This is a genomic window from Bradyrhizobium sp. WSM3983 (assembly GCF_000473045.1).
Taxonomy (GTDB): domain Bacteria; phylum Pseudomonadota; class Alphaproteobacteria; order Rhizobiales; family Xanthobacteraceae; genus Bradyrhizobium.
Map to the genome: position 1 here is coordinate 115,344 of NZ_AXAY01000001.1, position 57,434 is coordinate 172,777.

General features: G+C 63.7%; 51 protein-coding genes and 1 pseudogene. 23 read left to right on the plus strand and 29 right to left on the minus strand.

The genetic code is table 11. The annotated features are described in order from the left end of the window. Positions 1-139 precede the first annotated feature (139 nt). Positions 140-1,069, plus strand: coding sequence for a hypothetical protein (locus tag YUA_RS0100525; protein ID WP_027528870.1), 930 nt, complete (start codon positions 140-142; stop codon positions 1,067-1,069). A 362-nt stretch (positions 1,070-1,431) separates the two neighbouring features. Here the strand turns inward: YUA_RS0100525 and YUA_RS0100530 are convergent, their stop codons facing one another. Next, positions 1,432-2,256 carry an NAD(P)-dependent oxidoreductase gene (locus YUA_RS0100530; protein WP_027528871.1) on the minus strand — a complete coding sequence of 275 codons (825 nt, stop codon included), beginning with the start codon at positions 2,254-2,256 and terminating at the stop codon, positions 1,432-1,434. A 91-nt stretch (positions 2,257-2,347) separates the two neighbouring features. Here YUA_RS0100530 and YUA_RS0100535 point away from each other — a divergent pair, with 91 nt between their 5' ends. Further along, entirely contained in the window at positions 2,348-3,316 is a 969-nt protein-coding gene (locus YUA_RS0100535; RefSeq protein WP_027528872.1) for an SMP-30/gluconolactonase/LRE family protein, read from the plus strand. Between the two features lie 202 nt (positions 3,317-3,518). On the opposite strand, the gene YUA_RS0100540 is transcribed toward YUA_RS0100535, so the two are convergent. After that, positions 3,519-4,949, minus strand: coding sequence for an aldehyde dehydrogenase family protein (locus tag YUA_RS0100540; protein ID WP_027528873.1), 1,431 nt, complete (start codon positions 4,947-4,949; stop codon positions 3,519-3,521). A gap of 277 nt (positions 4,950-5,226) precedes the next feature. Continuing rightward, a complete protein-coding gene (locus YUA_RS0100545; protein WP_027528874.1) occupies positions 5,227-7,590 on the minus strand; it encodes a transketolase in 2,364 nt (787 codons plus the stop codon). Between the two features lie 133 nt (positions 7,591-7,723). Between YUA_RS0100545 and YUA_RS0100550 the strand changes: the two genes are divergently transcribed. The 3 genes from YUA_RS0100550 to YUA_RS43275 all read left to right on the plus strand — a co-directional run bounded on the left by YUA_RS0100550 (position 7,724) and on the right by YUA_RS43275 (position 10,693). Then, positions 7,724-8,185, plus strand: a complete 462-nt coding sequence (locus YUA_RS0100550; RefSeq protein ID WP_027528875.1) for an Lrp/AsnC family transcriptional regulator — start codon at positions 7,724-7,726, stop codon at positions 8,183-8,185. Positions 8,186-8,293: 108 nt separating this feature from the next. Then, entirely contained in the window at positions 8,294-9,214 is a 921-nt protein-coding gene (ppk2, locus tag YUA_RS0100555) for a polyphosphate kinase 2 (protein WP_027528876.1), read from the plus strand. Between the two features lie 51 nt (positions 9,215-9,265). Then, positions 9,266-10,693, plus strand: a complete 1,428-nt coding sequence (locus YUA_RS43275; protein WP_084291881.1) for a TAXI family TRAP transporter solute-binding subunit — start codon at positions 9,266-9,268, stop codon at positions 10,691-10,693. Here YUA_RS43275 and YUA_RS0100565 read toward each other — a convergent pair. The 8 genes from YUA_RS0100565 to YUA_RS0100605 form a co-directional block, all read right to left on the minus strand. Further along, complete coding sequence (locus YUA_RS0100565) at positions 10,671-11,750, minus strand: zinc-binding dehydrogenase (RefSeq protein ID WP_027528877.1); 1,080 nt, start codon at positions 11,748-11,750, stop codon at positions 10,671-10,673. The genes YUA_RS43275 and YUA_RS0100565 overlap by 23 nt on opposite strands. A 60-nt stretch (positions 11,751-11,810) precedes the next feature. Beyond that, a complete protein-coding gene (locus YUA_RS0100570; RefSeq protein WP_027528878.1) occupies positions 11,811-12,752 on the minus strand; it encodes a DMT family transporter in 942 nt (313 codons plus the stop codon). Between the two features lie 188 nt (positions 12,753-12,940). Continuing rightward, complete coding sequence (locus YUA_RS0100575) at positions 12,941-13,780, minus strand: aldo/keto reductase (RefSeq protein WP_027528879.1); 840 nt, start codon at positions 13,778-13,780, stop codon at positions 12,941-12,943. A gap of 168 nt (positions 13,781-13,948) precedes the next feature. Further along, positions 13,949-15,790: a heavy metal translocating P-type ATPase gene (locus YUA_RS0100585; protein WP_245285080.1), complete on the minus strand. Its 1,842-nt coding sequence runs from the start codon at positions 15,788-15,790 to the stop codon at positions 13,949-13,951. Positions 15,791-15,996: 206 nt separating this feature from the next. Continuing rightward, positions 15,997-18,702 (minus strand): nitrate reductase, encoded by a 2,706-nt coding sequence (locus tag YUA_RS0100590; RefSeq protein WP_027528881.1) that lies wholly within the window; start codon positions 18,700-18,702, stop codon positions 15,997-15,999. Between the two features lie 14 nt (positions 18,703-18,716). After that, complete coding sequence (locus tag YUA_RS43280) at positions 18,717-19,934, minus strand: NAD(P)/FAD-dependent oxidoreductase (protein ID WP_084291883.1); 1,218 nt, start codon at positions 19,932-19,934, stop codon at positions 18,717-18,719. A 10-nt stretch (positions 19,935-19,944) separates the two neighbouring features. After that, positions 19,945-20,373 (minus strand): globin family protein, encoded by a 429-nt coding sequence (locus tag YUA_RS0100600; protein ID WP_027528882.1) that lies wholly within the window; start codon positions 20,371-20,373, stop codon positions 19,945-19,947. 123 nt (positions 20,374-20,496) lie between these two features. Further along, positions 20,497-21,879: an MFS transporter gene (locus YUA_RS0100605; protein ID WP_027528883.1), complete on the minus strand. Its 1,383-nt coding sequence runs from the start codon at positions 21,877-21,879 to the stop codon at positions 20,497-20,499. Positions 21,880-22,565: 686 nt separating this feature from the next. Here YUA_RS0100605 and YUA_RS0100610 point away from each other — a divergent pair. Together YUA_RS0100610 and YUA_RS0100615 are read left to right on the plus strand one after the other, a co-directional pair. Beyond that, positions 22,566-23,405 (plus strand): formate/nitrite transporter family protein, encoded by an 840-nt coding sequence (locus YUA_RS0100610; protein WP_027528884.1) that lies wholly within the window; start codon positions 22,566-22,568, stop codon positions 23,403-23,405. A gap of 102 nt (positions 23,406-23,507) precedes the next feature. Further along, complete coding sequence (locus YUA_RS0100615) at positions 23,508-25,241, plus strand: bifunctional protein-serine/threonine kinase/phosphatase (RefSeq protein ID WP_027528885.1); 1,734 nt, start codon at positions 23,508-23,510, stop codon at positions 25,239-25,241. A gap of 15 nt (positions 25,242-25,256) precedes the next feature. Here YUA_RS0100615 and YUA_RS0100620 read toward each other — a convergent pair whose 3' ends face one another. Then, entirely contained in the window at positions 25,257-26,174 is a 918-nt protein-coding gene (locus YUA_RS0100620) for a dioxygenase (protein ID WP_027528886.1), read from the minus strand. Between the two features lie 170 nt (positions 26,175-26,344). Here YUA_RS0100620 and YUA_RS0100625 point away from each other — a divergent pair, with 170 nt between their 5' ends. Next, complete coding sequence (locus YUA_RS0100625; protein WP_027528887.1) at positions 26,345-27,619, plus strand: serine hydrolase; 1,275 nt, start codon at positions 26,345-26,347, stop codon at positions 27,617-27,619. Positions 27,620-27,769: 150 nt separating this feature from the next. Here the strand turns inward: YUA_RS0100625 and YUA_RS0100635 are convergent, their stop codons facing one another. Continuing rightward, the gene (locus tag YUA_RS0100635; RefSeq protein ID WP_027528888.1) at positions 27,770-28,003 is read right to left on the minus strand and encodes a hypothetical protein; all 234 of its coding nucleotides are present in this window, start codon (positions 28,001-28,003) and stop codon (positions 27,770-27,772) included. Between the two features lie 417 nt (positions 28,004-28,420). Here YUA_RS0100635 and YUA_RS0100640 point away from each other — a divergent pair, with 417 nt between their 5' ends. Next, positions 28,421-29,878 carry a sensor histidine kinase gene (locus tag YUA_RS0100640; RefSeq protein ID WP_051383081.1) on the plus strand — a complete coding sequence of 486 codons (1,458 nt, stop codon included), beginning with the start codon at positions 28,421-28,423 and terminating at the stop codon, positions 29,876-29,878. 100 nt (positions 29,879-29,978) lie between these two features. Then, positions 29,979-30,296, plus strand: coding sequence for a hypothetical protein (locus YUA_RS49715; RefSeq protein ID WP_156947027.1), 318 nt, complete (start codon positions 29,979-29,981; stop codon positions 30,294-30,296). Positions 30,297-30,431: 135 nt separating this feature from the next. Here YUA_RS49715 and YUA_RS0100650 read toward each other — a convergent pair whose 3' ends face one another. Beyond that, a complete protein-coding gene (locus tag YUA_RS0100650) occupies positions 30,432-31,163 on the minus strand; it encodes a cytochrome c biogenesis CcdA family protein (protein ID WP_084291885.1) in 732 nt (243 codons plus the stop codon). A 208-nt stretch (positions 31,164-31,371) separates the two neighbouring features. Next, the gene (locus YUA_RS0100655) at positions 31,372-31,638 is read right to left on the minus strand and encodes a hypothetical protein (protein WP_027528892.1); all 267 of its coding nucleotides are present in this window, start codon (positions 31,636-31,638) and stop codon (positions 31,372-31,374) included. A gap of 500 nt (positions 31,639-32,138) precedes the next feature. Here YUA_RS0100655 and YUA_RS0100660 point away from each other — a divergent pair, with 500 nt between their 5' ends. The 4 genes from YUA_RS0100660 (at position 32,139) to YUA_RS0100675 (ending at position 36,205) form a co-directional block, all read left to right on the plus strand. Beyond that, positions 32,139-33,188 carry a LysR family transcriptional regulator gene (locus YUA_RS0100660; RefSeq protein WP_027528893.1) on the plus strand — a complete coding sequence of 350 codons (1,050 nt, stop codon included), beginning with the start codon at positions 32,139-32,141 and terminating at the stop codon, positions 33,186-33,188. Positions 33,189-33,217: 29 nt separating this feature from the next. Continuing rightward, positions 33,218-33,589, plus strand: a complete 372-nt coding sequence (locus YUA_RS0100665) for a helix-turn-helix domain-containing protein (RefSeq protein WP_014497036.1) — start codon at positions 33,218-33,220, stop codon at positions 33,587-33,589. A 342-nt stretch (positions 33,590-33,931) separates the two neighbouring features. Then, on the plus strand, positions 33,932-35,281 hold the full coding sequence (locus YUA_RS0100670; RefSeq protein WP_027528894.1) for a murein L,D-transpeptidase: 1,350 nt from the start codon (positions 33,932-33,934) through the stop codon (positions 35,279-35,281). Between the two features lie 108 nt (positions 35,282-35,389). Beyond that, a complete protein-coding gene (locus tag YUA_RS0100675; RefSeq protein WP_027528895.1) occupies positions 35,390-36,205 on the plus strand; it encodes an enoyl-CoA hydratase in 816 nt (271 codons plus the stop codon). Between the two features lie 19 nt (positions 36,206-36,224). Here YUA_RS0100675 and YUA_RS43285 read toward each other — a convergent pair whose 3' ends face one another. Next, a complete protein-coding gene (locus tag YUA_RS43285) occupies positions 36,225-37,124 on the minus strand; it encodes a LysR family transcriptional regulator (RefSeq protein WP_035970278.1) in 900 nt (299 codons plus the stop codon). 118 nt (positions 37,125-37,242) lie between these two features. Between YUA_RS43285 and YUA_RS0100695 the strand changes: the two genes are divergently transcribed. The 3 genes from YUA_RS0100695 (at position 37,243) to YUA_RS0100705 (ending at position 39,128) form a co-directional block, all read left to right on the plus strand. Then, the gene (locus tag YUA_RS0100695) at positions 37,243-37,536 is read left to right on the plus strand and encodes a DUF1330 domain-containing protein (protein WP_027528899.1); all 294 of its coding nucleotides are present in this window, start codon (positions 37,243-37,245) and stop codon (positions 37,534-37,536) included. A gap of 56 nt (positions 37,537-37,592) precedes the next feature. After that, a complete protein-coding gene (locus tag YUA_RS0100700) occupies positions 37,593-37,910 on the plus strand; it encodes an antibiotic biosynthesis monooxygenase (RefSeq protein ID WP_027528900.1) in 318 nt (105 codons plus the stop codon). A 651-nt stretch (positions 37,911-38,561) separates the two neighbouring features. Further along, positions 38,562-39,128 (plus strand): hypothetical protein, encoded by a 567-nt coding sequence (locus YUA_RS0100705; RefSeq protein WP_371259860.1) that lies wholly within the window; start codon positions 38,562-38,564, stop codon positions 39,126-39,128. A gap of 90 nt (positions 39,129-39,218) precedes the next feature. Here YUA_RS0100705 and YUA_RS0100710 read toward each other — a convergent pair whose 3' ends face one another. Beyond that, complete coding sequence (locus YUA_RS0100710; RefSeq protein WP_245285081.1) at positions 39,219-39,410, minus strand: hypothetical protein; 192 nt, start codon at positions 39,408-39,410, stop codon at positions 39,219-39,221. Positions 39,411-39,453: 43 nt separating this feature from the next. Between YUA_RS0100710 and YUA_RS0100715 the strand changes: the two are divergent. Further along, positions 39,454-39,747: pseudogene (locus tag YUA_RS0100715) on the plus strand (hypothetical protein); the annotation flags it as partial. Between the two features lie 155 nt (positions 39,748-39,902). Beyond that, positions 39,903-40,190 carry a hypothetical protein gene (locus YUA_RS0100720; RefSeq protein WP_027528904.1) on the plus strand — a complete coding sequence of 96 codons (288 nt, stop codon included), beginning with the start codon at positions 39,903-39,905 and terminating at the stop codon, positions 40,188-40,190. Between the two features lie 205 nt (positions 40,191-40,395). Here YUA_RS0100720 and YUA_RS0100725 read toward each other — a convergent pair whose 3' ends face one another. From YUA_RS0100725 to YUA_RS0100745, 5 genes are all read right to left on the minus strand, one after another. After that, positions 40,396-40,872: a hypothetical protein gene (locus YUA_RS0100725; RefSeq protein ID WP_027528905.1), complete on the minus strand. Its 477-nt coding sequence runs from the start codon at positions 40,870-40,872 to the stop codon at positions 40,396-40,398. Positions 40,873-41,129: 257 nt separating this feature from the next. Next, positions 41,130-41,543 (minus strand): ASCH domain-containing protein, encoded by a 414-nt coding sequence (locus YUA_RS0100730; protein WP_027528906.1) that lies wholly within the window; start codon positions 41,541-41,543, stop codon positions 41,130-41,132. Between the two features lie 38 nt (positions 41,544-41,581). Next, positions 41,582-42,661 (minus strand): isocitrate/isopropylmalate dehydrogenase family protein, encoded by a 1,080-nt coding sequence (locus YUA_RS0100735; RefSeq protein ID WP_027528907.1) that lies wholly within the window; start codon positions 42,659-42,661, stop codon positions 41,582-41,584. A gap of 134 nt (positions 42,662-42,795) precedes the next feature. Next, on the minus strand, positions 42,796-43,863 hold the full coding sequence (locus YUA_RS0100740) for an alcohol dehydrogenase (protein WP_027528908.1): 1,068 nt from the start codon (positions 43,861-43,863) through the stop codon (positions 42,796-42,798). A gap of 144 nt (positions 43,864-44,007) precedes the next feature. Further along, positions 44,008-45,204 (minus strand): CaiB/BaiF CoA-transferase family protein, encoded by a 1,197-nt coding sequence (locus YUA_RS0100745; protein WP_027528909.1) that lies wholly within the window; start codon positions 45,202-45,204, stop codon positions 44,008-44,010. A 185-nt stretch (positions 45,205-45,389) separates the two neighbouring features. Here YUA_RS0100745 and glgA point away from each other — a divergent pair, with 185 nt between their 5' ends. Continuing rightward, on the plus strand, positions 45,390-46,805 hold the full coding sequence (glgA, locus tag YUA_RS0100750; RefSeq protein ID WP_035970281.1) for a glycogen synthase GlgA: 1,416 nt from the start codon (positions 45,390-45,392) through the stop codon (positions 46,803-46,805). A 165-nt stretch (positions 46,806-46,970) separates the two neighbouring features. Here the strand turns inward: glgA and YUA_RS0100755 are convergent, their stop codons facing one another. Then, on the minus strand, positions 46,971-47,921 hold the full coding sequence (locus YUA_RS0100755; RefSeq protein ID WP_027528911.1) for an oxygenase MpaB family protein: 951 nt from the start codon (positions 47,919-47,921) through the stop codon (positions 46,971-46,973). An 85-nt stretch (positions 47,922-48,006) separates the two neighbouring features. Next, entirely contained in the window at positions 48,007-49,143 is a 1,137-nt protein-coding gene (locus YUA_RS0100760) for a patatin-like phospholipase family protein (protein WP_027528912.1), read from the minus strand. A 201-nt stretch (positions 49,144-49,344) separates the two neighbouring features. On the opposite strand from YUA_RS0100760, the gene YUA_RS0100765 reads away from it, so the two are divergent. Next, positions 49,345-50,232 carry a LysR family transcriptional regulator gene (locus tag YUA_RS0100765; protein ID WP_027528913.1) on the plus strand — a complete coding sequence of 296 codons (888 nt, stop codon included), beginning with the start codon at positions 49,345-49,347 and terminating at the stop codon, positions 50,230-50,232. Between the two features lie 17 nt (positions 50,233-50,249). Here YUA_RS0100765 and YUA_RS0100770 read toward each other — a convergent pair whose 3' ends face one another. Continuing rightward, on the minus strand, positions 50,250-50,966 hold the full coding sequence (locus tag YUA_RS0100770) for a peroxiredoxin-like family protein (RefSeq protein WP_027528914.1): 717 nt from the start codon (positions 50,964-50,966) through the stop codon (positions 50,250-50,252). 252 nt (positions 50,967-51,218) lie between these two features. On the opposite strand from YUA_RS0100770, the gene YUA_RS0100775 reads away from it, so the two are divergent. Beyond that, a complete protein-coding gene (locus tag YUA_RS0100775) occupies positions 51,219-51,701 on the plus strand; it encodes a cupin domain-containing protein (protein WP_027528915.1) in 483 nt (160 codons plus the stop codon). A gap of 104 nt (positions 51,702-51,805) precedes the next feature. Further along, the gene (locus tag YUA_RS0100780) at positions 51,806-53,008 is read left to right on the plus strand and encodes an MFS transporter (RefSeq protein WP_027528916.1); all 1,203 of its coding nucleotides are present in this window, start codon (positions 51,806-51,808) and stop codon (positions 53,006-53,008) included. Here the strand turns inward: YUA_RS0100780 and ccoS are convergent. The 4 genes from ccoS to ccoG are packed head-to-tail and all read right to left on the minus strand — an operon-like array spanning position 53,005 to position 57,341. After that, positions 53,005-53,175: a cbb3-type cytochrome oxidase assembly protein CcoS gene (gene ccoS / locus YUA_RS0100785; RefSeq protein ID WP_027528917.1), complete on the minus strand. Its 171-nt coding sequence runs from the start codon at positions 53,173-53,175 to the stop codon at positions 53,005-53,007. The genes YUA_RS0100780 and ccoS overlap by 4 nt on opposite strands. Further along, the gene (locus YUA_RS0100790; protein WP_027528918.1) at positions 53,175-55,364 is read right to left on the minus strand and encodes a cation-translocating P-type ATPase; all 2,190 of its coding nucleotides are present in this window, start codon (positions 55,362-55,364) and stop codon (positions 53,175-53,177) included. Before YUA_RS0100790 ends, ccoS begins: the two co-directional genes overlap by 1 nt. Positions 55,365-55,373: 9 nt before the next feature. Then, complete coding sequence (locus YUA_RS0100795; protein WP_027528919.1) at positions 55,374-55,859, minus strand: FixH family protein; 486 nt, start codon at positions 55,857-55,859, stop codon at positions 55,374-55,376. A 15-nt stretch (positions 55,860-55,874) separates the two neighbouring features. Next, complete coding sequence (gene ccoG, locus YUA_RS0100800) at positions 55,875-57,341, minus strand: cytochrome c oxidase accessory protein CcoG (RefSeq protein WP_027528920.1); 1,467 nt, start codon at positions 57,339-57,341, stop codon at positions 55,875-55,877. Between the last annotated feature and the right edge of the window lie 93 nt (positions 57,342-57,434).

Genomic DNA, 57,434 nt, shown 5'->3' on the forward strand with positions numbered 1-57,434 from the left:
TCATCCGATCAAATCGCTAATCTTTTGGTAGAATCATCTAAACTACTCAACCTGTTAACGGGTTGTTAGAAGACACTATCGCAAATGGTTTCAGAGAGAGACAACAACCATGCCGGGTTCCGTTACCCGGAACAGTCAGATGAATGTACCCGGTTTCCTGATCGCATTGGCCTTCGGCGGAGCATTTTTCGCCATTGAGTATGGGTTGTACTACCAGCCCGATATCATCAACCCAGACGTTCTGATCAGCACGTTCTCCACAGAACATAGGAGGGCCCGAGCAGCAGTCCGACATACGCTGATCAATCCGGACTCGGCTAAATTCGGCACACTCCGTTCAGTCGAGGCCGACACGGCGAGGTATGTCTGCGGCGCTGTCAACGCGAGGGACAAGTCCGGCCAATCCGTCAACGCCGCGTTCGTCTACACTGTAGCCATCGATTTTGCCCGCATCGATGACGACGGACGGATCACGCAATATCAATCGGGATACCGACCTTGCCCCACCGGAGAGGACAAGGTCGTGCAGCAGCGGCCGGCTGCGTCGCCAGGGCTGACGTCGGTCGTCGAGGCCGTTCAGAAAGTCGCCCCTGAAGTGCAGATTTCGGTTGCGCCCGTGCTGACGACGCCCGCCCGCTCGGCGGGCGGATCGTCGTCTGGTGGGACAATGGAGCAGCAGGTCCGCGAACTGGCCGCCCGGACCGTTCCGCCGGATGCTGCCAATAGACAGCAGCCAAATCCGGCCGCCACGCGTGAGGTTGCCAAGGAGAGTGAGTGGCACGCAGATCGGCCGCCCACCGCGTGGCCCAAATTCCCTGCGGATCACGCGCTTGCGAAGCCAACCCGGAAACGAACCCCGTCCGAAGCACTAAAGCTCGCGAAAGTCGTAGAGGACCGCTGGAAACAGGCGGAGCCGTCGGCCGACGTCTCGATGCGTCCTTCAGCGGAAGACATCAACGAGGCATGCAGGGCGTTGCTCACGATTGATCCAAAGGATATCGAATATCCAAAGGCGTGGGCAGCTTTCACGCGATTGCAAAAGATAAGTCGCGAAATCGCCGCCAGGTGATGAACAGGCAGCGGTTGCTGAATTGCGATCGCACGATCGAGAGCCAGACGACGAAAGCGACGTTGACTGGATCAACCGGAAGTCTCAGCGAGTCATGTGCGCGCTGGCAGCAACGCTCTCTCAACACGTCATTGCGAGCGCAGCGAAGCAATCCCGTATCCCTCCACGGAAAGACGCTGGGTTGCTTCGCTGCGCTCGCAATGACATGTGGGGAATGGTTGCGTGCCCGACTCTCACCGCGCCTGTGGAGACGGCCCCTCAGCCCAACGCTCCCAGCGCGAGCGAAGCTCGTCGCGCCCCGTAAGAACGGGGCGAGGGAGGGCGCTGCGCTGTGGGCAACGCCTCGACTTATCTCGTCGATACTACCGCTTATTCCAGTCAATGATCCGGCTCGCGTCGCCGTCGAACTCGTTGCTGCAGAAAGCGCCGCCCTGGTAGTGATCGCCGACCGGATCGGGCTTCAGCTTGGCCTGCTCCGCCATGGCGTGCGCCACATGGTCCTCGGAGCGGCCGGTGGGGCGATAGCCGAATTCGTAGGCGCGGTGGTTGTCCCACCAGGCGCGCTCGTTCAGCGACACGCCATAAAACACCTCGAAATGAATGTCGGGATGCTCGAGCCCGATCTGGCAGAGCTGCACGAGGTCTTCCGGCTTCAGCCAGATCGAGATCCGGCGAAGGTCGAGCGGCACGTCACCAAAATTGCCGATGCGCAGGCAAGTCACTTTCAGGCCGTGCTTGTCGGCATAGAGCGCGCCGAGTGCTTCGCCGAACACCTTGCTGACGCCATAGCGGCCGTCTGGGCGAGCGGTGACGTCGGTGTCGATCCTGCGGTGGCGCGGATAGAATCCGACGGCATGGTTCGAGGACGCGAACACCACGCGCTTGACGCCCTTGCGGTAGGCGGCCTCGAACAGATTGTAGCCGCCGATGATGTTGGCCTGGAGGATGTCGTCCCAGGGCCCTTCGACCGAATAGCCGCCGAAATGGATGATGCCGTCGACGCCCTCGCAGATCGCCTCGCATTGCGCGAGGTCGGACAGGTCCGCCGCCTTGAACTGCTCGTTCGCCCCGAGATCGGCGGGCGGACGGATGTCGCTGAGCAGGAGGTCCGGATAGATCGGCGGCAGCAATTTCCGCAGGCGTGTTCCGATCCCGCCCGAAGCTCCCGTCATCAAGATGCGCGACATGTCTTTCCTCGTATTTGGCGACCGGTTTGCGGTCACAGGTCTCTAATGATAGCAGACTTGGGCAGAGGGAACGTAACAACGAGAATTGCACATGAACGATGCATCGTCCCACACTCAAGGCTGGCAGCCGGCGACCTATTACCCCGATCCGGCGATAAAAGCACTGGACCCCCGCTTCGAAAAATACTGGTTGAAACTCTCAGCGGTGGAGCGGCTGGCAACCGGCCTGCGCTGGGCCGAGGGGCCGGTCTGGTTCGGCGACGGGCGGTATCTGCTCTGCAGCGACATCCCGAACCAGCGCATCATCAAATGGGAGGAAGAGACCGGCGCAGTGTCGGTTTTCCGAAAGCCTTCCAATTTCGCCAACGGCAACACCAGGGATCGCCAAGGCCGGCTGGTCAGCTGCGAGCACGGCGGCCGCCGCATAACCCGCACCGAATATGACGGCGAGATCACGGTGCTGATGGACTCATTCAACGGCAAGCGGCTGAACTCGCCGAACGACATCGTGGTGAAGTCCGACGGCTCGATCTGGTTCACCGATCCCACCTTCGGCCTGCTCGGCAATTACGAGGGCTACAAGGCGGAGCCCGAGATCGACCCGAACGTCTACCGGCTCGATCCCGTGACCCGCAAGGCGACCATCGTCGCCGAAGGCGTGCTGGGCCCGAACGGGCTGTGCTTTTCGCCGGACGAGAAGATTCTCTATGTGGTGGAATCGCGCGGTGTGCCGAACCGAAAAATCCTCGCCTATGACGTCTCGGCAGACGGCACCACGATCTCGAACAAACGCGTTCACATCGACGCCGGTCCGGGCACGCCGGACGGCATGCGCTGCGATATCGACGGCAATCTCTGGTGCGGCTGGGGCATGGGCGATCCCGAGCTCGACGGCGTCGTGGTGTTCGCGCCCGACGGCGTCATGGTCGGCCGCATCGCGCTGCCCGAGCGCTGCGCCAATCTCTGCTTCGGCGGCGTCAAGCGCAACCGCCTGTTCATGGCGGCGAGCCAGTCGATCTACGCGCTGTATGTGAATACGCAGGGGGCGGTGGGGGGATAGGCGCTCCGCGGCGATGGTCTCGTAGGGTGGGCAAAGCGAAAGCGTGCCCACCATTACTTGCTCGTCGCGCAATGGTGGGCACGTCGCTTCGCTCCTTTGCCCACCCTACGGCACCTCTCCTTGTCGAGACACTCCAGCAAAAAAATAGAAAACGCCGGAGCGATTTCCCGCTCCGGCGTCATGTTTGTTTAGGCGCCAAAGCCTACGCCGCGTTGAAGCCGGCGACGGCCTTCACTTCGAGGAAGTCCTCGAGACCGTACTTGCCCCACTCGCGGCCGTTGCCCGACTGCTTGTAGCCGCCGAACGGCGCGGTGCGGTCGTTGGGCACGCCCTGGAGATTGACGTTGCCGGCGCGAATCTGGCGGGCGACGCGCCTGGCGTTCTCGACCGTGTCGGCGGTGACGTAGCCGGCAAGACCATAGGGTGTGTCGTTGGCGATGTGCACGGCCTCGGCTTCGTCCTTGGCGCCGATGATGGTCAGCACCGGTCCGAAGATCTCTTCGCGCGCAATCGTCATGTCAGGGGTGACGTCGGCGAAGATGGTGGGGCGGACGTAGAAGCCCTTGTTGACGCCTTCGGGCAGGCCCGGGCCGCCGGCGACAAGCGTTGCGCCCTCGTCGATGCCCTTCTTGATCAGCCCCTGGATCTTGTCCCACTGGCCACGGTTGACGACCGGGCCGATGGTAGTGCCTTCGGCGCGCGGATCGCCCGCCTTGGTCTTGTCGGCGACAGCCTTTGCGATCGCGGCGACCTCCTTCATCTTCGACAGCGGCACGATCATGCGCGAGGGCGCGTTGCAGGACTGGCCGGAGTTGTTGAACATGTGCATCACGCCGCCGGTCACCGCCTTCTGCAGGTCGGCGCCTTCGAGGATGACGTTCGGCGACTTGCCGCCGAGCTCCTGGCTGACACGCTTCACGGTCGGCGCCGCGCGCTTGGCCACATCGATGCCGGCGCGGGTCGAGCCGGTGAAGGAGATCATGTCGATGTCGGGGTGCTCGCTCATGGCCGCGCCGACCTCGGGGCCGAGGCCGTTGACGAGGTTGAACACGCCCTTCGGCACGCCGGCTTCATGGAGGATTTGCGCGAAGAGCAGCGCCGAGGTGGGCGTGAACTCCGACGGCTTCAGGATCATGGTGCAGCCGGCGGCGAGCGCGGGCGCGACCTTGCAGGCGATCTGGTTGAGCGGCCAGTTCCAGGGCGTGATCATGCCGACCACACCGATCGGCTCGCGCAGCACCATCGCGGTGCCGACCGGTTCCTCGAAATGATAGTTCTTGAGCACGTCGAGCGTGGTCATGAGATGGCCGAGGCCCGCACCAGCCTGGAGCTTTTCCGCCATCGGCAGCGGCGCGCCCATCTCGTCGGAGACGGCGGCGCCGATTTCCTTGAGACGGCCCTTGTAGATCTCGATCACTTTCGTGAGCAGCGCGACGCGCTCATCACGGCTGGTCTGGGAGAATGTTGCAAAGGCGCGCTTGGCGGCGGCAACCGCCTTGTCGACGTCGGCCTTGGAGCCCAGCGCAACGTCGTACATCGCCTCTTCCGTCGCCGGATTGACGACCGGAGTGGATTTCTTGACGGCGGGATCGACCCAGGCGCCGTCGATGTAGAATTGCATGCGATTGACCATCGTTAACCTCTTCTTTTCGGGCTTGGAGGGGGCGTTTCGGCAGGCATCCTTGCACGAAAGCGCCAGCAATTGAACCCGCCATATGCGGGGCCAGCGTTGCGGCAGACGGAGGTCATATGAGCCGATGGCGGGAACGTGGCAAGGTGGCCCTAACTGTCGTCCCGGCGAAGGCCGGGACCCATAACCACAGGGCGCAGTTGGCTTGCTCAGGTGTCTACCGCCTGTGGACTAGAACGACCGCTGCGGCGTATGGGCCCCGGCCTTCGCCGGGGCGACGTCAGACCGCCATCTTCCGGTGCAGTACGGGCGCGCCGGTGGTGAGACTTTCCGCCGCATCGATGATCGCGTTCGCGTCGATGCCGTAATGGCGGTAGAGGTCGGCGATGGTGCCGGTCTGGCCGAACTGCTCGACGCCGAGCGCCTCGACGCGATGGCCGCGGACGCTGCCGAGCCAGCCGAGCGCCGACGGATGGCCGTCGATCACGGTCACGATGCCGCAGTCGCGCGGCAACGGCGCCAGCAGCTTCTCGATGTGGCTGAGGTGCTGCACGCCGCGTCGATCGCGCCGCAATTTTCGCGCGGCGGTCCAGCCTGCATGCAGGCGATCGGCCGAGGTGATCGCGAGCAGGCCGATGTCGCGGCGGCTCTCGCCGATGAAGCCGGTCGCCTCGATTGCTTCAGGCGCCACCGCGCCGGTATAGGCGATCACGAGTTCGGCATTGGGGCCCGGCTTGCGCAGCCAATAGGCGCCGTCGGTGATGCCCTGCTGCAGCTCTGGCGTCATGATCCGCTGCGCCTGCTCGATCGAGCGCGTCGACAGCCGCAAATACACCGAGCCGCCCTCGCCCGGATCGCGCTGCATGTGGTCAAAGCCGAAAGCCATGATCACGGCGAGCTCATCGACGAAGGCGGGCTCGAACGAAGCGAGCCCGTCCTGCGCCATGCCGATCAGCGGCGTCGCGATCGACTGGTGCGCGCCGCCCTCCGGCGCGAGCGTGATGCCCGATGGCGTCGCCGCCACCATGAAGCGCGCATCCTGGTAGCAGGCATAGTTGAGCGCATCGAGCCCGCGCTCGATGAAGGGATCGTAGAGCGTGCCGACCGGCAGCAGCCGCTCGCCGTTGATCTGGTGCGACAGCCCGAGTGCCGAGAGCATGATGAACAGGTTCATCTCGGCAATCCCGAGCTCGAGATGCTGGCCCTTGGGCGAGAAGTCCCAATTGAAGGTGGATGGAATTTTCTCGCTGCGGAATAAGTCGGCCTTCTCGCCGCGTGCGAACAGGCCGCGCCGGTTCACCCACGGGCCGAGATTGGTCGAGACCGTGACGTCGGGCGAGGTCGTGACGATGCGTTTTGCCAGCTCGCCGTCACCGCGTGCGATCTCGTTCAGCACGAGGCCAAAGCCCTGTTGCGTCGACATCTGCGGCGACGGCTTGAACGCGAGCTGCTGCGGCACCTCGACGACAGGCGCAGTCAGCCGCCGGCCGTCCCTGTTGAACGGCACGCGCGCGAGGAAGGCGTCGAGCTCGGCGGCGCTTTGCGTCAGGCCCTCGTACTTGTCCCATTCGTGGCCGGGGCGGATGTTCTGGCTTTCGCGATATTTCTCCATCTGCGCGACCGTCATCAGGCCGGCGTGGTTGTCCTTGTGGCCCTGGAACGGCAGGCCGACACCCTTGATGGTGTAGGCGATGAAGCAGACCGGACGGTCGTGATCGATGGATTCGAACGCGTCCAGCATGCTCGCCATGTCGTGGCCGCCGAGATTGGACATCAGCGCCAGCAGATCCTCGTCGCTGCGCTTGTCGATCAGTTTTGTGATCGGCCCCTGATCGCCGATCTCGTCGTGGAGATGCTTGCGGAACGCCGCGCCGCCCTGGAAGCACAGCGCGGCGTAGAGCGCGTTCGGGCAATTGTCGATCCAGGTCTTCAGCGCCTCACCGCCGGACTCGGCAAAGGCCTCGCGCATCAGCCGGCCGTATTTCACGATCACCACGTCCCAGCCGAAATTGCGGAACATGGTCTCGAACTTTTCCCAGAGCCCCTCGCGCACGACGGCATCGAGCGACTGGCGGTTATAGTCGACGACCCACCAGGTGTTGCGCAGGCCGTGCTTCCAGCCTTCGGCGAGGGCTTCGAAGATGTTGCCCTCGTCCATCTCGGCATCGCCGACCAGCGCGATCATCCGCCCTTCGCGGCGGTCCTTCATCCAGCCATGCGCCTTGACGTAGTCCTGCACCAGCGAGGCAAACAGCGTCTGTGCGACGCCGAGGCCGACCGAGCCGGTCGAGAAATCGACGTCGTCGACGTCCTTGGTACGCGAGGGATAGGACTGGGCGCCCTTGAAGCCGCGGAAATTCTCGAGCTTCTCGCGGGTCTGCCGGCCGAACAGATACTGGATCGCGTGGAACACCGGGCTCGCATGCGGCTTTACCGCGACGCGGTCCTCTGGGCGCAGCACGTGGAAATACAGCGCCGACATGATGGTCGCGAGCGAGGCCGAGGACGCTTGGTGGCCGCCGACCTTGAGGCCGTCCGTGTTCGACCGGACATGGTTGGCGTGGTGGATCGTCCATGACGACAGCCACAGCGCCTTGCGGGCCAGTGCGGTCAACGTGTCGAGACGGGCGGAATCAACGGGCATGACAATGCTCCCGGAAACAGGTCCCAAATGATACGCCTGCGGGCGCCGTCATACTTCTCAATTTTTCGCGCCATAACACCGAATATTGGGATATTTTACCAATCTAGCCCAGCCAAATACAGGTTTCATCCCAATGCCCGAGCTCGACGCCATCGACCGCAAAATCCTCAGCTCCCTCCAGACCGACAGCCGGCTGACCATGCAGGAGCTCGCCGACAAGGTCGGGCTCTCGGTCTCGCCCTGCCATCGCCGCGTCAAGCTGCTGGAGGAACGCGGCGTCATCTCGCGCTATATCGCGACGGTGGACCAGAAGGCGCTGGGCCTGCATGTCAGCGTCTTCATCTCGATCAAGCTGGCGCGGCAGAAGGAGGAGGACCTCAACCGCTTTGCCCGCGCGATCTCGAAATGGGACGAGGTGCTGGAGTGCTATCTGATGACCGGCAACCGCGACTATCTCCTGCGCGTGGTGGCGGCCGACCTCGCCTCCTATGAGACGTTCCTCAAGACCAAGCTGACCCGGCTCGACGGCATCGCCTCGATCGAGTCCAGCTTTGCGCTCAGCCAGGTCAAATATTCGATCGCGCTGCCGGTCTGACGGCCCCGCCGGGCATTTCGGACCGGCCCGCCGCCGGTGTCACATGGACGCAATAAACCCCGCCGATGGTCACGGGCGACAGGCACCCTCGGCCCGAGAGAGAGACCCATGACTGCATCCGACCGCACCGCCCAGACCGCCAAGCGCGAGCGCATCATCCAGGAGATGGCCGACGACCTCGACGAGGAGCTGGAGATGGAGCTCGATGACGCCCGTCTCGACGAGCTGCTGGACGAGACCGACGTTCTCAACCCGACGGTCGATCGCCGGGTTTATTTCCGCGAGCTGCTCCGCCTCCAGGGCGAGCTGGTCAAGCTGCAGGACTGGGTGCAGAGCGAGAAGAAGAAGGTCGTCGTGCTGTTCGAGGGCCGCGACTCCGCCGGCAAGGGCGGCGTCATCAAGCGCATCACCCAGCGTCTTAATCCCCGCATTTGCCGCGTCGCGGCGCTTCCGGCGCCGAGCGAGCGCGAGCGCACGCAGTGGTATTTCCAGCGTTACGTGTCGCATCTGCCGGCCGGCGGCGAAATGGTGCTGTTCGACCGCAGCTGGTACAACCGCGCGGGCGTCGAGCGCGTGATGGGCTTCTGCACCGACGAGCAGTATCAGGAGTTTTTCAAGACGGTTCCCGAGTTCGAGCGGATGCTGATCCGCTCCGGCATCATCCTCGTCAAATACTGGTTCTCCATCACGGACGACGAGCAGCAGTTCCGTTTCACCATGCGCATCAAGGATCCCTTGAAACAGTGGAAGCTGAGCCCGATGGATGTCGAGGCACGCAGCCGCTGGGAGGCCTACACCAAGGCCAAGGAGACCATGCTGGAGCACACGCATCTGCCGGACTCGCCGTGGTGGATCGTCGATGCCGTGGACAAGAAGCGCGCCCGCCTCAACTGCATCGCGCATCTTCTGAGCCAGATGCCGTACCAGGAGGTCGCGCGCGCCCCCGTGGTGCTGCCGCCGCGCGTCCGCAATCCCGACTATCACCGCGGTCCGATCCCACCGGAGATGTACGTGCCTTCGAAATACTGACGGCACCCGCCGCGCTGACCGGCGGGCGAGCTTCCGGATGAGGAAAGCGAGATGCCCGAGCCGAGTAATCTGAGCGTAACGAGGGGCGTGCCGTCCCGCCGCCGCAATCGCCTCGGCCCGTGGCTCGCGGTGGCGAGCCTGCTGTCGCTACTGACCGTCGCGCTCGCGCTCGCCTATTGGGCCTGGCAGCCGGCGACGCTGCGCATCGTCGTCGGGCCGGCCGGCAGCGACGACCAGACGCTCGTGCTGGCCATCGCCAAGGCGATCGAGGCAAAGGGCGGCGCCGTGAGGCTGACGCCGATCGAGACCGACGGCACGCTGCAAAGCCTCAATCTGCTCGGTAGTGGCAAGACCGACCTTGCCGTCGCGCGCGGCGACCTCGCCATGCCATCCGACGCCAATTCGGTCGCGATCCTGCGCCGAAACTTTGTGCTACTGTGGGCGCCGACCGGGCGCAAGGGCGTTCCCAAATCGAAAGTTACGGACATCGCTTCGCTCAGCGGCCGCCGCATCGGCATCGTCGGCCTCGGCGATGCCAATCTCAATCTGCTACGCGTCATCCTGGGTGAGTCCGGCGTCAATCCGCAGAAGGTGACGACCACCCAGTTCGGCACCGACCGCATTTCCGAGATGACCCAGGACACCACGCTCGACGCCTTCATGATGGTGGGCGCGCTCGACGACAAGATCATCGCGGAGACGATTGCCGCCACCACGCGTCTGCGCGGCGAGCCGAAATTCCTCTCCGTCGACGTTTCCGAGGCCATCGCCGAGCGGCATCCGCTCTACGAATCCGAGGAAATCCCGGCGGGCGCGTTCGCCGCTGCGCCGCAGCGGCCCGACGACAAGATCGAGACCATCGCCGTCAATCATCTGATCGTGGCGCCGACCTCGCTGTCCGAGGACGCGGTGGGTGCCTTCACCCGTGAGCTGTTCGCGGTCAGGCCGTCGCTGGTCAAGGAGTTGCCCGGCGCCAGCCACATCCAGAAGCCCGATACCGACAAGGACGCCGCGCTGCCGGCGCATCCGGGGGCCGCTGCCTATATCGACGGCAACGAACGCAGCTTCATCGACAAGTACAGCGACTACATCTGGGGCGTGGTGCTGCTGCTCTCCGGCCTCGGTTCGGTCGCCGCATGGCTGCGGCATTATCTCCGGCGCGAGGAGCGCAGCGAGAACGCACTGCATCGCGACCGCCTGCTCAACGCGATCTCCAGCGTGCGCGAGGCGACGTCGCTCGACGATCTCGCCGCCATGCAGGGCGCCGCCGACGATATTTTGCGCGAAACACTGGTCTGTCACGAGGACGGCGCCATCGAGGACGGCGATCTCGCCGCCTTTGGCCTCGTGCTGGCGCAATTCCATCAGGCGATCGTCGACCGCCGCGCCGTGATTGCCCAGATCAGACATGCCGACGCCGCACAAAAATCCGACGGCGCGGTGCTTCAGCCGTTCCCTATTTCCACGGCTGCACGATGATCTTGGTGTGTGCCTCGGGATTGGCGAGATCGGCGAACGCTTTTGCGACGCCGTCGATGCCGACTTCAGCCGTCACCATGGCCGCGGCATCCACCTGCCCTTCGGCGATCAGGCGCAGCGACGCCGCAAACTCCTCCGGCGCGTAGCCCAGCACATACTGAACGTTGAGCTCCTTCATGATGCCGAGCATGGGCTCGTTTCTATCGCTCTCCATGCAGACGCCGACCACGACGATTTTGGCATCGCGCGGGGCGCCTTCGAACACCTGCTGCAGCAGGCCGGGCACACCGACGCATTCGAAGATAATCGCGGGCTTCAGCGCCGGCAGCATGGCCTGGAACGGCGGTCGCGCCGCCTTCTCGTCCTCCGACATCTGTGCGTGCTCGGCCCAGGTCGCGTAGGGCTGCGATACCCTGGGATCGACGACGATATCGGCACCGAGCTTTGCCGCGAGCGCACGCCGCGCTGGCGAATAGTCGGCGGCGACGATCGGATGCAGGCCCTTGATCCTGAGCGCGGCGATCACCGCGAGGCCGACCGGCCCACAGCCGATCACCAGCGGCACTTCGCTGCCGCTGATGTTTGCTTTCGCCACGGCGTGAACGCCGACCGCGAGCGGCTCGGTCAGCGCGGCATGTTCCGGCGCAAGGCCGTTCGGCACTTCCAGCAGCAGCGGCTCGCTGAGCAGCATCTGCTCGGCATAGCCACCGACAAAATCGTTGGAATAGCCGATGCCCTTGATGCCCTCCGGCGTCAGCAGCGCGGGCAGCGAGCACACATGCGTGCCCGGCCTCAGCTTGCGCGCGGTGTCCGGGCCATAGTCGACGATCTCGCAGCAGAACTCGTGGCCGAAGACGACGTCACGCGACAGATCCATCGGCGTTCGTCCGGTCTTCTTCGCCATCTCCACCATCCGTGGCGCATGCTGGCGCGCGTGCAGATCGGAGCCGCAGATGCCGCAGGCGAGCGTCTTGACCAGCACCTGGCCGGGGCCGGGCTTTGGCTCCGCCATCCGGTCGACGACAATCTCACCGTTCCTGAAAATCGCAGCGCGCATCCGGCTCCTCCCCTGGTGTTGGAGCCGTTGATAGCACGACGCGGGACGTGCGATCTTGCGTCAGGGGTTCGGAGAGCGCGCTGCCTGCACCAAAAGCTGGGCGCGGCGGATGCGCTCGCGATGGGCGATATACAGACCGCTGGCGACGATGAAGGCTGCGCCGGTGACAGTCCAGACGTCAGGCACTTCGCCGAACAGGAAGAAGCCCAGAATGCTGACCCAGAGCAGTTGCGTGTAGGAGAACGGCGCCAGCACCGAGGCGTCGCCGTAGCGATAGGCGAGCACGATGATCCACTGGCCCACTGTGGACGCGACGCCGATCACGATGCCGAGCCCGATCGCAGTCCAGCTCGGCGTCACCCAGACGAACGGCACCATCACGCTGAGGATTGCAACGCCCGTCAGCGCGGAATAGGCCATGGTGGTGAGGACGGCTTCGCGGCCACTCATCATCCGCGTCAGGATCAGCGCAGCAGCCCAGCAGAACGCCGAAACGATCGGGAAGAAGGCGGCGACGTGAAATGCGCTCGAGCCCGGCCGCAGGATGATCATCACGCCCGTCAGGCCGATCGCGGTCGCGATCCAGCGGCGCATACCGACCTTCTCGCTCAGGAAGATGATCGAGAGCGCGGTGACGAACAGCGGCGAGACGAAGCCGGTGGCGGAGGCTTCCGCGATCGGCAGGAAACTCAACCCGGTGATGAAGAACAGCGAAGAGCCGAGCAGGGCCGCGCCGCGCATCAATTGCAGGCCGACGCGTTCGGTGCGCATCGCGTGCAGCGGCGAGCCCGGCAGCATCACCGGGGTGAACATCAGCGCGAAGGTGACGAAGCGGATCCAGGTGATCTCGATCGACGGCAGGCTGGTCGAGAGATATTTCGCGGTGACGTCGGAGCAGCCGAGAAACACCGTCGACAGCAGCACCAGCGCAATGCCCTTGAAGGGATGATCGACGCGCGCAGGTGCACGGCGAGCCTCCTGCTTCTTCTCCGGCACGGGCATGGGAATACGGTCGAGCCTTGCGGCTGCGGCGGGCGGCGGTGTCACGGCTGGAACCTGGGAAAACGACGATTCGGGAACGATCGTAAAAAACGACATATGCGCCGCTTTCACAACTTCCGAAAACAGGATGCCGATATGCACTCACGTCTGCGCGCGTCAATACTCCATTAATATTGGGCTTTTGTGCGTTACAGCATGGGCAGACTGCGCGGCTTCGGACCGCGCGGAAACGCCGCATCCAGCGCCGAAATCTCCTCTTTCGTCAGCACGAGATCGCCGGCGGCCGCATTTTCGCCGGCATGTTCCGCGGACGACGCCTTCGGGATCGCGAACACCGTAGTCGCACGGGTGAGGAAGCTCAGCGCGACCTGGCGCGGTGTCGCGCGACGCACCTCTGCAATGCGCGTGAGCACGGCGCCGCCTTGGCTGCGCTCATCGGGAAAATCGTCGTGCCCGAACGGCGAGTAGGCGACCACCGCGACGCCGTGCCGCTCGCACCACGGGATCACCGCATGCTCGATCGCGCGCTCCTTGAGGTGATAGAGCACCTGATTGCAGGCGATCCTGCCTTCACCGGAGACATCGAGAATTTCATCGAGATCGTCGGCGTCGAAATTGGAGACGCCCCAGGACTTGATCTTGCCGGCTTTCACCAGCTCCTCGAAGGCAGCGACGGTGTCTTCAAGATCATAAGAGCCGCGCCAGTGCAGCAGATAGCAATCGAGCCGATCCGTCTTCAGCCGCTTCAGCGAGCGCTCGCACGCCGTGATGGTGCCGCGACGCGAAGCGTTGCTCGGCAGTACTTTTGACACCAGGAACACTTCATCTCGCCGGCTCACGATCGCATCGGCAATAACGAGCTCGGCATCGCCATACATCTCGGCGGTGTCGATATGGGTCATGCCGAGATCGAGCCCGCGCTGCAGTGCCGCGACCGCACGTTTGCGATCGCCATGGTCGAGATACCAGGTGCCCTGCCCGACCACGGAGACGTTGGCACCAGTCTTGCCGAAGGGATGCGTGTTCATGTTGGTCTCCAGTACCGCTCTTCGCTCAGGCAACCGCCATCAAGCTCAGGAGTTCAATCCGCCGATGTCAACAACCAGCACGCTGCCGGTCGCCGACTTCGTGATATAGAGCCGATCTTTGTTCGTTGGAACCGTCGATTGGCACACCGGTCGTGCGGCAAGTGCGATCTACCCGCCCCGCAAGACTCTGAGGGCATTGAGAATCACCGCGACGTCAATGACCTCCTGCAGAATCGCGCCCTCGATCGGCGTCAGATATCCGAACGCAGCGGCCAGCATGCCAAGCGTGGACAGGCCGATGCCGGCATAGACACTTTCCAGCGCGATGAAGCGCGTGCGCCGCGCGATCTCAATCGCCGGCACGATACGGTCGAGCGTGTCGACCAGCAGCACGGCGTCGGCCGCCTCCGCCGACGCCGCCGCGCCCTTGGCGCCCATGGCGACGCCGATATCGGCGGCGGCAAGTGCCGGCGCGTCGTTGACGCCGTCGCCGACCATCATCACCGGACCCGCCTTGCGCTCGGAGAGGACGACCATGACCTTCTGGTCCGGAGTGAGATCGGCGCGCACTGCATCGAGGCCGAGACCGGCGGTGACCGCTTCAGCCACGCCTCGGCGGTCGCCGGTAGCGAGCACGATCCGCTCGACGTCGAGATCGCGCAGTTTCACAAGCAGCGCCGCGGTGCCGGTGCGCAACTCATCGGCCAGCACGATGCAGCCAGCGAGTTGCCCGTCGACCGAGAGCCACACTGCCACGGCGCCTGGAGGGTCGACACCCTGCGCAGGGCCGAGCTCTTTGCCCAGCGACGCCAGTTGCACGCGGACATAGCTGATGCCGCCGACCGCCGCACGACGCCCCTCGACCGTTCCACGGATACCCTCGCCCGGCGTTTCGATCATCTCCCGCGGCACCGCCAGCGCGAGGTGCCGGCGCTGCGCTTCGGCGACCAGCGCCTGCGCGATGACATGCTGCGAGGCCTGGTCGAGCGAAGCCGCGATGCGGATCACTCCGTCGTCGGTAAAGCCTCCACCGGAGTGGACCGCGACCACTTTCGCCTTGCCGCTAGTCAGCGTGCCGGTCTTGTCGACCACCAGCGAGCGGATGCGCGCCATGGTCTCCAGCGCCTTGCCGCCCTTGATAAGGATGCCGTGACGTGCCGCACGCGACAGGCCGGCGACAATGGCGACGGGCACGGCGAGGATGAGCGGACAAGGCGTCGCTATCACCAGCACCGCAACCATGCGGACCGGATCCCGCGTCCACGCCCACGCGCCGCCGGCGATTGCCAGCGTCGCGACCAGGAAAACGATCGCGTAACGATCGGCGAGCCGCGCCATCGGCGCTCTGGCACGCTGCGCCGCCTCGACCAAGCGTACGATACCGGCATAGGTGCTTTGGGCTGCCGGACGGATGGTGACGAGGTCGAAGGCATCGCCGGCGTTGGTCGCGCCGCTCATTACAGCCTCGCCCGCTTTGCACTGCACCGGCAGCGACTCACCCGTCAGCGCGGACAGGTCGAGCACTGCAAGCGCGCTTGCTACCGTGCCGTCGGTCGGCACGACCTCGCCCTGGCGGATCAACAGACGATCGCCGGTGTCGATCAGCTCGACGTCGACTTCCTCGAGTCGGTGGTCACAATGGCGCATCGCCCGGCGCGGGGCGCGCGCGAGCAGCGCCGTCATCTCGCGCCGCGCACGGCCTTCGGCAAAATCCTCAAGATATTGTCCGCCGGCATACATCAGCGCGACTACTGTCGCGGCAAGCTCCTCACCGACCGCGAGCGCCGATGTCATCGAGAGCGCAGCCACAATGTCGAGCCCGACGTCGCCGCGCCTGAGACTCCGTATGATCTCGATCACCAGCGCAAGCAGGACTGGTAGCGTCGCGATCGTCCAGGCTAGATCGACCCACGCCGGAAAGCCAGACGCGCGCAATACGAAACCAAGCACGAGCCCCGCGGCGGGAATACCGATCAGGAAGGGCCGAATGGGAACGTCGGATGCGGACACGGAGCAGGCCGGGCGGATTGCGCGAGCGACGAGCATGGCAGGGAAGGCGAAGTCGAGAGATGACCTGGATCAAGTGTTTCAGCCATCATCTCCGCTGTCATTTCCCGCGACCCCGCTCGTCAGGCTCAAAAGCATGCTCGACCGCGGAAGCTTCGGCGTAGGCGCCGAGCCCGGCGGCGACACGAGAAACGCAAGAATATGCGTCGCTAGCTCGCTGCGCCCGCGAATTTCGATTCCTTGGCAGGCGCCGTTCCGGCTGTCGCGATCAGGCGCTTCAGCTCGGGAATGCAGGAGCCGCAATTGGTGCCGGCCTTGAGCTTGGCGCCGATCTCGGCAGCGGTCCGCGCGCCGCTCGCGATGGTGTCGCAGATGATGCCGCGGCCCACGCCGAAGCAGGCGCAGACGATCGGGCCGGTCGCCGCGGCGCCTTCGCTGGACTTGCCCGACAGCAGCATGCGGCGCTGATCGTCAGTGACGTGGTCTGCTGCGAATACGCTCTTCACCACCTCCCAATCGCCGGCATCGTGCGCGGGGCCGACGAACAGGCAGGTCTCGATGCGATCGCCAGTGAACGAGGCCGCACGATAAACCCCGCCGCCGAAATCGCGATAGTCGGCGACGTCCTCGCCGGCAACGCCGTCGAGCCAGGCCGGCCAGCGCGATAGATCCGCGTTGTCGGCGAAGAGATAGCCGAACCCGCCGGCGACCGTTGCGCGAGTCCACAGCAGATTTTGCGGCAGGTCGAGCTGCTTCCGCGAAAGCGCAAAACCGCGAAAGACGTATTCATAGGGTACGATCGCTGCCGGCGTCGCCTTCGATTCCGGCTGGCCGGAGAACGGATCGGTGAATGGTGCGACCAGCGCGCCGACGCGGCCGTGCGAAGCGTTCATCGCGCTCCAGTGGATCGGTGCGAACAACGTGCCGCGCTGCTGCCGCTCGCTGACGACGGCCTTGAGAATGCACTGGCCGTAATCGGTGGTGATGCGGGCATAGCCGTCATGAGCAATGCCGTATTTGCTGGCGTCGTCGGGATGGATCTCGACGAAAGGTTCCGGCAGATGCGCGCCCAGCCGCTTGCTCAGACCCGTGCGCGTCATGGTGTGCCACTGGTCGCGGATGCGTCCGGTGTTGAGCCGCAGGGGCCGCGACGGCCCGGTCTCGCTCCGCAGTGCCGGCACCTCCGGCGCGACGAAGCGGCCCTTGCCGTCATTGGTGAAGAAGCCGCCAGCCGCGAAGAAGCGCTCGCCCGGCGCTTCACCCTCGCGTGCCGGCCATTGCAAGGGCTTCAAGGCATCGAAGTCCTCGTCGGACAGCGAAGTCAGCGCGCCGATGTCGAAATCGCGGCTGCCATTGTTCTCGAAGGCCGACAGCGCGGCATGCTCGCGGAAAATCTCCGCCGCGGACTTGTAATTAAAGTTCTCGCCGAAGCCGAGACGCTTGGCGGTCTCGCTCAGGATCCACCAATCCGGCCGTGCCTCGCCGGGCGCCGGCAGGAACGAGCGCTGGCGCGAGATGCGGCGTTCGGAATTGGTGACCGTGCCCGACTTCTCGCCCCAGGCCAGCGCCGGCAGCAGCACGTGCGGGCCGGCCTCGACCGTGTCGTTGGACAGCACGTTCTCGGACACCACGAACAGCTCGAGCTTCTTCAGCGCTTCGCGCACGAAATCGGCATCGGGCAGCGACACTGCGGGATTGGTGCCCATCACCCACAGCGCCTTGACCTCGCCGCGATTGATCGCCTCGAACAGCTGCACCGCTTTCAGCCCTTCGTGGGTGGCTATGCGCGGCGCCTTCCAGAACCGTCGCACGCGGTCGATGTCGGGCGGCGTGAAACCCATGTGGGCGGCGAGCATATTGGCGAGACCGCCGACCTCGCGCCCACCCATCGCATTGGGCTGGCCGGTGAGCGAGAACGGCGAAGCGCCGAGCTTGCCGATGCGGCCCGTGGCGAGATGGCAGTTCAGGATCGCGTTGACCTTGTCGGTGCCCTGTGCCGACTGGTTGACGCCCTGCGAATAGAGCGTGACGACGCGCTCGGTGTCGCGGAACATTTTGAAGAAGGCGGCGACGTCTTGCTCGGAGAGGCCGGTCGCCAGCGCGGTCGCGGTGATGCCGCCGGCGATGTTGCGTGCACGCGCCAGCGCATCGTCAAAGCCGCTAGTGTTCTGCGCGACGTAATCCTGATCAAGCGCGCCACTATCGGCCAGATGGACGAAGAGCCCGGAGAACAGTGCCGTGTCGGTGCCGGGCTTAAGGCCGAGGAACAGATCGACATCGCTCGCAGTGTCGGTCCGGCGCGGATCGATCACGATCATACGCGCGCCGCGCTCCTGCCGATTTTTCAGCATGCGCTGGAACAGCACCGGATGGCACCAGGCCGCGTTCGAGCCGACGAAGACGAGCAGGTCGGCCTGGTCGAGATCCTCATAGCAGCCGGGCACGGTGTCGGCGCCGAAGGCGCGGCGGTGGCCGGCGACCGAGGACGACATGCAGAGCCGCGAATTGGTGTCGACGTTCGCCGTGCCGACAAAGCCCTTCATCAGCTTGTTGGCGACGTAATAATCCTCGGTGAGGAGCTGGCCGGAGAGATAGAACGCCACTGCATCGGCGCCATCGCGCGCGACGATGTGCTTCATCCGATGGGCGACGTGATCGAGCGCATCGCTCCAGGCGACCCGTTCCAGCACGCCCTTGCAGCGGATCATCGGATAGAGCAGCCGGCTCTCGAGCCCGACGGTCTCGCCGAGCGCGGAACCTTTGGAGCAAAGCCGGCCGAAATTGGCGGGATGATCGGGATCACCGGCGATTGCCGCGCCGCCTGCGCCATCGGGCGTTGCAAGCACGCCGCAGCCGACGCCGCAATAGGGACAGGTGGTCTTGGTCGTACGAAGCGCCGGATCAATCGCCGTCATATCAAGCTGCCTCCTCACGCCGCCTTGGAGGGAAGCGCGAGCGCGCGGCCGAACATCATGTCGGCGCGGATCCCGGCGATCTTCTCGCAGGTACGGATCAGCTCGAGATACCAGAGCGCATCGGCGGTATCGCCGATCAGAACGGCGCCGGTGAGGCATCCGTCGGCGATCACGAGCTTCTTGTAGGTGCCGCGCCTGCGATCGGTCAGCACGAGGCTCTCGCTGCCCTCCCCGCCCATGAAGTCGCCGGCGGAAAACACGCTGACACCGGACACCTTCAGATTGGTCGAGACCACGCTGCCCTGATAGGCGGCGGGGCGGCCACCGAGATGCCGCGCCAGTACGCGTGCCTGCTCGTAGGCGGGCTCGACCAGACCGTAGCAGGTGCCGCGATGCTCGGCGCATTCGCCGAGCGCGTAGATGTCGGGCGATGCGGTCTGCATCACGTCGTTGACGACGATGCCGCGGTTGACCGCGATGCCGGCCTCCTTGGCCAGCGCAATGTTGGGCCTGATGCCGGCAGCAAAAATCACGGCGTCGGCCTCGATGCGGCTGCCATCGGCGAGCTCGACGGCTTCGACGTGGCTGTCGCCGTGGATGCGGGCGGTCGAGGCATTGAGCAGGATGCGGATGCCCTTGCGCTCGACCAGCGTCTTGAGCAGATCGGCGGCCGGCCCATCGAGCTGCCGCTCCATCAGCCGGTCCATCAGATGCAGCAGCGTCACGGGCGCGCCGGCCTTGGCGAGGCCATACGCCGCTTCAAGCCCGAGCAGACCGCCACCGACCACGACGACGCGCCTTTTCGCGGCCGCCAGCGTCAGCAGCAGGTCGACATCGCGGGTGTCGCGAAAAGTGTGCACGCCGGCGAGATCGGCGCCTGGCACGTTCAGCCGCAGCGGCGTCGAACCGGTAGCGAGCACAAGCTTGGAATATTCCATGCTCTCTTCGCCGGCGATCTTGAGCTCGCGGCGGCCGGTGTCGATCTCGGTGACGCGATAGCCGTAGCGCACGGTGACGCCGCGATGGCGCCACCAGTCTGCGGGCCGGAGCTCGATCTCGTGCGAGCCGGTCTCGCCGGCCAGCACGGAGGAGAGCAGCACGCGATTGTAGGCGAGCCGCGGCTCTTCGCCGATCACAGCGACCGCGTAGCGGCCGAGCGCGGTCTTGGCGAGCTCGTCGACCAGACGCGCGGCCGCCATACCGTTACCGACGATGACGAGCGGTTCACTCACAAGGCATCTCCTATTCGGCGGCCTGCGCCTGCGGGCCGTAGGCCTCGGAAATCATGTAGCCGGACAGCACGCCGTAGGCGTCGGTCCAGGCGGTTGCGAGTTCGGGCGTCCAGGCCTCGCCAAGGCCCTTCTCCAGGGTCCACAGCAAGGTCGCGCCGACCACGGGATAGTGCTCGGCCTTGGCGCCGTAGGCGACGTGACGCTTGGCGAGCGCGGATGCCGCAGGAAGAATTGTTTCGAGGTTCGACAGACCACTCACGACAGCGGCGAGCATGGCCATCAGCTTCTTGCGCTGCTCGGTCATGTCCTCGGGAAACATCGCGCGCACGGACGGCGCGACCTCGAACAGGCGATCGTAGAACAGCACGGCGGCTGCTTCTGAAATCGGTGCGACCTTGGAAAAGCTCTGCTGCACGAGGGCGATCTGTTGGGGCGTCATGATGTTCTCCTGTCTGTTTCGGTCTGCCTTTGTCCGCGCCGTTGCGGAAAAAGTTCACGGGTCAAACGTCATCAGAGCGGCTTCTCCCCGCGTACGGGGAGAAGCGAGTTTCGTAACGCGCGATTACACGCGCGCTTCGGCGAGGCTTGGCGCGCCTTGAGCCTGCGGGCCGCGACGCAGGTAGAACCACCAGGTCAGTCCGAGGCAGACGGCGTAGAACGCGAGGAAGATGGCCAGCGCGACCTGCGGTCCGCCCGTCATCGCGATCGACTTGCCGAAGCTGCTCGGGATCAGATAGCCGCCGACGGCACCGATCGCGCCGATGAAGCCGACAGCCGCACCGCTCTCGATGCTCGCGGTCTTCAGCGCCAGCGCGCGCGCCGCATCGCCCTTGCCGCGAACCTTGAACAGGTTTTCCTCGCGGAAGATCGAGGGGATCATGCGATAGGTCGAGCCGTTGCCGATGCCCGTCGTCAAGAACAGGATCAGGAACATCGCAAGGAAGCCGGTGAAGTCCTTCTCCCCGACGAAGTAGAGCACGCCGATCGTGGCCGCCGCCATCGCGATGAAATTCCAGAAGGTGATGATGGAGCCACCGATCTTGTCGGCGAGCCAGCCGCCGAACGGACGCGACAACGAGCCGACCAGCGGGCCGAGGAACGCGATCGAGATCGTCATCGTCGGAAACTGGGTCTTGATCAGCAGCGGAAACGCAGCGGAGTAGCCGATGAAGGAGCCGAACGTTCCGATGTAGATGAAGGCCATGATCCAGGTGTGCTTGCGCTTCAAAATCGCAAGCTGGTTCTTGATCGACGATTTGGCCGAGGTCAGGTTGTTCATGAAGAACACCGCGCCGAACACCGCGACCGCGATCGGCAACACCCACATCAGGCCGGCGTTCTGGAGATACACACCGCCGACCGGCGCCGCCTGGAACAGGTTGATGACGGCGAGCGTCATCAGGATCGGGGTCAGGAGCTGCACGCTGGAGACGCCGATGTTGCCGCCGGCGGCATTTAGGCCGAGTGCCCAACCCTTCATGCGATCGGGGAAGAAGAACGAAATGTTGGTCATGCTGGAGGCGAAATTGCCGCCGCCGAGACCGGCGGTCGATGCGATCAGCAGCATCAGCCAGAACGGTGTTTCGGGCTGACCGACGAAGTACGCAAGCGCCAGCGTCGGGATGAACAGCACGGCCGCGCTGAAGATGGTCCAGTTGCGACCGCCAAACGTCGTGACCGCAAACGTATAAGGAAAGCGCATCAGGGCGCCAATCAGGCCCGGCACCGCCACGAGCTGGAACAGCTCGTCGGTCGAATAGTGAAAGCCCGCCTGCGGCAGCTTGGTCGCGACGATGCTCCAGATCAGCCAGACGGAGAAGCCGATATGCTCGGCGACGATCGACCAGATCAGGTTACGCCGGGCGACGGCTTTGCCGCCCGCATTCCAGAACGCCTCATCTTCGGGGCGCCAGTCAGAAATCCACGTCGGATTGCCTTCCTTCATTGGAAAAAGTCCCTTTCGCTAGGAAGCGGGACACCGACTGACGCGGAGGCGCAAAGATGCACGCTCGGGGAGGCCCCCGTTTTCGGCGGTGTCACGATTTGGATGATTGCTCGGTGACGGCGTCGATGGCGTCGAAACCCTTAATTCAAACTCCGTGCCAAACCGGGCGGCGCAATAAAGATAAATTATTTCAATAGCTTGAATGAAATGGTGAAAAGATAGTCACGCTCATAATTGCATCAAAAATTTGCGGCCCGCTCATTTATTGAATATCGATTCGCCCGTTGATTGTGCGTCGCACAAGGCTTGGGCACGCGCCCGTTTTCGCGCCAGCCCGCCTCGGCAAATGCCCGATTTGGCCATCTCCAGGACGGCTATCTCCTTCTAGCACGGGCAAATTCGCCGTTCTGAGTGCTGCCCATCGTTGCCGGATCGTCTGGCACATCGATTGCTTTCATTCTGCCTAGTCAACGATGACTGACAGTGAGCCGGAGCGTTAAGCCACCGAAGGCCACTGGGAAGCCTGTTCGCTGGTCCGCCAAGACGCGGTCATCGTGACGCTATCCCTTGCGCATGTCGGTGCCCTCCTTCGTTCCCGTCCCACGGAACGCAAAGCTCGCTGTCTGACAGAGGCGTCGATCCGGCACGGGCCGGGTCGATCGTGCATATGAGCAAAGGAGCTGTTGATGTCGTATCTCGCACCTTCGGAATTCGTCACCAAGATGGTGGACGCAGGCGAATCCAAGATCTTCATGTCCACCCGGGATACGATCATCCGCGCCTATATGGCCGGGGCCATCCTGGCACTCGCGGCCTGGTTCGCCGTTACGATCAACGTCAACACCGGCCAGCCCATCATCGGCGCGCTGCTGTTTCCGGTCGGCTTCTCCATGCTCTATCTCCTGGGCTTCGACCTTCTCACCGGCGTCTTCGTGCTCGCCCCGCTCGCCTTGCTCGACAAGCGCCCCGGCGTCACGCTCGGCGGCGTCCTGCGGAATTGGGGCCTCGTCTTCATCGGCAATTTCGCAGGCGCCCTGACGGTGGCCTTCATGATGGCTTTCGTGACGACGTTCGGATTCACGCAGGACCCGGACAAGGTCGGCGCGGCCATCGGCAATATCGGCGAAGGCCGAACGCTGGGCTACGCGGCGCATGGCGCCGCCGGCATGGCGACGCTGTTCATCCGCGGCATGCTCTGCAACTGGATGGTCTCGACCGGCGTCGTCGGCGCCATGATCTCGACCACGGTCCCCGGCAAGGTGATCGCGATGTGGATGCCGATCCTGGTGTTCTTCTACATGGTGTTCGAACATTCCGTGGTGAACATGTTCCTGTTCCCGTCGGGACTGATGCTCCACGCCAAGTTCTCGATCATGGACTATTTCATCTGGAACGAGATCCCGACGGTGCTGGGTAACCTCGTCGGCGGCCTCGCCTTCACCGGACTGACGCTCTACACGACCCATGTGCTGACCAAGCCGAAGCGCGAACCGGCCGCGAAGGCGCAGACCCGCGCCGCGGCCTGATCGATCGAAGGTCAACAAGGGAGCCTTGTCTAACAAAGGAGCCTTGCCTAACAAGGGAGCCTTGCCTGATAAGGTGAGGCTCCCTTTCTATCGGTGGCGAGGATGGGCCGCGGGCTGCAAATTTCGATCGGGCAGCACTCCGACAAAGGGCGCAAGCCGGTCAACCAGGACTTTCACGGCGCCCTGATCCCGGGGGAGCCGCTGTTGAGCCTGAAGGGCATCGCTGTCGTCCTCGCCGACGGCATCTCGAGCAGCGCGGTGAGCCAGGTCGCGAGCGAGTCCGCGGTCAAGAGCTTCCTGACCGACTATTACTGCACCTCCGAATCCTGGACGGTGAAGACGTCGGCACGACGCGTGCTCGAAGCCACCAACTCATGGCTGCACGCGGAAACGCGTCGCAGCCAATACGCCTATGATCGCGACAAGGGCTACGTCTGCACCTTCACCGCAATGGTCGTCAAATCGACCACGGCTCATATTTTTCACATAGGCGACTGCCGGATCTACCGCGTCGACGGCAAGATACTCGAGCAGCTCACCGACGATCACCGCATCATCGTCTCGTCGGAGCAGACCTATCTCGGCCGCGCGCTCGGGATCAACCCGCAGATCGAAATCGACTACCAGGCGCTTGAGGTCGGAAAAGGCGACGTCTTCCTGCTGGCGACCGACGGCGCCTACGAGTTCCTCGATCATCGCTTCGTCACGAGCACGCTCGATGCCCATGCCGGCGATCTCGACGGCGCGGCGCAGACCATCGTCGAGGAGGCCTATCGGCGCGGTAGCGACGACAACATCACGGTGCAGATCTTGCGCGTCGACGAGGTGCCGCAGACCGGCTCATCCGACATTCTTGGCGGTACGGCCGAACTGCCGCTGCCGCCGTTGCCGGAGCCGCGGGCACTGTTTGACGGCTACCGCATCGTCCGCGAAGTGCATGCCAGTAGCCGCAGCCACATCTACCTCGCCGTCGACACCGAGACCGAGGAGACGGTTGCGCTGAAGATCCCCTCGATCGATCTCCGCGATGACCCCGCTTATTTGAAGCGTTTCCTGATGGAGGAATGGATCGCGCGGCGGATCGACAGCCCCCACGTCCTGAAGCCTCGCGCGCGGTCCAAGCGGCGCAACTACCTCTACGTCGCGACCGAATTCATCGAGGGGCAGACGCTGCGACAATGGATGCTGGACAATCCGCGCCCCGACCTCGAGACGGTGCGCGACATCGTGGATCAGATCGCATCGGGCCTGCGCGCCTTCCATCGCATGGAGATGCTGCATCAGGATCTGAGGCCCGACAACGTCCTTATCGACAAGACCGGCACCGCGAAGATCATCGACTTTGGCGCGGTCAGGGTCGCCGGCATCGCCGAGGCGTCGCCAAATCCAGCCGACGCCGAAATCCTCGGGACGGTGCAGTACACCGCCCCGGAATACTTCCTTGGCGAAGGCGGCTCACCGCGCTCGGACATGTTCTCGCTGGCGACCATTTGCTACCAGATGCTGACCGGAGATCTGCCTTACGGCGCCCAGGTCGCCCGTATCAGGGGACGATCGGACGCCTGGAAGCTCCGATATCGTCCGGCCGGCCACGATGACCGGGCGGTCCCGGTCTGGATCGACGGCGCGCTGCGCAAGGCGCTGCAACCCGATCCCAACAAGCGCCACGAGGACCTGTCCGAATTCACCTACGAGCTCAGAAACCCGAACCCGGCCTATCTCAGCACGCGGACCACGCCCCTGATCGAGCGCAATCCGCTGCTGTTCTGGAAGCTGAGCACGGTGGTCCTGGCCTGCGCCGTTGTGACGCTGCTCGCCCTGCTACATGCGCGCTAACAGGGCCGGTGCCGGTCAGGCCGGTTCAGCCGCCTTCGTCCCCAGCGGTTTCGGCGCCATGCCGCCGCCAGGCTTGAGGTGGAATTCGTAGGTCATCAGATGCCATTGCCCGTTCGCCCTGGCGCCGTCGGGCATCTCGAGGTCGTTGCGCGGCTCGACCTTGGCAACGAGGTCGTCCTTGACTCCAAACACCACGTCGGAATCGAGATATTTGTCGCCATCCATGAAGACGTGGGTGATCAGCGGCTCGTAACCCTTGGCATTGACCAGGAAGTGCACATGCGCCGGACGCATCGGATGGCGTTTGGTCTGCACGATCATCTCGCCGACCGGCCCGTCCGTCGGGATCGGATAACTGCACGGCAAAATCGTGCGGAAGAAGAAGCGTCCGTCGGCATCCGTGATGAAGCGCGCCCGCGCCGAGGCGCCGACCTCGTCATAATTTGCCTTCTGTGAATCGTAGAACCCGTCGTCATCGGCATGCCAGACATCGACGGGGACATTCGCAAGCGGCTTGCCATGGAGATCGGTGACGCGGCTTTGCACGAACATCCGCTCGCCCGTGAGATTGTTCGGCGAGATATCGGTGCCGTGCGCAGTCACCTTGTGCTCACCGACATAGAACGGGCCGAGCACCGTGGTCTGGGTCGCGCCGTCGCGGTCGCGATGGTTGACCGCGTCGACCAGCATGGAGACGCCGAGCACGTCGGAGAGCAGGATGAACTCCTGGCGGGTGTCGGTGCATTTCTGGCCGGTGCGGGTCAGGAAATCGATGGCGTATTCCCATTCCTCGAAGGTGAGACCGGTCTTGCTCACGTAATCGTGCAGCGACTTCACCAATTCCTGGAGCAGGAATTTCGCACGCGTATCAGGCGTGGTGTCGAAGCTTTTGACCACGGCTTCGGTGAGTTCGGTCTCGTTGAACTGGGTCATGGTGCGTTTGCCTTGAGCTTTCTCGTTGGCCCCATGGGGATCCTTGGGCTCCCTGGAGGCATTCCAGACTGGAGCCTACACCAATCGCCGGCCTCGCGTTAAGTGCGACCCGCTTGGAATAGGCCGGTCATTTCGGCTATCAACGCCTGAGAAAACTGCCGGAGGAACTCATGCTCGCCCCTACCCCCGCCTCGCCCGAATCCGTGGGCATGTCCAAGGCCGCGCTCGACCGCGTCGATGCGCATCTGAAGAACCGCTACATTGATGCCGGCCGCTTCCCGGGCACGCATCTCCTGGTCTACCGCCGTGGCAAGATCGCCCACAGCTCGGTGCAGGGCCTTGCCGATGTCGAGCGCAAGGCGTCGGTCAAGGACGACACCATCTACCGCATCTATTCCATGACCAAGCCACTCACCAGCGTCGCCTTCATGATGCTGGTCGAGGAAGGCCTGGTCGCGATCGATGAGCCCGTCGCCAAATACATTCCGGAATGGAAGAATCTCGGCGTGTTCGTCGCCGGCACCTCACCGGCCTTCCTGACCCGGCCGCCGTCCCGGCCGATGCTGATCGTCGATCTCCTGCGTCACACGTCCGGGCTGACCTACGGCTTCCAGCAGCGCTCCAATGTCGATGCCGCCTACCGCGCCGAGAAGATCGGCGAGGTCGAGAAGGCCGGCACGCTCCAGACCATGATCGAGAGCCTTGCAAAAATCCCGCTGGAGTTTTCGCCGGGCGAGGCCTGGAACTACTCGGTCGCGACCGACGTACTCGGCTATCTCGTCGGCAAGATCTCCGGAATGCCGTTCGAGCAGTTCCTTAAAGCACGCATTCTCGATCCGCTCGGCATGACCGACACCGACTTCCACGTGCCGGCCTCGAAGGCGCACCGCTTCGCCGCCTGCTACAACGCCGATCCCAGCGGTGGATTCACCTTCCATGCCGGCCAGCGCCGCGAGGGCCTGACACTCCAGGACGATCCGACCAAGAGCTCGTTCCTGTCGCCGCCCTCCTTCATCTCCGGCGGCGGCGGGCTGTGCTCGACGATGGCGGATTATCTCACCTTCTGCCGAGCACTCCTCAACGGCGGCGAGCTCGGCGGCGTCCGCTTGATCGGGCCGAAGACTCTGGCGCTGATGACGAGCAACCACATTCCGGGCGGACAATCGCTGCCGGAAGTGTCGCGCTCGCTGTTCTCCGAAGCCGCCTATAACGGCATCGGGTTCGGTCTTGGCTTCGCCGTAACGATGCGCCCGGCGGAGACGCTGATCGCCGGCAGCCCCGGCGAATATAATTGGGGCGGCGCGGCCACGACCTCGTTCTTCATCGACCCGGCCGAAGAACTGATCACCATCTTCATGACACAGGTGCTGCCGTCCAGCGCCTATCCGATCCGACGCGAACTGCGCAGCATGGTCTATGCCGCGATCACCGAGAGCAATCTGTAGTTTCCGGACGCTTGTTGCAACGGGCGCCGCGAGTCATCGCGGCGCCCGTTGCTTGTCTGCTCAGTGGAAATGGCCGATCAGATAAATGCCGCCGCCGATCACCAGCACGGCCGGCACGGCCCACAAAATAAGAACTGGCATCTGTCATCCTCAGTTTGACGTGCAGACCTTGACGGTCTTCATGCCGGCCTCAGCCTCGGTGCGCGACTTGTAGATCGCGCCTGAGGGACTGACGACCGTCATGCTCGTATCCATCGGCTTCTTGTCGACGATCGTGCACTTCTTCGTCTTGACGTCCTGCACGACGTAGAACTCGTCGGCCGCAAACGCCGGTAGCGAAAACGCAGCAACCATCAGTGCCGCGATTGCGATCCTCAACTTCATTCTCTCCTCCTCCAATTGCCGGGTTCCACATCCGGACGATTCACAAACGGGAAAAAATGGCAATTTGTTCCTATCGCCGGAACGTGACCTGACGTGAGATGTTGAAGGAGCGATCGTCCTCTCGGAGTTGATGCCATGACATCGCATCGACAAGCGCGGATCGCCGGGCTCAGTCTGGCGGCCGTGTACACCATGTGCCTGCTGCTCACCGCAATCAGCATGAGTTGAAGCGCCGGCGGCTGCGCTGCAAAAACCCGCCCTGGCCTGCGCGCCGGATATGAAAATTATGGCGCCGCGCAAATCCTGCCCGTATGGTCTGACAATATCATAATCCGGCGCCGCAGCGCTGGAACCGGGACGCCCGCGTTGTCAAAGCTCACCTTGCCGGTCCGGCTCGCTCTCCTGGTTGCGGGAACGATGTTGCCGTTGATCGTCTTCGCCGTCGGCCTCGCTTATTCCAACTATCGCCAGGACCGCAGCGATGCGACGCGCCGGGTGCTCGAGACGGTACGAAGCATGCGCCTCGTGCTCGATTCCGAGGTGCAGCGGATGACGGGCGGCCTGCAGGTGCTCGCGCTCAGCGAATCCTTACGCAAAGGCGACTTCGACAGTTTCCGGCGCTCGGCAGTCGGGTTCATCAGCCAGTATGGCGAGGATAGCGTCCTGCTGCTGGCCGACAGGTCCGGGCACCAGCTGTTCTCGACGGTCACGACCGAAACCGCGAACCTGCCACTGCGCAACAACCACGACATCATCGAACGGGTCTTCACGACGAAGACGCCGCAATTCTCCGATCTTTTCATCGGGTCGACCAAGATGCGCCCGATCGTCACGGTCGAAGTCCCGGTGCTGCGCGACGGCGAGGTGGTCTACACGCTCTCCTTCAGCCCGCCGATCGACATCTTCCAGCATCTGGTCGAGCGGCAGCGCCCGGACGAGCAATGGACCGTGTCGCTGCTGGACAGCAAAGGCGTCGTGTTCGCGCGCGCCCCCAATCCGAACGAGACTTTCGGCAAGCAGGCCTCACCGTCGCTCTTTGAGGCGATGTTCCGCTCATCCGAGGCAGTGCTGTCGAGCGTGTCGCTCGACGGCGTTGCGCTTGCCTCGGCCTATACGCGGTCGCGGCTGACCGGCTGGACCGTCGCCGCCGGCGTCACCGAGAGCTCGCTGATCGCACCGCTCTGGCGCAACATCGCGATCACCAGCCTGATCGGCGGTGTGCTGCTTCTGGTCGGCCTGACCTTTGCGATCAGGATGGCGACCACGATCGCGCGCGGCGACATGCTGCACAATCTCCTGATCGAGGAGCTCAACCACCGCGTCAAGAACACGCTGGCGCTGATGCAGGCGATCGCGGTGCAGACTTTTCGCAGCGCCAGCCGCGACGAGCGCACCAAGTTCGAGGGACGTCTCTGCGCGCTGGCCGAGGCACATAATCTCCTCAGCCAGGAGAAGTGGGCAGGCTCGGAGCTGAGGGACGTGATCGCGCGCGTGCTGCAGCCATTCCTGCTCACAAATCCCGATCGTATCCGGATGAATGGCCCCGCCGTACCGCTGTCGCCACGGCTTGCCGTGGTGCTGTCGATGATCGTGCATGAGATCGCGACCAACGCCGCGAAATACGGCGCATTGTCCAACGAGACCGGCCGGGTGACGCTGGACTGGCAGATCATGGAGGACACGCCGAAGCCACGGCTGCGGCTGATCTGGACCGAGACCGGCGGACCATTGGTGACAGCGCCGGTGCAGCGCGGCTTCGGCTCGCGCCTGATCGAGCGCAGTGCCCGCGACCAGCTCGGCGGCGAGGCGACGGTGGACTTCCTGCCGCGCGGCGTCGTCTGCACGGTGATCTGCGCGCTGGATGAAACGCGGTGACTCGGAAGGCGTACTGACATGACTGCGCGTCGGCCTTGGGCCGCAAGGCAGCATTCTGTGCTAAGCATGCTATGTTCGGAGAGCAAATGGAGACGTGAGGTTGGCTCGCGCAAAGACGGTGGAATATTTGGCTTTCCTGCTGCTCACTACGCTGCTTGCAGGTGTCTTCGCTTTTGTTTGGTCATTGTCGCCGTTGGGATTTGGTTTTGCGGACGGACCAGCCGACCCGATGATTAGGAAAATTGCTCTAGCAATGATTGCGGCCTCGTATTTTGTTGGAATGCCTGCGCTTTTGATAGGACAAGCCGCTTCCCCAATACTTTGGTTCTTTGGACAGACACGAGGCGCATATATCGTCCCGCTCTTGAGCATGGGTTCGTTCTTGCTTTGCGCAATCATAGCATTCTTGCTCTGGTAATTTTCGCTTCGGGCAGTTCTGGATCCCGCGAGAGCCCAAGCGCCGACGTCCGCAATGGGTCAAACGCCGACGGTGGCGACCGCACAAAGTCACTTCCGTCTTAGCGTTGAAAGCCGCCACGACGAGCCGCGCCCGCTAGCCGATCGTCTGCAGCGCCGGAAACGTCTCCAGCAGCCAGATGCTCACATTGGAGACCGCGCCGGTGAGGAAGCCGATGCCGGTGATCACCATCAGCACGCCCATGGCGCGCTCGACATTGACGAGGTGGCCCTTCATGCGCGCGAACAGCTTTGAGAACTGCTCGATCATCAGCGCCGCGATCAGGAAGGGAATGCCGAGGCCGGCGGAATAGACCGCGAGGAGGCCAGCGCCCTTCGTCACCGTCGCTTCCGCCGCGGCGATCGAGAGGATCGCGGCGAGGATCGGGCCGATGCACGGCGTCCAGCCGAAGGCGAAGGCGAGCCCCATGACATAAGCGCCCCAGAGGCCTACGGGTTTTGGCGCGGTCAGACGCCCCTCGCGCATCAACAGGCCGATCCGCGTCAGCCCCAGGAAGTGCAGGCCCATGATGATGATGACGATGCCGGCAAGGATCGACAGTTCCGCGGACCAGGCGCGGATCAGTCCGCCGATCAGCGAAGCGCTGGCCCCGAGCGCCACGAACACTGTCGAGAAGCCGAGCACGAACAGCACCGCCGCCATCATGATCGCGCGCTTCGAAGCCGAGGCCGGCTCGTCGTTCTCGACGTGCTCGATCGTGGCGCCGGTAAGGTAGATCAGATAGGGCGGAACCAGGGGCAGGACGCAGGGCGAGAGGAAGCTGACGAGACCGGCAATCAGCGCCGCTGTAATCGAAACATTTTGCATGATGCAGTCGGAGCCATCCCGGGCCCTCGGGCTGGACGCGGGAAATGCGCACACAACCGGAGCCGAACCGGCTTTGGTGTAGCCGATGCCGGGGAATCCGCAACAGAGGCGCGATCAAACCATGGCTCCTCCCGATGCCGTCTGCGATCACAGATGCGGCATCGGGACGCGCACAAATCTCGCCAAAAAGCGAGGTTCGGCGGCGCGGCTACTTCACCACGCGGAGCAGCGGACGCCGGGGCTGGTCCTGCGTCTGCTTGGAAGGGGGCAGCGGTTCGCTGGCAGCGCTCCGCAGCATTTCGTCGCACAGTGCCTTGAGGTCGGCACTGTCAATTCCTTTGAGCTTCATCCTGACATCGAGGATGACGATCGAGAGCAGCTCAGCCGACTCTCGGCTGTTGCTCTCATTGAGAACCTTGCGGCACTCCTCGAGCGTCTCGAGCACCGACTGCAATTGTTCGTCTGAATGCGACACCGGAGTTCTTTCCGTTAATTCGGGCTGCGAGACGTGCTTGAAACAATCCCCTCGGCCCCCAAAGAGAGCCAAGGATAACATGCGGAGTCCGCGCCCTCGAAGATGATTTCGATGTGTTTCCGCGTCGAAACCGCGGTTCCAGACGGCATTGTCAAGCGGCGCAGGCCTGAACGGTCAAAGTTGAAACAGTCAAAATTGAAACAATCAAAGGTGAAATGCCTGGGCCCGCGCGATCGATCCATCAAACGAGTGCGCGCGACATTTCGCACGCCACCCTCCGGTCCACATTGACCCGGCAATCCCGCAGCCACGGCAAGGCTCGCAACGGAACGCACGCGTACCCCTCTTCCGGGCAGCAACTCGCCCGATTCCCAACCCAAGCACACTCAAATACCACTTCGGGCGCGGTAAGTATGGCGTTCAAAACTCACCGTTCCCCAACCCGTCGTGGTTGTGGTTCGCGCTAGATTCTGCCAGTTTAGCGCCCTGAAGGGACTTGTATGCACTCCTTGGCGGAAAGGGGCGTTCCACTGCAGGAACGCCTAAAGACAAATATCAGCGGCCTCTCCGATTGGGATGCGGCCCGCATCTTTTTGGAAGTCGTTCGTTGCGGCAGTTTCCGCTCGGCGGCCGAACGCTTGTCTCTGTCGATCAACGCTGTCCGCCGCCGAATCGATGATTTTGAGCGCCAGACCGGCACCACCCTGTTCACACGCGATGTCCACGGGACCCATCTCACCGATGAAGGCGCGCTGGTGGTCTCCGCCGTCGAGCGCATGGAGGCGGCAGCCTTCGACGTGTTGCGCACCAGCGATTCGACCGCCAACGCCCTCACCGGCGAAGTCCGCGTCGCCGTCACCGAGGGACTGGGCACCTTCTGGCTCGCCCCGCGGCTGGTGGAATTCCAACAGGCCTATCCGAATGTCCTGGTCGACCTGCATTGCGCGATGCGCTCGGCCGACGTTTCCCGCCACGAAGCCGACGTCGCCATCCATCTGTCGCGGCCGTCGGCGCTCGACGTCAAGCTGGTGCGGCTTGGCCGCATGCATTTGATGTTCTGGGCTTCGGAAAAATACCTTGAGAAATATGGCACGCCGCGCTCGGCCCTCGAACTGATCAAGCACCGCCTGGTGCTGCAATTCGCCGACCAACTCGCCGCCAAGGAAACTTTCGAGAGCTTCTTCCCGGGCGTTCCGGAACGTGACCTCCTGGTCATGAAGACCAACGTCTCAAGCGCCAACTACTGGGCTGTCGCGAATGGAGCCGGAATCGGCGTATTCCCGAGCTACGCCATTGCGCTTGGCGGGAAGTTGATTCCACTGGAGGTCGAGTTGAACCGACCGCTGGATATCTGGTTGTCCTACCATCCCGGTAGCGGTCGGATTCCCCGCGTGCGGCACATGATTGACTGGCTGATCGAAGCTTTCAGTCCGGCTCGCTTCCCGTGGTTTAAGGAAGAATTCGTGCATCCGCATGAATTCAAGGACTCGTATATGGGCGAACCCCTGACCCAGCTCTTCGGGGGATTTTCAACCGAAGAACAAAGGTGAAAACTAAAATGAAAGCAGCGGCGAAGAGAATGAAGCAGCGCAGTGCCGGCAAGCCGGACATTGAGCTGGGCAAGCGGATCCGTCTGCGGCGCGTCGAGATGAAGATCTCGCAGGCCGAGCTGGGCGAAAAGCTCGGCGTCAGCTTCCAGCAGGTCCAAAAATACGAGAAAGGCGTCAATCGCGTCGGCGCGGCTCGGCTTCAGCAGATCGCCACCGCCCTCGATGTGCCCGTGACCTTCTTCTATGACGGCGACAACAAGGCGCGCGAAGTCGAGAGTCTCCTGTTCCTGGACTCGGCCTTCAGCCTCCGCCTGCTGCGCGCCTACAGCAAGATCAAGGATCAGACGGTGCAGCGGCAGCTCGTTTCGCTGATGGAATCGATCGCGGCGAACGAAGCCTGAGATCATCGACGGTCTGGCCTTCACGGCCAATGTTCAATCCGCCGCGCCGCGGGGGCGCGGCCGGATTGGGCGAGGCCTGATTGGCAGAACCTAGGCTTGCGCGCCTTACGCGCGGCCTTCGATTTTTGGGGCGGCTTGGCCGCTCTTTTTTTGGCAGTTCGTCGCGGTTTTCGCGAACCCGTCCCAACCTCGTTGCGACCTAATCGAGAGCCTTCGCGTCGGACGCACAGGGCCTCGTGCTTAATGGGACCGCAACCCTGATGCCCTAGCTTCTCGCCGATTTCGCGAATCAGCGCACGCAGCACAGCGGCCGGGAATTGCCTCTTGGGGAAAACCAGACAGATGTCGAAACGCCATGCCGTGATCATTGCCATGGGCCTCCTTGCCAGCGCTTCCGCGCTCGCGCAGACCGAGACCACAGGCCAGGCCGGCCCCAAACCCGCCGCCCCGTCCGGCATCGTGCCGGCGGCCGCCAACCCGGCTCACGCCGCGGCCCCAAAAGCAGCCACTGCGGCACCGGCTTCGACCGCCGAGAGCCGCTCCGCCGCAGCCCTCGCGCTGACGCATGAGCCGACCTATGACGAGGGCACCGCGCAGCGGATCAAGGACGCGGCGCTGAGCTATTCCGATCTCGCTGTGCGCGGCGGCTGGCCGACGATTCCTGCGGACGCCAAATTTGCGCCCGGCGACCAGGGCGCCAATGACGACCTCCTCCGCAAGCGGCTGATTCTCTCGGGCGACCTCGCTGCCGAGAAGGCGAGCGGCGCTTTCGGCCAGGATCTCGCCGATGGCGTGAAGCGCTTCCAGGTCCGCCACGGTCTTGCGCCGACCGGCACGGTGACGCCACGTACGCTCGCGGCCATGAACGTCACGGTGCAAAAGCGCATCCGCCAGCTGGAGGCGTCACTCGAGCGGCTCGAAAACACCAATTTCAGCTTCGACCAGCGCTACGTCGTGGTCAACATCCCGGCCGCCTTTGCCGAGGCGGTCGAGAACGACGTCGTGGTACGGCGCTATCGCGTCATCGTCGGCAAGACCGAAAAGCCGTCGCCGACGCTGACGGCCCAGATCACCGGCGTGGTGCTGAACCCGACCTGGACGGTGCCGTCCTCGATCGCCAAGACCGAGATCTCCGCCCATATGCGCAAGGACCCGACCTATCTGTCGCGCATGCACATGGAGGTGCTCGACGGCCACGACAATCCGATCGATCCGCATTCGGTCGACTGGTCGGGCACGCATGCGCCGAACTTCACCGTGCGCCAGCAGAACGGCACCTTCAACGCGCTCGGCGCGGTGAAGATCGACATGCCGAATTCCTATTCGGTCTACATGCACGACACCAACCAGCGCAATCTGTTCAGCGACGACTACCGCTTCGATTCCCACGGCTGCTCCCGCGTCGACAATGTGCGCGATCTCGCCGCCTGGCTGCTCAAGGACCAGCCAAAGTGGACGCGCGCCGCGATCGACGCGGAAATCGCCACCGGGCAGCATCAGGAAGTCGCCATGGCCAGGAAGGTGCCGGTGGCCTGGATCTATCTCACGGCGTGGATGACCAAGGACCAGACCATCCAGTTCCGCAATGACGTCTATAACCAGGACGAGCAGTTGCTGGAGGCGACCGCCGAGGAAGCCGCGTTCTTCAGCAATGCCGGCAACCATCCGCTGACCGCGCATATGGCGCAGTAGGCATGCAATCGCGGCACGGGCGGATGCAGGTCCCCTCGCCCTGCCGCGGTTGACCTGGGCCTTGGCCCGGTCGCACATTGCGCCTCGTCAACGACAAGCGAGCGCGCGATGCCCGATCTCTCCAATGAAACTCCCTACGCCAACGGCAAGATCATCACACAGGTCACCGACGGCGTCGGCGTGATCACCTTCAACAATCCCGACAAGCGCAACGCGATGTCGCTGGAGATGTGGGAGGGATTTGGCGAGGCGCTCATAAGCCTGCGCGACGACAACGCGGTGCGCGTCGTGATCATGCGCGGGGCCGGCGGCAAGGCGTTCGTCTCCGGCGCCGACATCAGCCAGTTCGAGAAGACCCGCCACAATGCGGCTGCGTCCGAGGAATACGGCAAGCGCAGCGCCGCCCAGCGCGCGCTGCTCGCCGATTACCCGAAGCCGACGATCGCCTGCATCCAGGGGTTTTGCCTCGGTGGCGGCATGCAGGTCGCGATGCTCGCCGACATCCGCATCGCCGCGCATGACAGCCAGTTCGGCATTCCCGCGGCCAGGCTCGGCATCGCCTACGGCTATGACGGGTTGAAGCACCTGGTATCGCTGGTCGGCCCGTCCTGGGCGCGGCTTCTGATGTACACGGGCATGCGCATCGATTCCACTGAAGCGCTGCGCATCGGCCTCGTCGAGCGCGTGATCCCCGACGACCAGCTCTGGGGCGAGACCATGATGATCGCGGAGACGATCTCGCAAAGCGCGCCGCTCGCGATCAAGGCCGCCAAGATCACCATCGCAGAGGTGCTGAGGGACGAAAGCGCACGCGACATGGATGCGATCAAGGCGATCGGCACGGCTTGCATGGACAGCGCAGATTTCCGCGAAGGCCGGCAAGCCTTCATGGAGAAGCGCAAGCCGCAGTTCCAGGGGAAGTAGCCTCGGCGCCGGACGAGCCTCATACAGCCTTGGTGGCCCTCGCATGCCGATGACCAGCCAACCGGGAGCCTTGCAAGATCTCCCTCAAGGCCTGAACATTCGCAGAGCCCGCTCCCTTGCGCCAGATGAGCACAGTCCACGCCCGGTTCTCTGTTCTTCCCAACGGGTGGACGCTCAAAAGTCTCCTGTCTGGAAAGGTGGCCAGAACGCTCCTTGGAATCAGCGCCACCCCCATGCCCGCAACAACGCAACCTAGCATGGCGTGATATGACGCCAGTTCGATCAGGCGTTCCGGCATTTCGTTTCGCTTCGCGTACCAGTCTTCAAGCCGCTTGCGATGCGGGCATCCGTGTTCGAAGACGATGACGGTACGCGGCAGGTCACTGCCTTTCTTGCCGATCGGCGAATGATTGGCGGCCGCAATAATCACCAATTCTTCCTCGAAGGCGAGCGCTTTCTCAAATGGCTCATCGGCTATTGGTTCGGCAACAAGCGCCGCATCGAGATCGCCGGCGAGGATGGCGCTCGCCAGAACCTGCGGATTGCCCGTGCGAAGCTCCAGAACGACGCCTGAATGCCGTTGATGGTATTCGCTGAGCAGTCCCGGCAGCCTGACAGCCGCCGTGCTTTCCATCGCGCCAAGGCGGAACGTGCCGCGGGGTCTTGCATCTTGCAGAGCATCGCGAGCTTCATCGGCAAGAGCGAGCAGGCGATTGGCGTAACCAAACAGCACTTGGCCCTGGGGCGCCAGACGCAAGCGTCTACCCTCTCGTACAAAGAGAGCAACGCCGAGATCCTCTTCCAACTGCCGGATACGGGTTGTGACATTGGACTGAACGCGGTGCAGCCGCTCGGCCGCGCGAGTCACGCCGCCTTCGCGCACGACCGCGACGAATATCCGCAGATCCGACAGATCCATATATCTCTCACAGTGATCAATTAGATCATAATTATTCATTATATGTGATATCTTGCATTGGGTAAAGATCGCGGCACCGACGACGGCTTCTGCCGTCCGGGAAACAAAGGAGAATGATGTGCCGAAGGCCTATTGGATTGTGCGCGTGTCGGTTCGCGATGAACAAAATTATCCCGAGTATCTTGCTGCGGCTGAGCTAGCATTCAAGAAATTCGGCGCAAAGTTCATTGTGCGTGGAGGAGCGTTCGAACGAATGGAAGGAAACGCCCGCGAACGAAACGTCGTGGTCGAATTCAAGGATCGCCCCACGGCCGCTGCCTGCTACGCAAGTCCGGAATACCAGGGTGCGCGGGCTATTCGCCAAAAGTACGCGGACGCCGATTTCATCATCATTGATGGCATCGCCGACTAGGGCGATCGTCGCCGCAAAGCCTTGAACAGAATTCGTCCCACGCAGGGGATTATCTGATGATCGTCACCGTATTTCGCACGCGAATGAATCTAGGTGCCCAAGATGAATATGGGCCGATGGCAAAGCGCATGAGCGAGTTGGCGCGAACAATGCCCGGCTACATATCGCACAAGGGTTTCATCGCGGACGATGGAGAGCGCGTGACGATCGTCGAATTCGAGACGGAGGAAGCGCTCCATCAATGGCGGATTGATCCCGAGCACGGAAAGGCAAAGCGGCGTGGGATCGAGTCCTTTTTTAGCGAATTCAGATTCCAGATTTGCAGTGTCATTCGGGAGCGAGTGTGGACTGCAAAAGCAACCGGCCGCGTTTGAATCGGCATCGATCAGATGGCAGTCAATGTCCATCATTGTGGACGCGGCGAGGCCATCCAGGATCTTCCCGCAGAGACGGTCGGGATCGCCTCGCTGCGCTCGCAATGGCGACGTCGAGGCGCCCAACGCGTCTGGAGCCGTCAGCCCACCTGAACCGTCATTCACGAAGATTAAATTCCTCACCCCCGTGATCGGACGCAGGCCTTATTCACGGGTCTCATAAAACCGGTGCGTTCCTACCATTCAGCGCGTAGCGCTTGCGCGCTGAAGCCGCGCGAATTCGGTCAATGTAACTGTCGGGCCAAAATCCAACCGCCCGCAACAATCATGTGTTCACGCTTGAGCATTCAGGCTACACTTTCAAGTATTCTAAGAGGCCCGTTACGAAGCAGGGCCAACCGATATTGAAACCAATTGCGCAATCCTTCGTCTGCGCCTCGCACTAGAGAGGTTGCCATGAAGCACATTTTTCATCGTGCAGTCGATGACTGCCCGCTACAACGGTGTTCAGCGCAAGCATGTCGTCGTCGCCGTCGCCTCCTGAGCGCGGCGCTCTGCGCAATGTGCATATTCCAGTTCGCGACTGAAGCTGGCGCTCAATGCACGGCACGAGATGTATTGCAGAACCAACTGAAGCTGAGGAAAGCTACCTTGGCCCGTGCGCCGCACGCTCTGGTCAGATCAGCCGCCGATGTCCCGGCGTGGAAGACAATTACACTAGGGACTTTTGCAAATTCATTCGCCCTTCGTAACGCCCTGGACGCGGTTGGTTGCAACGTCGGAGGGCTTGCTGCGGAAATTCTCGCACGGCCGGCCTTTGTCGTCACTTCGACGAAAAACGACGTTCGGCTTGTTACTGTATCGGCGGCCGAACTGGGCTTTACGACCGACAGCGTGACCTTGGCTGCAATTTACGCGCGCGCTATAGAGCTGGGCTTTGAGCTTGCGGCACCGGAGACCGGCCCACAATTGAGACTTCAATATTTTGACCAACCGATAGGTGAATTCCTTATCATCGGAATGGAGCCAATCAAGACGTGGAGCGGCGAGCTGGTCATTCTGAACGTAGCCAATGGCGGAGCCGGACTTATCCTGATTGGTCAGGATGGCAAGGCTGACGCAGAAATATCTGCGACCTCCCGCGTGGTATTCGTGCGGTCGGATGAAGCCGTGCCGGCTGACCAGCTCGAGAAGGCAGCAGCATTCATGCCACCCTGAATTCAAGGTGCCAGTTGGCGAGCAACTTCGCAGACCCAACATGCCATATCAAGAAAAGGCGCGAACGGCTCTGGCGGCATCAGCGGGTGCTCACCTCTGTGTCGGAGAAATTCCAATCCGATGAATTTCCATCTTCTGGCCGACGCCCTTCAAATTCTCGTGGTCGCGCGATGCCGCGTGTCCCTTGACGATGTCACTGACGCCGGGGGCTTCCATGACGGCTTCGGTCAGGCACACTTCGTTGACGCCGGCGAGGCCTTGCACGCGTGCAGCTATATTCACGTCCTGCCCGAAGTAATCGATCCGCTCGTTGAACCGTACGCCGCTGCTGCTCGAGCCGATCATGAAGCTGGAGGTGATGACCCCGGAGGACTGCACCGGCCTCGTCATCGGAAACTTGAATTTGCGGCGCGGGCAGATCCAGGGGCAGGACACGCGTGGCGGCGTCACCGTCATCAACGCGATGGTGCCGCTGATCACCATGTTCGGCTACGTGAATCACTTGCGCTCGATGAGCCTGGGGCGCGCGCACTTCACGATGCAATTCGATCACTATGCCCCGGCACCCTCGCCCGAGAATGATCCGCCATTTCGGCCTGCGATCGGGATGCGTGCTTGAACGAGGCCTCGCGAAATTGGGACGGCAGGATAGAAGCGACGTTTTCGCTCCTGTGAACACCTGTTCAGGAAGATTAAATTCCCCGCGCCCTTGCGCTGCGATAGCAACCAATTGATCTGCCGCAGGTTCTCCCGCCACCAACGAGGGAGATCGCGATGAAACTCAAACTTGCTGTTCTTGGTCTGGCTGCCCTGGGCGGCGCGGCGCTGGCGTCGGGACAAGCGCTCGCTGCGATGCCCAACGGCATTCCGCAGGCCGATCAGGTCGCAGGCGGTCCAGCTGCGCATGTCGATCAGGTGCGCATGGTCTGCAACGCCTGGGGCCGCTGCTGGTGGCGCCCGAACTATTATGGCGCCTACGGCTATTATGGCGGCCCTCGACGCTTCTACGGTTACGGCCCGCGCCCGTGGGGCTGGGGCCATCGCCACTGGCACCGCTGGTGAATTCGAGGGGGCCGCAAGGCCCCTTCGTCTTATGAGGCGTTTTGCACGCACGCGATCCGGTCCGCTGGCCGACAGGGACGATCCGTCTTCACGACTCCAGTCGGCTCTTCAGCAGGTCGCCCGGCCGGCCATGCGCCGCCGGCCCGGACACCACCCAACGCGAGGGATCAACTTCCTTCGTGCAGGACCTGTGAACATTGCGCTGTCATGAGCCGGGCGTTCTAACGACGAGCTTTATGTTTAACAGGCTGACGCCCTTGAATGGGTTCGGCGCGCTTTCGATCGTTCCCGTGCCGGTGGCGTTCGCATAGGCACCCGTGCCCGAAAGGATCGTGTATTCGCCGGTTGATTTGCCGTCCTTTGCCGAGCCGACGTAGCGCGCCGTAATCGAGCCTTCCTCGAACGTATAAGTGCTATAGCCGAAGAAGGGGCCCGACCCTTTGAGCAAGTCCGAACTATTGACGAACTCTTTCACCCCGACACGGCCATCGTTGAAGACGGCGACGCCAAAGAATTTGCCGGACACAATCGTCTGTCCTTCGACGTTTGCTACCTCTATGACCTTGACGTCGATCGGCTTGGTGACGAGCTTGAACTCGAGCACTTGCTCACCGGCTACAGCGGTCGACGCCGCCACGGCCAATGCCACGCCAGAAAGGAAAAAGGTGAGAGACTTCCGCATAGGCTCCTCCTGCGCTTGTTGAAATCAAGTCAAGAAGTGCCGGCGAGCTACACATCATGTCCCGGCGTTTCGCGGCGGCACAAAGGGGAGCCCTCGGCGACGCCCCGGCAGCGGCTGAAGCATTCTGTACCCCAAGGCGCGCAGGCAGGGACGCAAGTATAAGTCCCAAGCGATGAAAAAAGGTTCAGATTCCGGCTGGGTATAATTGTATGCTGAGGGCTTGCTTGGCCGTTTTGCGGGGCCATCGCGAACATCAACTATGGTTTCGCAGGCAGATCCCCGAAAACCTCGATCAGGCGAAAGCGCTCGCACATGAGCATCATGTCTTCGCTGAATCGCCCGAGCCGACCGAAATAGGTGCGATGGGCGCCGCGCCAATAGGCGAGGCTTCGATCGCCCTCCCCCTCATCGTAGGCAAAGGCGGCGTCGACGTCATTGAAGCGCCGATAGGTGATCTCGACGGACTCGATGACGCAGCGCGGCTCTCCCCGTCCATCAAGCACGACCCAGCGCTCGCCGGGCGTCGACGTGTTCGGTTCGTCTTCTGTGCTGCAGGTCGCAGTCTTGACGCCCTTGACGACGAGTTCGAGCAATTCATCCGCAAGCGCCGGACTGTCGCCGAAGGCAAAGCTCCGGAGATGTCGATAGTGTTCGGGCACCGGTTTGCACATGAACTTCCAGCTCCACTGATATCGACCGCCTGCAGCACCTACAGCGCCGCAAGCACCGCCTTCGTAATATCGGACGTGCCGTTGCTGCCACCGAACTCCATCGGCTTGAGGCCGCCGGCATAGACCTGGTCTACCGCGCGCTCGATCCGCTCGCCCGCCTCGGCTGCGCTCTCGACGCCATGCTTGTCGGCGAGCCAGTCCAGCATCATCGCCGCCGACAGGATCATGCCGGTGGGATTGGCCTTGCCCTGCCCCATGATGTCGGGCGCCGTGCCGTGGCACGGCTGGAACACCGCGTATTTGTCGCCGATGTCGGCCGACGGCGCCATGCCGAGGCCGCCGATCAGGCTCGCGGTGATGTCGGAGACGATGTCGCCGAACATGTTCTCCATCACCATCACGTCGAAATCCCAGGGACGCTTGACCAGCATCGCCGCGCAGGCATCGACATAGAGGCGATCGGTCTTCACCTCGGGATGCCTCTTTGCGATCTCGTCGAAAATGCCGCGGAAGAACGCAAACGCCTTGAACACGTTCGCCTTGTCAACGCAGGCCAGCGCCCCCGGCTTGCCGCGCGCCTTGCGCCGCTCGGCGAGGCGAAACGAGAAGTCGAACAGCCGCTCGGAGGTCTTGCGCGTGATCACCATGGTCTCGCGCGCGTCCTCATGCGTGACCACGCCCTTTCCCATCGAGGCGAACAAGCCTTCGGTGGACTCGCGGATCACAACGAGATCGATGCCGCGCTTGTCGGCGCCGACGATCGGGCTCGGCACGCCTGGAATGAGCCGCGCCGGCCGCACGCCGGCATAGAGATCGAAGATGAAGCGCAGCTCGATCTGCGGCGCGATCTCGGTATTGTCGGGATAGCGCACCGAGGGCAGGCCGCAGGCGCCAAGAAGGATCGCGTCCGCCTCCTCGCAGAGCTTGATCGTGGAGTCCGGCATCGACTTGCCGGTGGCGAGATAATTGTTGGCGCCGGCCGGCGCCTCGGTGAAGCGGAAGCGCAAGTCCGACTTCGCCTCGATCCTGCGCAGCACCTCGAGCGCGGGCGCCATGACTTCGGGTCCGATGCCGTCACCGGCGAGCACGGCGATGTGGAAGGCGTTGTTTGCGGACATGGGGATTTCCTGCGCGAAAGTCTGAGTGAGCCCGTCATTGCGAGGAGCTCTTGCGACGAAGCAATCCAGGCTGTTTCCACGGATGGATTCTGGATTGCTTCGCTTCGCTCGCAATGACGGCGGAGAGAGTGAAGTTACGGCGTCAGCACCGTGCGCCCGACCACTGCGCCCTGCTGCAATAGCACCAGCGCGTCGTTGGCCTTGTTGAGCGGCGCCTTCGTTACCGGGATCGGCGCCACGTTCTTGGCGCGGACGAGATCGAGCAATTCCTGCGTCTCACGCAGGTTTCCGACATAGCTGCCCTGGATCGTCACCGCCTTGATCGGGATCAGCGGCAAGGCCCAGGTCGCGCCGCCGCCGAACAGGCCGACGATGACGAGCTTGCCGCCCTTGGTCAGGCAGTCGAAACCGAGCTGCGTCGTTGCAGCATTGCCGACGAGATCGATCACGGCACGGATCGGCCCGCCCGCCTTCTTCGCCAACTGCTCCAGCGCGTCCGGCGCCTTGGGATCGACGGTCGCCAGCGCGCCGGCCTTTTCCGCGGCCTCGCGCTTCCTGGCGTCGATGTCGACCATGATCGCCCCCCTGCCGCCCATCGCCTTGAGCAGCGACAGTGCCATCAGGCCGAGACCGCCGGCGCCAAACATCACGATCGGCGTGTCAAAATGTTGCTCGACCTTCTTCAAGGCGCTGTAGGTGGTGACGCCCGAGCAGGCATAGGGCGCAGCCGACGCGGGATCGAGGCCCTTCAGATTGAGCAGATAGCGCGGATGCGGCACAAGCATGTGATCGGAATAACCGCCGTCGCAATAGACGCCGAGCGAGCGCGGCGTCAGGCACATGTTCTCGTCACCGGCGAGACACGTGGCGCATTTGCCGCAACCGATCCAGGGATAGACGAGACCGACATCGCCGAGCTTGAGGCCGCCCTGGTCGGTCGGCTTCACGTCCGGACCGAACGCGATGACCTCGCCGACGGTCTCGTGGCCCATGGTCAGCGGCAGATTGATGCCGCGGTCCTTCAGTGACAGCGGCTTGCGGCCATGGCCGAGATCGTAGCCGCCTTCCCAGATGTGGAGATCGCTGTGGCAGACGCCGGCGGCCTTGACCCTGATCAGCACCTGCGTGCCCGACGGCTGCGGCGTCGCCTCGTCGAACTCCTGCAGCGGCGCCTTGAAATCGGCGACCTTGAAACTCTTCATCGGCATCCTCCCGGCATACTCTTCGTCGCGCCACCATGCCACGGGCGGCGGGGCGAGACAAACCTGGACTGTCTAGTTGACGCCGGCGGATGATGGCAAGCCAACCACGCGCAGGGCCGATTGCTTGCTGCACGACGCCGTTCGTCAGCCCTGCACGGCCGTTTTGCCTGACGGAATTGACGCGTCGTCGGAAAGGCCAACCTCATCGCGCAGTTCGCGCGTGTGCTCGCCGAGCACGGCCATGGTCTCGCCCGGCGTGGTGTCGGCGCCCGTCATCCGGAACGGCAGATTGAGCACCCGGAACGAGCCGCCTCCGTCTTCCACCGACGAGAGCGCCTGCCGGTGCGCGAGCTGCGGATCGGCCATGGCCTCTTTGATGGTGCGATAGGCCGAGGCCGGCACGCCGGCGGCGCTCAAGGCCACAAGACATGCATCGGTCGACAACTGCCGCGACCAGGCCTCGACGCCGTCCATCATGTCGGCCCAGTTCTCGCGCCGTGGAGCATAGGAGGCGAAGCGCGGATCGGAGATCCATTCGGGTCGACCGATCACACCCATCAAGGCCTGGAACGTCTTCTCGCTGGCGACCGTGATCATGACATAGCCGTTGGCCGTCTCGGTCGGCCCGAACATCGGGCGCGGCGGCGGCTTCACCGCGAATTGCGAGCTCTGCAGTTCGATCACCGTCAAGGTCAGCATCGACTCCAGCATGGAGACGTCGATGTGCTGGCCGAGCCCGGTCATGGTGCGCTGATAGAGCGCGGACGCGATCGCGCCAAAGCCGTAGGTGCCGGTGACGACATCAGCATGGTAGATGCCGCAATAGTCCGGACGGTTGCGGCCGGGCTGGTAGGCGAGATGCGCCATATCGTAGCCGGAGGCGGCATGGATCACCGGCGCGTAGGCCGGCAACTCGGCCGAGGGACCGGTCTGGCCGTAGCCCGAGATCGAACAGTAGATCAGCCTGGGATTGACCGGACGCAGGCTGTCGTAGTCGAGCCGCAGTCGGCGCATCACGCCCGGACGAAAATTCTCGACCAGGATGTCAGCGGTGGCGACCAGCCGGCGGACCGCCTCCTTGCCGTCCTCCGATTTGAGGTCGAGCACCGCGCTCTTCTTGCCGACATTGAGCTGGCCGAACACGGTGCTGCAGCCCTTGCGCAGCGGCGGCCGCGTCCGCATCGTCTCGCCGCCGTCGGTCTCGATCTTGATGACCTCAGCGCCCATGTCGGCCAGCATCCGCGCGCAATGGGGGCCGGCGATGGTGGTCGAAAAATCCAGGACCCTTAAGCCCGCGAAGGCCTTTGTCGTCGTGTCTTCGTGCTTATCTGGTAGCTGCATCCCCGGCCCGTCCCTTAAGGAACTATCGTTGTTCTCTCGTGTTGGTGCGCCGACCCTAGATGGCGGCGGCTGAGTAGGAAAGTCTTTACCGAACGAACGCGTCTCGTGGGCAGGCCGAGATTTCCAGGGGCAACTGGACCCGATCTTGCATAGCAGCAATCGGGATCGGAAGAGGGCAATCGTTCTTGAGGGTCTTGTTCGTTACCACAGAGATGGACGACTTCGTCCGCGTCGGCGGACTTGGTGCCGTTTCTGCTGCCCTCCCCCGAGCGCTCCGCCCCTTCGCCGATATCCGGATCATGCTGCCCGGCTATCGCGACATCATCGAACAGCTCACGCATATTCAGATCGTTGGCCGCTGCCCGGCATTTGCGGAGATGCCGGCCTGCTCGCTCGGCCGGGCCGCCACCAAGGACGGCCTGCCGGTCTATGTGCTGTTGTGCTCACAACTCTACGACCGCCCCGGCAATCCCTATGGCGACGAAGCCGGGCGCGACTGGCCCGACAACGACATCCGTTTCGCGCGCTTTGCCTCGGCTGCCGCTGAGCTTGCCATGGGCAAGCTGGACAAGAATTGGGCAGCAGACCTGATCCATGCCAATGATTGGCAAGCCGCGCTGGTGCCGGCCTACCTCGCCTGGCGCGGCGCCAAGCTGCCGTCGATCCTGACCATCCACAACCTCGCCTATCAGGGGCTCTTCCCGAAGGAGTCGCTGCGTCGAATTGGCGTCCCCGAAAGCTCCTTCCACATCGACGGCGTCGAGTTCTACGACCAGCTCTCCTTTCTCAAGGCAGGCCTCGTCTACGCCTCGCACCTCACCACCGTCAGCGGCACTTACGCGCGCGAGATCACCACCGAGGAATACGGCTGCGGCCTCGAAGGCCTGTTGCGCGTCCGCTCCGACGCATCCGAGCTCACCGGCATCCTCAACGGCATCGACGAGAGCTGGGACCCGCGCTCCTGCGCCCAGCTCGCACAACAATTCAGTGCCGGCGACTGGATCGGCAAGAAGGCCAATTCGGATTATGTGCGCAAGCAGTTTGGCCTCGCGGTCTCGCGCGGGCCGATGTTCGCGATCGTCGCACGCCTCGTGCACCAGAAGGGCATCGACCTCGTGCTGTCGGCGGCCGACGAGATCGTCGACGCCGGCGGGCAGATCGTGGTCACCGGCTCCGGCGAGCCGGCGCTCGAGCAGGCGCTGATCGACGCCCATCGCCGCCGGCCCGACGCCATCGGCGTCACCATCGGCTTCAACGACGCCCAGGCGCGGCGCATTTTTGCCGGCAGCGATTTCACATTGATGCCGTCGCGGTTCGAGCCGTGCGGGCTCAGCCAGATGTACGCCCAGCGTTTCGGCTCGCTACCGATCGGCCACCAGACCGGCGGCCTTGCCGAAACCATTACCGACGGCGAGACCGGCTTCCTGTTCTCAAAACCCTCGCATGAGTCTTTCCTCGGCGGCGTCCGCCGCGCCTTCGAAGCGTTCATGGCCCAGGACCAGCTCGACACCATGCGCCGCAGCGCCATGGGCCGCTCGTTCTCCTGGAGCATCTCGGCCGGCAGTTACAGCGTGCTGTATCGGAAGCTGGCGGCGGTGTGAGGCTGAGGCGCACGACACTCCATCTCTCGTCACCCTGAGGTGCTCGCCTCGAAGGGCGACGGCCCGGCTGCAACAGCGGGGCCGTGCATCCTTCGAGGCTCCCGGCGCGATGCATCTGCATCGCGCCACTCGCGCCTCAGGATGACGGATTAAGAGTGGAGCACCTCACCCCTTCCCACGCACGTCCATCTGCGACCGGCCGATCCAGGCGCGGTTGAGGCAGCGCGTCATCCAGTCCGGCTGCAGCTCGCCGCGTAGCCTGGCCTGCGCTTCCTGGTAAGGACCGACATAGCGCAGCCGGTCCGGCAATTTCGGATAGACACGCTTGATCCATCGCAGCGCGTTTTCGGCTGCCCTCTTGTCGCGCTCATCGAGCTCAAACCCAAAGCCTGCGCGCAGACGCTCCGGCAACAGGCTTGCCGTGAGCGCGCGATACCATCGCGGCGGTCGCAGCCACGGACGCGCACCGCCAAAGATCTGCGCGGCGATCTCGCGCGCCGCCGGACTGACGGTCAGCGTGTCCGACTGCGCCATCGCGGCGGTGTAAGTTGTGAAACCTGACCAGTCCGCCGGCAGATCATCGCCGGTCAGACCGAACAGCGCGCCAAACGTCCGGCTCTCGCTCCAGTAGCGCTCGCGCTCTTCGGCCGAGAGCGGCGGCAGAACCAGATCGTGCGCCATCAGCGCGGTCTCGACCAGCGTCGCATGAACCCAGCGCAGCGACGGGATGTCGTTGGCACAGTAGCGCGAGCCAGCTGCGAACGGACCGATCGTCTCCGGCATCAGGCCTGTGATCATCGAGTGGCGCCGGTGCAGCTGCCGCGACGACAGCATGGCCCGGTCGAGCGAGCCGTACACCATGGCGAACACGATGTCGAAGGTGCGATGGAAGCGGCCGATCGGATCGGCAAGGGTTTTGGAATGCTCGGCGATGGCCGCGGCGACCCAGGGGTGGGCGAGTTGAAGCAGCAGCGCACGGCCGGCGCCGAGAAAGATGACGGCCTCGCGATCGATCCGCCAGGTCACCGAGTCCGGACCGAACACGCCCGGGATCGGTCCGGCCGCACCAGCGCGGACCTGATCGAGAGCCAATTCCAGATCGTTGCCGGACACCACTTGCAGAGCCTTTTCGACTGCGGACCGGCGCCGACGATCCACAAGGCCTGTGGCAATTCCATGAAGCGAGCGGCGGCTTGTGGCGCTATTCCGCCGCCAGTGGCATCTCGTCCATTTGCTCATGCAGCACCACGCCCGACAACGGATCGAATTCGCCGACCCACGGCTTTCGCGCGAGCACGGACCTGGTGTGAGCGTAGCCCGCATTCCAGCGCCGCGTGATCCCCGACGGGCTGAAGTCGATGTCCTTGGTATGGGTCTCGCGCTCGAGCTGCGGCGCCAGCAACCGCACCACATGCATACGCGTCGAGCAGCCGTAGCCGATCAAATCTCTCACCGCGGGATCGTCGCGCTCGCTCTTGGGCAATCGTGCCGCAAGCTGGTTGATGACGTGGCGCAGGCGATGGGCCTGCTGCTGGCGGACGATCTGGCTGGCGATGCGGCTTGAATACTGCACGTCCTTGTGCCGGTTGAGCACCTCCGCCATCGTCGTCGGCTCGCCGCCGACGGGATTCCACAGATGCACGGAGAAGATCAGCGAGTCCCTGCGCGGATTGTCGTCGAACACGGCTTCTGTCGGCGTGTTCGATAGGATGCCGCCGTCCCAATACAGCTCGCCATCGATGCGCACCGCCGGGAAGGCCGGCGGCAGCGCGCCCGAAGCCATCACGTGCTTCACCGTCAGCTCGCCGTCGCGGCTGTCGAAATAGCGCATCTGGCTGGTGCCGACATGAGCCGCGCCGACCGTGAGTCGCGGCGCGCAGCGATTGGCCAGATCGAAATCGACCAGCTCGCGCAGCGTCGTCTCCAGTGGCGCGGTTGAATAGAATCCAGCGTGATCGGCGCCGAGTGGGTAGGACTCGCTGACATGTGCCAGCGGATTGGGCCGGAAGAAGCCGGCAACGCCGTGGGTGACGGTCGACCAATAGGCCAGCTTCTCGTTGAAGCCGGGAAAGATGCTGCCCGGACCCCAGACCGGTTTCTGCTCCATCCGCTTCCAGAATTCCCGCAAACGCGCGAGCCGGTGATCCGGCGCGTTGCCTGCAATGAGGCTTGCATTGATGGCGCCGATCGAGGTGCCGATCACCCAGTCCGGCTCGATGCCAGCCTCGTGCAGCGCCTGGTAGACGCCGGCCTGGTACGAGCCGAGCGCGCCGCCGCCTTGCAGCACGAGGACGACCTGACCCGGGAGGCCAATACCTTTGCCTTGCATGCCGTTCATGGTTCGCTCCTGGTGAGCCCGTACTGGTCGAATATACGTCGAACGCGGTGGTTATGTTACGCCTGATCGTTTTACGGGATTACGGGACCTTTTGAAATGCCGGCCGGCTTCCGAGTCCATACGTCCGCGCTATCGCGGGTGGGATGTCATTTCCGGCTCCGGTCGGCTAGATTTCGGGGCGATCTCGCTGGGAGCCGATCCATGGAAATGCACCAGGTCCGCTATTTCCTCGCGGTGGCGCAGCTGTTGAATTTCACGCGCGCGGCCGAGGAGTGCAACGTCACACAGCCCTCGCTGACGCGCGCGATCAAGCTGCTCGAGGCCGAGCTCGGCGGCGACCTGTTCCGCCGTGAACGGCCGGCCGCGCAATTGACCGAGCTCGGTCAGCGCATGCATCCGCTGCTGAAGCAGTGCTATGATGCCGCCGCCGGCGCACGCTCGCTTGCCTCCTCGTTCAAGAGCGGAGAGATCGGCGCGCTGCGCATCGCGCTGACGCATTCGATCGACCTGTCGCTGCTGATTCCGCATCTCAACGAGATCAGGCGGCAGTTCAATCGTCTCGAATTCCGCTTCCTGCGCGGGACCAGCCGCGAGGTCGGCGAATTCCTGAAGAAGGGCGAAGCCGAGCTCGGCATCGCCGCCGAGATCGACGAAGCCTGGGATCGGCTTGACACCTGGCCGCTGTTCACCGAAGCGTTCGACCTCGTCGTCAGCAGAGAGCACCGGCTCGCCGGCCACGACACGATCGAGCCAGACGATCTGCGCGCGGAGCAACTGCTCGGCCGCAGCTATTGCGAGCATTCCAGGCGCATCTCCGCAAGCTTGCGCGAGCAGGGCATCGATGTGGACCACGGCCACGAAATTTCGAGCGAGCGTGACCTGATCGAACTGGTGGAGGCTGATTTCGGCATCGCCATGATGCCGCGCACCTCGCCCGTGCCGGAGAGCCTGACACGCGCCACGGTCACCGGTCTCGACGCGCGCCGCACTGTCAGCCTCTATGGCGTCGCGGGCCGGCAGCGCACGGCGGTCGCCAATGCCGTGATGCGCATGCTGCGCGGCGCGGATTGGCGCATCGTTGTGGGGTAGTTGTCCCCGCGCGGAATTCACCGCTCCCGGCTCGCACTCTCCAGCGCCGCGAGCAGGTCATCGATCTCCATGCGCTTGCGGAAATCCGGATCGACGAAGCGGGCCCTCACGATCCCGTCGCGACCGACGACGAACACGGCCGGGATCGGCAGCATCCAGCCGTCATTGCCGTGAAACTTCGCCATGTCCTGGTACGACAGCAATTGCTGGATCTCCGTGCCAAGCCAGATCGCGAGGTTCAGCGACAGCGCATAGCCATTGTCGAGATCGGTCAGGATTGGAAACCGCGCGTCCGCATCGTCCTTGAGCTGTTCGGTGAACTCCTGGGTCTCGGGCATGATCGCGACGACCTGCGCGCCCATCGCCCGGATGCGCGCTTCGGCCTGGGCCACCGCCCGCATATTGAGGCGGCAATAGGGACACCAGTGTCCGCGAAAGAACATCACCGCGACCGGGCCCTGCTCCAGCAGCGCGGATAGCGCGACCAAACGCCCCGTCTCGTCGGGCAACATAAATGGCGGCATCGCGTCGCCCGGATGCGGCGCGGTCTCGCCGCCGCCATTGCCGTTCAATCGCACCACCAGGCGATCGACCGCCTCGCCATAGGCCGGAAAAACCTCGCGGCTGGCGTCGGCATAGGCGTGGAGCTGCTCGTTCAGGGTCCCTTCCATATCGCGGCAGCGCTGGAAGGCGAGCCTGAGACGTTCGGCGTCGGCTGGCGAAAGTGATGTCATCTCCGGCTCCGGCATCGAGTTTCCATTATTTTTGCCTTCGGCCCCTCGCGCAAGGGGTGACGGCCATCCAATGCCCGCTCCCGGTCAGACGGAAATGCCGATCCCCGATCGGTTCGATAGCCGCTGCGCATCAACATAGCGCGGGACTATCGCATCCAGAGCCAACCGGCATTTCAGGAAGGACGCGGTCTCGACCAGGCTCCTGCCATAGCCGGCAACCAGCGAAGTTGCGGCCAACACAGGAGACGTCTCATGTCCAAGCATCCCACATTGTCACGCCTGATCTGGCCGGGCCTCGCCATCGCCGGCACATTGACGCTTCTCGCGCAACCGGTGCTTGCGGGCGAATGCCCCGCCGACAAGATCAAGCCAAATGCGCAGCAGATGGTGGACTACAAGCCGGTCGGCGTCACCGACGTCACGCTCGGCGCGATCGACCTCGGCAAGCAGCCGGCGCATATCGAAGGCCGCGAGCTTCGCTTCCGCAAGCTGACCATCGAGCCCGGCGGCATCGTGCCCTGGCACAGCCACGACGATCGCCCCGCTTTGATCTTCGTGCAGCAGGGCGAGATCGTCGAATACTCCTCCAACTGCGTCGATCCGATCGTGCACAAGGCCGGCGACATCCGTCCGGAGGTGTTCGGCACTTCGCACTGGTGGAAGAACCGCGGCAAGGAGACGGTCATTCTCTATGTCGGCGACGTTCGCAGGGACCCGCACGACCACAACATGTAGCGAGCGGACCTGCCCCAGCGCACCCGTTACCGGATGCGGCGCTCGGTATTTCGTATACCGTCCAGCCTGCCGGGCGCCGCGTCCACCACAGGAGGAGCCGCATCATGGCTGACCTTTCCACGCGTGTCGGGACCGACGCGATCGCTCCGGATACGCATGCCGCACGAGTTGCGCTTCGTTCGCTCGTCATCGGCCTGACTGCCTTCCTGACCGTCGTCGACCTCTTCGCGACGCAGGCAATCCTCCCCTCGCTGACGCGTCATTACGGCGTCACGCCCGCGGCGATGGGCTTTGCGGTCAACGCCAGCACCTTCGGCATGGCCGTCGCAAGCCTCGTTGTCGGCTTGCTCAGCCCGCATATCAACCGCCGGACCGGAATCCTGCTCAGCCTCATGCTGCTGGCAATCCCGACGAGCCTGCTGGCGTCCGCGCCAAATCTCACCGTCTTCACCGCCTTGCGGGTCGCGCAAGGCCTGTGCATGGCATCCGCCTTCGCACTGACGCTCGCCCATCTTGGCGAGCAATGCGGCCCCTTGGACGCCGGTAGCGCGTTTGCCGCCTACATCACCGGAAACGTCGCCAGCAATCTGATCGGCCGGCTGATCTCCGCGGCGGTCGCCGACGGCCTTGGCCTCGCCTGGAACTTCTATTTCTTTGCCGCCCTTAATCTGGCCGGCGCCGTGCTCGTCCATTTCACCATCAAGCACGTGCAACCGATGCATGCGATGATGCCGCCGAGATCACCGCTGGCGGCCATGATCGCGCATTGGCGCGATCCGCGGCTGCGCGCCGCCTTCGGCATCGGCTTCTGCATCCTGTTCGCCTTCATCGGCACCTTCACGTTCGTCAATTTCGTTCTGGTTCGGCCGCCGCTGTCACTCGGCATGATGGACCTCGGCCTGGTCTACTTCGTCTTCCTGCCGTCGGTCGTCACGACGTTGCTGGCTGGTCGGGTCGCATCGCGCCTGGGAACACGTACGACGATATGGGCAGCGCTCGCGGTCGCCGGCGTCGGCTTGCCGCTGATGCTTTCGGCTCGTCTCGGCGAAGTGCTGACCGGAATGGTTCTGCTCGGCGTCGGAACCTTTTTCGCCCAAGCCGCGACCACCGGCTTCGTCGGCCAGACTGCGGACGACAACCGCGGCGTTGCCAGCGGCACCTATCTTGCGTGTTATTTCTGTGGCGGGCTGGTCGGTACGGCGGTGCTCGGACGTCTGTTCGACGCCTTCGGCTGGCATGCCTGTGTCACGGGGGTCGGGGTGGCGCTCGCCGCGGCTGCCCTGCTCACCTTCGCCTTGAAGCGCTAGCGCTTCGCCGGCGCTTCCCGCGGCGGCGGGTCGTCGTCGGCAATCGCCCGCCAGGCGGCGCCGTCGAGATCGTCGTATTGGCCGCTGCGGAGCGACCAGAGGAAGGCCGCGAGGCCGGCAAGGCCGAGCATCAGAGCGAGCGGCACCAAAATGACCAGGATCTCCATCACGCGATCTCCCGCGAGGCGCCGCGGGCGCGTAGCGAATTCAGCATCACCAGGATCGAGGATCCGCTCATGGCGGCCGCGGCAATCAGGGGCGTCACCACGCCGCTGATCGCGACCGGCACGGCCAGCACATTGTAACCGATTGCCAGCCAGACGTTCTGCCGCATCAGATGCAGCGCCTTGCGCGCGGAATCGATCGCGGTCACGACCGGCGCCAGCGGCCGGCCGAGGAAGACGAGATCGGCGGTGGCCTGGCTCAGATGCGCAGCCGAGATCGGCGACATCGAGACATGGGCTGCCGCGAGCGACGGCGCGTCGTTCATGCCGTCGCCGACCATCAGCACCTTTGTGCCGCGCCGCTTCAATTCCTCGATCCGCGCGATCTTGTCGGCCGGCGTGACGCCGGCGCGCCATTCGGCGATGCCCAGCGCATGGGCCGCCGCAATCACCGCGGGCTCCCGGTCGCCGGAGAGAATCTCGATGCCGATGTGACGATCCTTCAGCGCCGCGATCACGGCCTGCGCATCCGGACGCAGACCCTGACGCACCGAGAGGATGAACTTTTCGCTGCCCTTGCTGAAGGCTACGATAGAGGCGTCGGGATCGAGCGTGACGCTGCCGATCAACGCCTCAGCGCCGCAGAAAGACGGACGGCCGAGGCGGAACTCAACGCCATCGACCACAGCGCACACACCCTGCCCGGCTTCCTCGACCGCGCCCACGATCGGCGATCTTGCGTCCGCGGCCTGCGCGACCGCAGCGGCGACGGGATGATGGCTCGACAGCGCGAGGCGGCCGGCGAGTTGAAAAATATTGGCGGGGATATCGGCCGCATTGGTCACGTCGAGATCGGGCAGCGTCAGCGTTCCGGTCTTGTCGAAGATGACGTGGTCGGCTTCGGCGAGACGCTCGATGGCATCGCCGGAATTGAGCAGCACACCCGCTTTGAACATCGCGCCCGAAGCCACCGTCTGCACGGTGGGGATCGCGAGCCCGAGTGCGCAGGGACAGGTGATGATCAGAACCGCAACGCCGGTGACGATCGCATCGTGCCAAGTCGCGCCCGCGATGACCCAGCCCAGAATGGTGACCAGCGCGGTCGCATGCACCACCGGCGCATAGAGCCGCGAGGCGCGATCGGCGAGCCGCACGTAGCGCGAGCGGGCCTGCAGAGCGTTGTCGAGGAGACGGGTGATCTCGGCCAGCAGCGTTGCCTCCGACGCGGCCGAGACCCGCACCCGCAGCGTGCCGGAGATGTTCATCGAGCCCGCATAGACCGGCGTGCCCTGCTCGGCCGTGACATAGAGCGTCTCGCCCGTGATCAGGCTCTGGTCGATATCGGAACGCCCCTCGATCACGGTGCCGTCGACAGCGCAGCGCTCGCCGGGCCGCAGCAGCACGATGTCGCCGGGATGGATCGCGGCGACCGGCACCTGCGAGATCTCATCAGGCCCGACGAATTTTGCCGCGGTCTCCGCCTTGAGCGCCGCGAGATTGCCGGCGACCGCGCGGGTCCGCCGCCGCATGTTCTGGTCGAGGAAACGGCCGACCAGCAGGAACGTGAGCAGCATGATCGCGGCGTCGAAATAAGCGTGCTCGGCGTGATGGATGGTCTCGACCACGGACATGCCGAGCGCGAGACACACGCCGATCGAGATCGGCACATCCATGTTTGTCGTCTTGTTCGACAGCGCGCGCCAGGCCGAGCGGAAGAACGGCTGGCCGGCATAGGCTGCCGCCGGAAGCGCGATCAGCGCCGACAGCCAGTGGAAGAAGTCGCGCTGCTCGGGCAGCATGTCCGAGACATTGCCCGACCACACCGGGATCGACAGCATCATCACGTTCATGGTGGCGAACGCAGCGACGCCGAGGCAGCGCAGCAGGAAGCGCGATTCCGCGACCTCGGTCGCCTCCGCACTCTCGGTCTCGTAAGGATAGGCCTTGTAGCCGAGCTCCTCGAGCCGATCGATGAGGCTGATAGGATCGAGCGCACCCTCTTTCCATTCCAGCGCGACGCGGCGGTCGGTGAGATTCACGCGCGCCAGCGTGACATCGGGGATGGCGGAGAGACCGCGCTCGATCTTGGCCATGCAGCCGGCACAGTGAACGCCCTCGACCGCGAGATCGATGTGCTGCAGGCCCGCACCCGCGGCGCGGACGTAGTGGGAGAAATCGCGCGTCACCTGCATGGGAGACCTTCAGTTCAGGATCACACGGTTGCGCGACAGGAATACGCGCTCACCCTTGGCATCGCCCTCGATGACGAGATCCCACTGGCCCGGCGCGACGGACGCGGCATTGCCACGATAGATGCCGATGCCGGCCTCTGCGAGCTCGATCGCGAGGTCGGCGCGCTTGTCGGTCGGCCGCTCCAGGCGGCCTGCGAATTTCAATCCGGTCACCGGCTGGCCCGCCGCGTCGCGCGCCTCGACCTGAAGCACGGCATTGCCATCGGCGCGCCGCTCGATATGCGCACTGACCTTCCATTTGCGCGTGGCCTGGTCCTGCGCCGCCGAGATCTCGCGGTCGTAGGCAAGGCCCGCGGCATAGGGGCTGTCGACGTCGGTGCCCGGCAGCGTTGCGATCGCGAGCTTCATCATGGTGACGTTGACGCCAATCACGATACCGAAGAAGGCGACCAGCATCAGGAACACCTTTGTTCCGGTCAGCGGCTTGATGGCCATGGCGGTCTCCTGATCTTACGGCGCGACGAAATTATCGGTGGTGGTGGCGACCTCACCGAGCCCGATGTCGGTGACATGGAAACGCACCGGGATCGACTTCTCCGGATTGCTGTCGGCAGGCGCCGTGACGAGCAGGCGCAGTTCGCTGGTGCTATCGCGCGGGATCACGATCATCGGCCGGTCCGGCGTCACGGAATCCGCGCCGACGACATGCGTGGTCAGATTGACCGGGCCGTCTGCGTCGATCGCGACGACGCGGTCGTAGCCGCTCTTGTTGAGCAGCCGCACCGTATAGGCGTTGCGGATCGAGCCGTCGCTGAGCTTGACCGCGACCGGGTTGCGGTCGTGCAGCACGTTGACGTCGAGCAGACTGCGGGTCGCCAGCGTGTAGAGCATGATGCCACCGACGGCTGCGATGATCGCACTGTAGGCGACGGTGCGGGCGCGGACGATGCGATAGATCGGCGCTTTGCCTTCCTGGCGGCGCTGGATGTTGATGTCGTTGTCATAGCCGATCAGCCGCTTCGGCCGGCCGATCTTGGTCATGACGTTGTCGCAGGCGTCGATGCAGAGCCCGCACTGGATGCATTCGAGCTGCGATCCGTTGCGAATGTCGATGCCGGTCGGACAGACCGCGACGCATTGATAGCAGTCGACGCAGTCGCCGACATGTTCGCCGAGCGCGCGCAGCTCAGCGGCCTTCTTCACCGAAGTGCGCTTCTCGCCGCGGTCATAGCGATAGGTGACGTTGAGCGCCCATTCGTCGGTGAGCGCCGCCTGGATGCGCGGCCAGGGACACATATAGGTGCAGACCTGCTCGCGCATGAAGCCGGCGAGCACATAGGTGGTCGCCGTCAGGATGCCGATCCAGATATAGGCGATCATCGGCGCCTGGAAGGTCAGAAGCTCCTTCACCAGCGTCGGCGCATCGTTGAAATAGAGCACCCAGGCGCCGCCGGTCCACCACGCGATCATCAGCCAGATCGAATGCTTCAGGGCGATCTCGGAGACGCGCTTGAGCGTCAGCGCGCCGCCCGACTTGTCCTTGCGCATCCGCTCGCGGCGGTCGCCTTCGACGAAGCGTTCGACGGCGTAGAACAAATCGGTCCAGACCGTCTGCGGGCAGAGGTAACCGCACCAGATGCGGCCGCCGACCGAGTTCATCAGGAACAAGGCCACCGCAGCGACGATCAGCAGACCGGTGAAATAGTAGATCTCCTGCGGCCACAGCTCGATGAAGAAGAAATAGAAGCGGCTGTTGGGAAGATCGATCAGCACCGCCTGGCTGGGCGCGCCAAGGCCGCGGTTCCAGCGCACGAAGGGCAGGAAGTAGTAGACGCCGAGGCAGAACGCCATCAGGCCCCATTTGATCCGGCGGAAGGTGCCGGAGATGCTCTGGGGATACACCTTCTTCTGGGCCACATAGAGCGGCCCGTTATCGTCGTCCGATGTGAGCTCGTTCGTGTTCACGGTCTTGTTCATCGCGTTAGAACTTCTCGAAAGGTGCGATTAAACCTAGACCCGACGCCGCCGCGTCGATTGATCCAGCTCAAGCGGGGGCAGTTTTGTTTGGAG

Bases quoted from the DNA above. Each gene is read 5' to 3' on its own strand.
- YUA_RS0100525 (WP_027528870.1), top strand. From the start codon at position 140: ATGAATGTACCCGGTTTCCTGATCGCATTGGCCTTCGGCGGAGCATTT.
- YUA_RS0100530 (WP_027528871.1), bottom strand. From the start codon at position 2,256: ATGTCGCGCATCTTGATGACGGGAGCTTCGGGCGGGATCGGAACACGC.
- YUA_RS0100535 (WP_027528872.1), top strand. From the start codon at position 2,348: ATGAACGATGCATCGTCCCACACTCAAGGCTGGCAGCCGGCGACCTAT.
- YUA_RS0100540 (WP_027528873.1), bottom strand. From the start codon at position 4,949: ATGGTCAATCGCATGCAATTCTACATCGACGGCGCCTGGGTCGATCCC.
- YUA_RS0100545 (WP_027528874.1), bottom strand. From the start codon at position 7,590: ATGCCCGTTGATTCCGCCCGTCTCGACACGTTGACCGCACTGGCCCGC.
- YUA_RS0100550 (WP_027528875.1), top strand. From the start codon at position 7,724: ATGCCCGAGCTCGACGCCATCGACCGCAAAATCCTCAGCTCCCTCCAG.
- ppk2 (WP_027528876.1), top strand. From the start codon at position 8,294: ATGACTGCATCCGACCGCACCGCCCAGACCGCCAAGCGCGAGCGCATC.
- YUA_RS43275 (WP_084291881.1), top strand. From the start codon at position 9,266: ATGCCCGAGCCGAGTAATCTGAGCGTAACGAGGGGCGTGCCGTCCCGC.
- YUA_RS0100565 (WP_027528877.1), bottom strand. From the start codon at position 11,750: ATGCGCGCTGCGATTTTCAGGAACGGTGAGATTGTCGTCGACCGGATG.
- YUA_RS0100570 (WP_027528878.1), bottom strand. From the start codon at position 12,752: ATGCCCGTGCCGGAGAAGAAGCAGGAGGCTCGCCGTGCACCTGCGCGC.
- YUA_RS0100575 (WP_027528879.1), bottom strand. From the start codon at position 13,780: ATGAACACGCATCCCTTCGGCAAGACTGGTGCCAACGTCTCCGTGGTC.
- YUA_RS0100590 (WP_027528881.1), bottom strand. From the start codon at position 18,702: ATGACGGCGATTGATCCGGCGCTTCGTACGACCAAGACCACCTGTCCC.
- YUA_RS0100600 (WP_027528882.1), bottom strand. From the start codon at position 20,373: ATGACGCCCCAACAGATCGCCCTCGTGCAGCAGAGCTTTTCCAAGGTC.
- YUA_RS0100605 (WP_027528883.1), bottom strand. From the start codon at position 21,879: ATGAAGGAAGGCAATCCGACGTGGATTTCTGACTGGCGCCCCGAAGAT.
- YUA_RS0100610 (WP_027528884.1), top strand. From the start codon at position 22,566: ATGTCGTATCTCGCACCTTCGGAATTCGTCACCAAGATGGTGGACGCA.
- YUA_RS0100615 (WP_027528885.1), top strand. From the start codon at position 23,508: ATGGGCCGCGGGCTGCAAATTTCGATCGGGCAGCACTCCGACAAAGGG.
- YUA_RS0100620 (WP_027528886.1), bottom strand. From the start codon at position 26,174: ATGACCCAGTTCAACGAGACCGAACTCACCGAAGCCGTGGTCAAAAGC.
- YUA_RS0100625 (WP_027528887.1), top strand. From the start codon at position 26,345: ATGCTCGCCCCTACCCCCGCCTCGCCCGAATCCGTGGGCATGTCCAAG.
- YUA_RS0100635 (WP_027528888.1), bottom strand. From the start codon at position 28,003: ATGAAGTTGAGGATCGCAATCGCGGCACTGATGGTTGCTGCGTTTTCG.
- YUA_RS0100640 (WP_051383081.1), top strand. From the start codon at position 28,421: ATGTTGCCGTTGATCGTCTTCGCCGTCGGCCTCGCTTATTCCAACTAT.
- YUA_RS0100650 (WP_084291885.1), bottom strand. From the start codon at position 31,163: ATGCAAAATGTTTCGATTACAGCGGCGCTGATTGCCGGTCTCGTCAGC.
- YUA_RS0100660 (WP_027528893.1), top strand. From the start codon at position 32,139: ATGCACTCCTTGGCGGAAAGGGGCGTTCCACTGCAGGAACGCCTAAAG.
- YUA_RS0100665 (WP_014497036.1), top strand. From the start codon at position 33,218: ATGAAGCAGCGCAGTGCCGGCAAGCCGGACATTGAGCTGGGCAAGCGG.
- YUA_RS0100670 (WP_027528894.1), top strand. From the start codon at position 33,932: ATGTCGAAACGCCATGCCGTGATCATTGCCATGGGCCTCCTTGCCAGC.
- YUA_RS0100675 (WP_027528895.1), top strand. From the start codon at position 35,390: ATGCCCGATCTCTCCAATGAAACTCCCTACGCCAACGGCAAGATCATC.
- YUA_RS43285 (WP_035970278.1), bottom strand. From the start codon at position 37,124: ATGGATCTGTCGGATCTGCGGATATTCGTCGCGGTCGTGCGCGAAGGC.
- YUA_RS0100700 (WP_027528900.1), top strand. From the start codon at position 37,593: ATGATCGTCACCGTATTTCGCACGCGAATGAATCTAGGTGCCCAAGAT.
- YUA_RS0100720 (WP_027528904.1), top strand. From the start codon at position 39,903: ATGAAACTCAAACTTGCTGTTCTTGGTCTGGCTGCCCTGGGCGGCGCG.
- YUA_RS0100725 (WP_027528905.1), bottom strand. From the start codon at position 40,872: ATGCGGAAGTCTCTCACCTTTTTCCTTTCTGGCGTGGCATTGGCCGTG.
- YUA_RS0100730 (WP_027528906.1), bottom strand. From the start codon at position 41,543: ATGTGCAAACCGGTGCCCGAACACTATCGACATCTCCGGAGCTTTGCC.
- YUA_RS0100735 (WP_027528907.1), bottom strand. From the start codon at position 42,661: ATGTCCGCAAACAACGCCTTCCACATCGCCGTGCTCGCCGGTGACGGC.
- YUA_RS0100740 (WP_027528908.1), bottom strand. From the start codon at position 43,863: ATGAAGAGTTTCAAGGTCGCCGATTTCAAGGCGCCGCTGCAGGAGTTC.
- YUA_RS0100745 (WP_027528909.1), bottom strand. From the start codon at position 45,204: ATGCAGCTACCAGATAAGCACGAAGACACGACGACAAAGGCCTTCGCG.
- YUA_RS0100760 (WP_027528912.1), bottom strand. From the start codon at position 49,143: ATGAACGGCATGCAAGGCAAAGGTATTGGCCTCCCGGGTCAGGTCGTC.
- YUA_RS0100765 (WP_027528913.1), top strand. From the start codon at position 49,345: ATGGAAATGCACCAGGTCCGCTATTTCCTCGCGGTGGCGCAGCTGTTG.
- YUA_RS0100770 (WP_027528914.1), bottom strand. From the start codon at position 50,966: ATGACATCACTTTCGCCAGCCGACGCCGAACGTCTCAGGCTCGCCTTC.
- YUA_RS0100775 (WP_027528915.1), top strand. From the start codon at position 51,219: ATGTCCAAGCATCCCACATTGTCACGCCTGATCTGGCCGGGCCTCGCC.
- YUA_RS0100780 (WP_027528916.1), top strand. From the start codon at position 51,806: ATGGCTGACCTTTCCACGCGTGTCGGGACCGACGCGATCGCTCCGGAT.
- ccoS (WP_027528917.1), bottom strand. From the start codon at position 53,175: ATGGAGATCCTGGTCATTTTGGTGCCGCTCGCTCTGATGCTCGGCCTT.
- YUA_RS0100790 (WP_027528918.1), bottom strand. From the start codon at position 55,364: ATGCAGGTGACGCGCGATTTCTCCCACTACGTCCGCGCCGCGGGTGCG.
- YUA_RS0100795 (WP_027528919.1), bottom strand. From the start codon at position 55,859: ATGGCCATCAAGCCGCTGACCGGAACAAAGGTGTTCCTGATGCTGGTC.
- ccoG (WP_027528920.1), bottom strand. From the start codon at position 57,341: ATGAACAAGACCGTGAACACGAACGAGCTCACATCGGACGACGATAAC.